The following is a 43,273-nucleotide window of genomic DNA, read 5'->3' on the forward strand; positions in this document are numbered from 1 at the left end:
CCCGGGGCCGCCCGGCGGGTGAACAGGGCAGGACGGTCAGGTTTGAGCGACTACGGTCCGGTGCAGATCCGGTGCCCGGTGCTGTCGGTGCGCCGGGTGGACGCCTACTACGCGATCACCGTGGTCGCCCCGCAGATCGCCGAGCGCTTCCGGGCCGGCCAGTTCGTCGCCGTGGCGGTGGGCGGGGAGGCCTCGGCCATGCTGCTGCGGCGCCCGTTCGCGGTGCACGACGTCAAGCCCGACTACGGCGGGACCGTGGAGTTCCTGTTCGCGGTGCGCGGGCCGGGGACCTCCTGGCTGTCCGAGCGCCGCTCCCGCGACCTGCTCGACGTGGTGGGGCCGGTGGGCCGGCCCTTCCCGCTGCCCCGCGACCCGGTCAACTGCGCCCTGGTGGGCGGCGGCTCGGGGGGCGCTCCGCTGTTCCCGCTGGCGCACGCGCTGCGGAGGCGGGGCTGCCGGGTGGACTTCCTGCTCGGCGGGGCCTCGGCGGACCGGGTGTTCAGCGCGATCACCGCGCGCCGGGTGGCCGAGACCGCGACCTTCACCACCGACGACGGCTCGTTCGGGGTGCGCGGGCCGGTCACCGCCCCGCTGGGGCGGGTGATCGAGGAGGCGCGCTCGGACGTGGTCTACGCCTGCGGGCCCATGCCCATGCTCCGCGAGGTCGGCGCGCTCACCGCCCGGCACGGCATCCCGCTGCAGGTGGCGGTGGAGGAGACGATGGCCTGCGGGACCGGGCTGTGCATGTCGTGCGTGGTCCCGGTCGTCGGCGACGACGGCATCACCCGGATGGTGCGCGCCTGCGTCGACGGGCCGGTCTTCCGCGGCGAGCGGGTCCGCTTCGACGACGCGGGCACCATCCCCTTCGACGCCCTGGGAGCGCCCGGCTGGAAGGCCCGCCCCGACTCCGGCGACGGCATGGCCGACCGCGCGGCGGGGTGAGGGCGCCGGCGGCCGCCCGGATCGACCACCACTGCCAGGAAGGCGGACCCGAGGATGAGCCCGGACCTGAGGACGCGGCTGGGAACCGTGCAGCTGGACAACCCGGTGCTCACCGCCGCCGGCTGCGGGGGCACCGGGCGCGAGCTGTCCGCGTTCTTCGACATCTCCCGGCTCGGGGCGGTCATCACCAAGTCGGTGATGCTCGAACCGCGCGCCGGTCGGCCCGCGCCCCGGGTGGCCGAGACGCCCAGCGGCATGCTCAGCGCCACCGGGCTGCAGGGCCCCGGGGTGGAGGTCTTCCTCCAGCGCGACCTGCCCTGGCTGCTCTCCCGCGGCGGCCGCGCCGGGGTGTCGCTGGCCGGGTCGGGCGCGGCCGAGTACGCCGAGCTGGCCCGGCGGGTCTCCGAGGCGCCCGGGGTGGCGTTCCTGGAGGTGAACCTGTCCTGCGCCAACCCCTCCGACCAGGGGCGGCACTTCACCGACGACCCCCGCGAGGCCGCCCGGGTGGTGCACGCGGTGCGCTCGCACGCCCGCTCCGAGGTCCCGGTCTTCGCCAAGCTGGCCGCCGACGTGCCCGACCCGGTGGCCCTGGCCGAGGCCTGCGCCGAGGCGCGCGCCGACGGGCTGTCGATGGTCAACACGGTCCGCGGCATGGCCATCGACCCGCGCACGCTGCGCCCGGCGGTGGCCGGGGGCATGGGAGGCGTCTCGGGCCCGGCGATCCGCCCGATCGCGGTGGGCTGTGTGCACGAGGTGCACGCCGCCCTGCCCGAGCTGCCGATCATCGGCACGGGCGGGGTGCGCACCGGCACCGACGTGCTGGAGTTCCTGGCGGCCGGCGCCTCGGCGGCGGCCGTGGGAACGGTCAACTTCCACGACCCCTCGGCCTGCGTGCGGATCCTGCGCGAGCTGGAGGAGGCCCTGACCGAGCACGGGATCGGACGGGTCGCCGACGTCATCGGCGCCGCGCACCGGCCCATGGGGGCGCCTCTGGGCGGCCAGGATGCTCCGAGCAGGGCCTGAGACAGCCCGTGGCGGCCCCGACACGCACCGGTCGTTCCGGGAGGCCGGGAGGGGCGCCGAGCCGTGCTGGGGCCGCCTGAGGGCCGCCCCGGCCCCTCCGCGGGCGGACATGCATGAACCCGGTGAACCGGGGAACCGCTCCGGGCAGTGCCCGCGCGCCCGTGCGGTTCCCGACGGACCGGGCCGCGCCGCCTCCGCCGGGGGCGGCCGGTCCGGCCGTACAGCACGCACGTTCCACACACGCACGTGAAGGAGAGGCATCGTGGCCGCGCCCATCGCAGTCGCCATCGACGCACCTGAGATCGAGACCGCAGCCCGGTGGGCGTCGGCGGTCGCCCCGCACGTCAGCACGGTCAAAGTGGGCCTGGAACTCTATCTGCGCTACGGCCCCGAGGTGATCACCACGGTGCGGGGGGCCAACCGGGTCTCGGTCTTCCTCGACCTGAAGCTGCACGACATCCCGGCCACCGTCGCCGGCGCCGCGCGCAACGTGGCCCGTCTGAAACCGTCGATCCTGACCGTGCACGCCGCCGGCGGCAGGGACATGATCGCGGCGGCGGTGGAGGGGGCGCCGGAGACCACCATCGCCGCGGTGACCGTGCTCACCTCCCTGGACGACGCCGAGCTGGACCGGATCGGGATGCGCGGCCCGGCCTCGGACGCGGCCCGGCGGCTGGCGGAGCTGGCCGTGGAGGCGGGCGCGGGCGCGCTGGTGTGCTCCCCGCAGGAGGCGGCCCAGCTGCGCGCGGACGTGGGCCCGGACGTGCAGCTGATCACCCCGGGGGTGCGCCCGGCGGGGGCCGACCGCGGCGACCAGGCCCGGGTGGCCACCCCGCAGGAGGCGCTGGCGGCCGGGGCGGACCTGCTGGTGATCGGGCGCCCGATCACCCGCGCGGCCGACCCGGGCGCGGCCGCGGCCTCGATCGCCGCGGACGTGCGCCGGGCCGAGTCGGTGGGCTGAGCCGGCGGGCCGCCGGCCGGCGGCCGGCGGCGCCGTGCGCACCGCTTCCGCGGACCGCCCGGGAGGGGCGGCGGAGCGGCGGCGGGGCAGGGGAGCGCGGCGGCCGCTGGGCCCGGTTCCGGGCGCCCTGCGCAGGCGCCGCACGGCCGTGAGGGCCGGGTCCCGTCCCTCCGGGGGCGGGACCCGGCCCTCACTCGTTCCTCACCGTGTCCGAATCCGGTCACATTCGGTCACTCGGATTCGGGTTTCCGGAAGCCGATGGCCAGGTGGGCCCGCGACCGGCTCGGACCCCGGAGTACGGGCCTGTCCGGGGATGACGTCGCCGTGCTCAACCGGGCCAAAAGTCCCGATTTCAACCTCGGTGCGCAATCGGATGATGACACGGAGTAATTAGTTGGACGAAATAGCGCTTGAAGGGCCACTTTGCGTTGCCGAACAGGCCCGGAACCTACTAACTTGCGCAGGCGTCCGCCCTCTACAAACGAGAGAAAACCGAGGTGACCCGGCGTGGCCCTTCCTCCCCTCACACCCGAGCAGCGCGCCGCGGCTCTGGAGAAGGCCGCTAAGGCCAGAAAAGAGCGCGCGGAAGTCAAGAACCGGCTGAAGCACGGTGGCGTCTCCCTCAAGGAGGTGCTCGCCGACGGCCAGACCGACGACGTCATCGGCAAGATGAAGGTCTCGGCGCTTCTGGAGTCGCTCCCCGGCGTCGGCAAGGTCCGCGCCAAGCAGATCATGGAGCGCCTCAACATCGCCGAGTCGCGTCGCGTCCGCGGCCTGGGTGCCAACCAGCGCTCCGCCCTTGAGCGCGAATTCGGCGGCGCCGAGTAAGGACCCGGCCGACTGTGCGGTTCCCCACCGCGGGGACCGCCCGACGGGTCCGCCGGTCGGCCGCGGCCACGCGCCGCGGCCGCCGGTGCGGCGGAGGACCCCGTGAGCGCCGCGGCGCCCCCGGTCCGCACCGCCCCCGCAGGGGGCGCGGGACGGCCGGAGGCGCCGCGGCGCGGTGGTATAAAAGACCAATCACCCCCGGTCCGGCGGCCCGCCCCCTTGTGCGCGGGCACGGCCCGACCGGGTCCGACAGCGCCGCACCGAGAGTTAGATCCCCACGTGCCTACCAGCCCGATCGACGCCGGCGACGCCGGCGCCCCGGCCCGGCGGCTCACGGTCCTCTCCGGCCCCTCCGGGGTCGGCAAGAGCACCGTGGTCAAGAAGATCCGCGCCGACCACCCCGAGGTCTGGCTGTCGGTCTCGGTCACCACGCGGGCCCCGCGCCCCGGGGAGACCGACGGGGTGGAGTACTTCTTCGTCGGCCCCGAGGAGTTCGACCGCATGGTCGCCGACGGGCGGATGCTGGAGTGGGCCGAGTTCGCCGGCAACCGCTACGGGACGCCGCGCGCGCCCGTGGAGGACCGGCTGCACGCGGGGGTCCCCGTCCTGCTGGAGATCGACCTGCAGGGCGCGCGGCAGGTCCGCGCGACCATGCCGGACTCCTTCCACGTCTTCCTGGCGCCCCCCTCCTGGGAGGAGCTGGTGCGGCGGCTGACCGGCCGCGGCACCGAGGCCCCCGAGGTGGTCCAGCGCCGGCTCGACGCCGCGCGCACCGAGATGGCGGCCGAGAAGGAGTTCGACGCCACGCTCGTCAACACGTCGGTCGAGGACGTCCGTGACGAGCTGCTAGCCTTGATCCAGGCGCCGAAAGTGTGATATCCGGCGCCCGCACCGACCACCAGGCCCCCGGCGACGGGGGCCGACGACCGTCCAGGGGGAACCCACGTGGCTGGTACCGAGCCCGTCGCCGAAGGCATCACCAACCCGCCGATCGACGACCTCCTCGAGCTCGTCGACAGCAAGTACAGCCTGGTCACCATGGCCTCCAAGCGTGCCCGGCAGATCAACGCCTACTACGCCCAGCTCGGCGAGGGCCTGCTGGAGTACGTCGGCCCGCTGGTCGAGACCCAGGTTCAGGAGAAGGCGCTCTCCATCGCCCTGCGCGAGGTGAAGTCGGGCCTGCTCACCGCTGAGCCCTACGAGGGCAGCTGAGGCAGTGGCGCGGGGGCCCCGGCCCCCGGCTAGAGTCCGACCGTGAACGCACCTGAAGAATCCGCAATCGACGCGCCCGAGGTCGTCCTGGGGGTGGGCGCCGGCATCGCCGCCTACAAGGTGTGCGAGGTGCTGCGCCGCTTCACCGAGACCGGCCACCGGGTCCGCGTCGTCCCCACCGCCGATGCGCTGCGCTTCGTCGGCGAGCCCACCTGGGCCGCCCTGTCCGGCCGCCCGGTGGCCACCGGCGTGTGGGACTCCGTGCACGACGTGCCGCATGTGCGCCTGGGGCAGGGGGCCGACCTGGTCCTCGTCGCCCCGGCCACCGCGGACCTGCTGGCCAAGGCCGCCCACGGGCTGGCCGACGACCTGCTCACCAACACCCTGCTCACCGCGCGCTGTCCGGTGGTCTTCGCCCCGGCCATGCACACCGAGATGTGGGAGCACCCGGCCACCCGCGCCAACGTCGCCACGCTCCGCTCGCGCGGCGCCGTCGTGCTCACCCCCGACTCGGGCCGCCTGACCGGCGCCGACACCGGCCGCGGCCGCCTTCCCGACCCCGAGGCCCTGTTCGAGGCCGCCCGCGCGGCGCTGCGCCGCGGCCCCGCCCCCGCCGACCTGGCCGGGCGGCACGTGCTGATCACCGCCGGCGGCACCCGCGAGGCCGTCGACCCCGTGCGCTACCTGGGCAACCGCTCCTCGGGGCGGCAGGGCCACGCGCTGGCCGCCACCGCCGCGGCGCGCGGCGCGCACGTGCGCCTGATCGCGGCCAACACCGACCTGCCCGCGCCCGCCGGGGCCGAGGTCGTGCCGGTGGAGTCGGCCGAGGAGATGCACCGGGCCGTGCTGGAGGCCCGCAAGGAGGCCGACGCCGTGGTGATGGCCGCGGCCGTGGCCGACTTCCGCCCCGCGACCGGCGCCGTGAGCAAGATCAAGAAGACCGGGGCCGGGCCCGACCCCCTCGAGCTGGCCCTCAACCCCGACATCCTCGCCGAGATCTCCGCCGACCGCGCCCGCGAGGGCCAGGTGGTGGTGGGGTTCGCCGCCGAGACCGACGACGTGCTGGCCAACGGCCGGGCCAAGCTGGCCCGCAAGGGCTGCGACCTGCTCGTGGTCAACCGGGTCGGGGGCGGCCGGGCCTTCGGCACCGAGGAGAACCAGGCGGTCGTGCTGAGCGCCGAGGGCGGTTCCACCGAGGTTCCGATGGGCCCCAAGACCGATCTCGCCGACCGCGTCTGGGACCTGGTGGCCGAGCGCCTCACAGCGACCTGACACGGCCTCTCCTGTGTTGCGCCGCGGGCAAGCCGTTTCGCTGTACGCTACGAAAACCCCAGCGCAGAGGCATGATCGGAACCGCCTCTAGAACTTTTTATGTGGCTTACGTCACAATGTGTCCAGGGGCGTCTGAAGTGGGCGTTCCATGGATGGGCGACGGTTTCGTGCCGCCGTCGGAACGGTCGTGGCGGCCCCATGAACCCCCCGCGCCCCGGGTGCGGCGGGGAGGGCACCACTACAGTGGACCGAGAAACCAACCCCGTGGGTCGGTAATCGCCGGTGGTCACCCACCAGCCCCGGCGGACGCCGACCGAACAGAGACAACTGTCAGCCAGCAGCCGCTGCAAGGAGTCACTTACGTGTCCCGTCGCCTTTTCACCTCCGAGTCCGTCACCGAAGGCCACCCCGACAAGATGGCCGACCAGATCAGTGACGCGATCCTCGACGCGATGCTGAAGGACGACCCCGCAAGCCGGGTCGCCGTGGAGACCCTGATCACCACCGGGCAGGTGCACATCGCCGGTGAGGTCACCACCAAGACCTACGTGGACATTCCCGACATCGTCCGCAAGAAGATCCTTGAGATCGGCTACGACTCCTCTGCCAAGGGCTTCGACGGAGACTCCTGCGGGGTCTCGGTCTCCATCGACCAGCAGTCCCCCGACATCGCGCAGGGCGTCGACACCGCCTACGAGGCGCGGGTCGAGAACGAGGAGGACAAGCTCGCCAGCCAGGGCGCCGGCGACCAGGGCCTGATGTTCGGGTACGCCAACCGCGAGACCCCCGAGCTGATGCCCCTGCCGATCAAGCTCTCCCACGCGCTGTCCCAGCGCCTGTCCGCGGTCCGTCACGACGGCACCGTTCCCTACCTGCGTCCCGACGGCAAGACGCAGGTCACCGTCGAGTACGAGGGCACCACCCCGGTGCGCCTGGACACCGTCGTGCTGTCCAGCCAGCACGCCCCCGACATCGACATGAACGAGCTCCTGACGCCGGACATCAAGGAGCACGTCATCGAGCCGATCGTCAAGCAGTACGGCCTGGAGGCCGACGACTACCGGCTCCTGGTCAACCCGACCGGCCGCTTCGAGATCGGCGGCCCGATGGGCGACGCCGGCCTGACCGGCCGCAAGATCATCGTGGACACCTACGGCGGCTACGCCCGCCACGGCGGCGGCGCCTTCTCCGGCAAGGACCCGTCCAAGGTGGACCGCTCGGCCGCCTACGCCACCCGCTGGGTCGCCAAGAACATCGTGGCGGCCGGCCTGGCCGAGCGCGCCGAGGTCCAGGTGGCCTACGCCATCGGCAAGGCCGCCCCGGTCGGTGTGTTCATCGAGACCTTCGGCACCGAGCAGGTGGCCCCGGACGTCATCGAGAAGGCCGTCCGCGAGGTCTTCGACCTGCGTCCGGCGGCGATCGTGCGCGACCTGAACCTGCTGCGCCCGATCTACTCCGCCACCGCCGCCTACGGCCACTTCGGCCGCGAGGTCCCGGAGTTCACCTGGGAGAGCACCGAGCGCGCCGAGGCCCTCAAGTCCGCCGTCGGCGCCTGAGGACCCTCATAGGGGCCCAATAGGCCCCGGCGCAGAGGCGACCGAGGGGTCCACCTCCCACTGGGGAGGTGGACCCCTCGTCCGTGCCCGCCCGCGGTTCCCGGCCCCGGACGGTGATCGATAGTGGTGAAAACGCCACGTCAGGGCGCCGATAGTGGTGATTCCACCACGAGGGATGCACGCAGGGGAGCCGACCGCCCCCTGGGGCGGCCGGCCTGGCGTTCACGGCGTTCCCCGATGCGACAGCGCGCGACGCGACCGGGGGTCAGCGGGCGACGCGTGACAGGGCCGCCTTCTGGGCCGCCTCCAGCGGGCCGTGGCGGAAACGGCGGAGCCACAGGGCGCTCCCGGCCAGCAGCACCGCGCTGATCGCCGCCCACAGGGCGATGACCCACCACGGGCCGGTTCCCGCGAAGCGCGTGGCCAGGCCCAGGCCGAAGCCGTAGCACACCACCATGGCGATCACGTTCTGCAGCACGTAGCCGCTCAGCGCCGTGCGCCCCAGGTTCGACAGCGCGGCCGTGACCGGACCGGTGCGCCGGGCCCGGTCCAGCACCAGGCCGACCAGCCCCGCCACGCCGAGCGCCACCACCGGGGCCGCGACATAGCGCTCGATGAGGAACCCGTCGCCGCCCATCAAGGAGGCGGCCGCCTTCATCGGAACTCCGGCCCCCAGCCCCCACACCGCCAGGCGGACCCGCAGCCGCCGCCCCTGCGCCCCCGGGCCGAACGCGCCGGCGCGGAAGAGGGCCACTCCGCACAGGAACAGCGTGAGCATCATGCCGAAGGTCATGACCGGCTCGATCCGCAGCACCATGGCGTTCTCCAGGCGGACCGCCACCTGCTCCAGGTACCCGCCCTCGGCGTAGAGGCGGACCGCACCCGGGTCGGGGCCGCCGGCGCCGTCCTCGCCGACGGCCCCCGCCGCCACCATCAGGGCGGTGGCCCCCGCCATCGCCGCCACGTGCAGTGAGCCGGCGGCCCAGGCCGCCGCCGCGCGCACACGCCGTCCGCGCGCCAGCAGCAACGCCGCGGCCATCGCGGTCACGGCGTACCCCATGAGCACGTCCCAGGCGAACACCAGGGTGAAATGCACCAGCCCTTCGGCGAACAGGAACAGCGCACGCCACTTGTAGGGGCCCGGCCAGGGGAGGCCGCGCTTGTGCGCGGAGCGGTACTGCACCGCGAGCCCGGCGCCGAACAGCAGCGTGAGCAGCGCCAGCGACGTTCCGTTCGCGGTGAGGCGGAACAGGGCCTCCACGACGGTGCCGGGCGAGGGGTCGGCGGTGACCGAGGCCAGCGTGGGCGCCTCCATGGACAGCGCACTGAGCTCCGCGCCGGGGGCGGTGAAGATCCAGACGTTCATTCCGAGGGTGCCCAGGATCGCCAGGCCCCGGAGCACATCGAGCAGGGGGAGGCGCCCCGCCCCCTGGGGCGCCTCCCCCTGCCCAGGCGCCGCCTGCGGTCCGCCGGTATCGGCTCGGACCCCGCTCCCGGCCTCGGTCCGCGGTCCGCTGCTCGTCCCCATCCGTCGTGTCCTCTCCCCGTCGTCCGCGCCAGGCGGACCGGTCCCGGCCCGCACTCCGACCAGAGTGGCGGCCGGAGGGCGCCGAGGACCTCCTGCGTCGCGGCGACTCCGCCTACATCCTTGGACGTAGGAACCGGGCGGGATCGGACGGCCGTCACGACCGACCGCGGCGCCCCTGCCGCCGTTGATCCCGGCGAGGGCGGGAGAGGACCGCCTCCGATCCGCGACGACCGTGCCGAACCGGTCGGACGGAGGCGACACCACTTCAGCGGACGCCGTCCCCCGGCGCCGGTCGGCCGCTGTCCGAGCGGCGCCCGGTGGGGGCGTGTCCGCCGGCGTGGTGGAACCCTCCGGACCCCGGCCGCCCCCGGGAGCACTGCCCGCCGCCCGCACCGACGCCCCCGTTGATCTCGGGGAAGTCGGGGTAATACCCGCCGGTATTACCCCGACTTCCCCGAGATCAACGACAAGGAAGGGGGTGCGCACCCGGGGCGGGGCCGCCGATAGCGTTGCAGCGTCCGCACCGCTCACAAGGACGCGGCCGACAGTTCCACCACTCCAGCGGACACGACCCGGATGCGCGTAGGGGCCCGCCACCACGTGAGGGCGCCGGCGGCGCGGGTTCGATGAGGCGCGGTCCCTCGCACCGCCCGGGCGCAGGCGCTGGACCGGCGGCTGACCGAAGAGGGCAACGCCGCGGGAAGCGGGGGCGGATCCATCGGCGAGGCGTTGAAGCGGAGTCACTTCCCGCGGCTGTGAGCGCCTTTCACCGGGCGGCCGAAGGCCGCCCGGGCCGCGCCCTTGGGAGCGGCGCCATCTCCCTTCGCCCGGAACCGCGCGGTCCTGGCACCCTGATCCGGGCTCGGCTCCGGGCTCAGCCGCCCTGAAGGCGGCCCGACCGGCGCGCCGGCCGTGTTCGGGCAGGGGGAGGCCGCCCGGAAGGAGGCGCTCAGGGCCGCCGAGAGCTCCACCGCACGAACGGACGCGACCGGCGGCCTTCGGCCGATCCACGAAGGCGTGTGCTCTGGCCGGAGGCCCGCGGCGGCCGCCGGCCGCCTTGCGAAGGAGTGGCCGCGGAGCGCCCGTACCGGACCGGGCGGAGGGAGACCGCGCCACGGGAGCGGACACGGCCTGCCGTGGTGCTCACCGGGGGACATGCGGACCCCGGTCCGGACGCCGGCCGAACACGGCGACGGGGGCGCCCCTCAGCGAAGGGCGCCCCCGTCGGTCGCGGGCCTCACAGGCGCACGGTGGTGCTTCGGACGATCTCGAAGACCGGGTGGTCCGCGGCCTCGTCGACGAACCACTCCAGGGGCGAGTCGGGCGCGGCCTTGAAGTAGGGGCCCACCACCGCGACCCGGGGGTGGTCCATGTACTCGCGCAGCACCGGCGCGGCGCGCTCGGCGCCCACCTCGACCACGCTGACCAGCTCGATCCACCCGCCCCGGCGCAGCGTCGCGAAGCCGTCCTTGCGGATGTTGCGCACCCAGCCGACCTCACCGTAAGGGGCGACGAGGAAGCGGCCCTGCTCGTTCTCGACCAGGTCGACCGGGGTCGAGCGCAGGAAGCCCGTCGAGCGTCCGCGGGTGGTCAGCAGTCTCGTGGAGGACGGGCCCAGCCCGTACTTCACCAGGCCGGACATGCTCGCGTCGAAGACGCGCCGCACCTTCGTGGCCCGGAACTGCTTGGTGTCGTTCCCCATCGACCTCTCCCTCGTTCGGCTCACGACCATTGTGCTGGGTGGGCCGGGGCCGGGGCTACTCGCGGGTCACCGGAACGCCGAGAGCCCCGTCACCGCCTGGCCGATGCTGAGCGCGTGGATCTCCTCGGTGCCCTCGTAGGTGGCCACCGTCTCCAGGTTCGCCATGTGCCGCATCACCGGGTACTCCAGGGTGATCCCGTTGGCGCCGTGCACCGACCGGGCGGTGCGGGCCACCCGCTGGGCCGCGGCTACGTTCGCGAACTTGCCGAAGCTCACGTGGTTGTGGTGGCAGGCGCCCTCCTCCTTCAGCCGCCCGATCCGCAGCGCCGCCATCTGCGCGTGGTTCACGTCCACCACCATGTCGGCCAGCTTGCGCTGGGTGAGCTGGAAGGCGCCGATGGGCCGCCCGAACTGCTCCCGGGTGGCGGCGTACTCCAGCGCCGACTCGTAGCACGCGCGGGCCGCGCCCACCACGCCCCACACGATGCCGTAGCGGGCCTCGTTCAGGCAGGACAGCGGCGAGCCCAGGCCCCGCGACCCGGGCAGCAGCGCCGAGCCGGGCAGCCGCACGCCCTCCAGCACCAGCTCCGAGGTGACCGAGGCGCGCAGCGACAGCTTGTGCCGGACGGTGGTGGCGGTGAACCCCGGGGTGCCGGTGGGCACGAGGAAGCCGCGGACGCCGTCGTCGGTCGCGGCCCACACCACCGCCGCGTCGGCGACCGAGCCGTTGGTGATCCACATCTTGGTGCCGTCGAGCACCCAGTCGTCGCCGTCGCGGCGGGCGCGGGTGCGCATCGATCCGGGGTCGCTGCCGGAGTCGGGCTCGGTCAGCCCGAAGCAGCCGATCGCCTCCCCGGCGGCCATCCGCGGCAGCCACTGCTCCTTCTGCTCCTCGGAGCCGAACTTGTGGATCGCGGTCATGGCCAGCGACCCCTGCACCGACACGAAGCTGCGCAGGCCCGAGTCGACGGCCTCCAGCTCCCTGCACGCCACGCCGTAGGCGACCGGGCCGGCGCCGGCGCAGCCGTGGCCCTCCAGGTGCATGCCCAGCACGCCCAGGGCGCCCAGCCGCTTGGCGAGGCCGCGGGCGTCCGGGATGGTCCCGGCCTCGTACCAGTCGGCGACGTTCGGCAGCAGCTCGTCGGCGGCGAACGCGCGCACGGTGTCGCGGATGTCGCGCTCCTCGCCGGTCAGCTCCCGGTCCAGGGCCAGGAAGTCGCGGGGGTCGGGGGCCGCGGCCTTGCGCTGGTCGCTCATCGGTGGTCCGTCCTTCCGTCGTCATCGGTGGGGGTCTCGGCCGGCCCGGCGCCGGGGGCGCTCTGGTGCACCGCGCCGCGGTCGATCATGGCCGCGATGTCCTCTTCGGCCAGCCCGAGCCCGGCCAGGACCTCGCGGGAGTGCTGGCCGAGCAGGGGAGGGGGCAGGGGCGGGGCGCCGTCCGCGACGCCGGAGCCCGCGCCCGAGGCCAGGCGGAACCCGGCGCGGACGGTGTCCAGCGGCCCGGCGGTGGGGTGGTCGACCCGCACCAGCACGTCGTCCCCGGCGGACTGGGCGGCCTGCACCGCGTCCAGGGGGCCGCGCACCTGCCCGGCCGGGACCCCGGCCGCCAGGAGCAGCTTCAGCCACTCGGCGGCGGGGCGGGCCCGCAGCTCGGCCTCCAGCTGGGGGATGAGCGCGTCCCGGTTGCGGATCCGGTCCGGGTTCCCGGCGAAGCGCGGGTCGGCGCCCAGGTCGGGGCGTCCCAGCACCTCGCACAGCCGCTGGAACAGCCCGTCGTTGCCGGCGGCGACCACGATGTCGGCGTCGGCGGTGCCGAACACCTGGTAGGGCACCACGGTGGAGTGGGCGTTGCCCATGCGCGGCGGCTCGGCGCCGGTGACCAGCGCCTGCTGGGCGATGTTGACCAGGCCCGACAGGGCCGAGTTGATGAGCGAGACCTCCACGTGCTCGCCCTGCCCGGTGGTGCGGGCGCGCAGCAGCGCCCCCAGGATCGCCACCGCGGCGTTGAGGCCGGAGAGCACGTCGGTCATGGCCACGCCCACCTTGGAGGGCGGGCCGTCCGGCTCGCCGGTGATGCCCATCAGCCCGCTCTCGGCCTGGACGAGCACGTCGAAGGCGGGGCGGTCGGCGGGGGTGTGCTCGGGGCCGAAGCCGCTGATGGAGCAGTACACCACGGCGGGGTTGCGCTCCCGGACCTCGGCGTAGCCCAGGCCCAGGCGCTCGGCCACGCCCGGGCGGAAGTTCTGGATCACCACGTCGGAGCGGGCGCACAGCTCCTGTACGGCCGCCCGCCCGGCGGGGTCCTTGACGTCCGCCGCCAGGCTCCGCTTCCCGCGGTTGACGGCCAGGTAGTAGGCGGCCTCCCCGCCGGCGTGGGGTGGGCCCCAGGCGCGGGTGTCGTCGCCGCGCCCGGGGTGCTCCACCTTCACCACCTCGGCCCCCAGGTCGGCCAGGAGCATGGTGGCGTAGGGGCCGGCGAGGACCCGGGACAGGTCGGCCACCCGGACCCCGGCCAGGGGGCCCTGGGCCTGCGGTGCCCCGTCGGCCGGCGCCTCGGGTCGCGCGCCGCCGTCGGGAGTGCGGCCGCCGCTGCCGGGACCGCGGTCGGACTCGTGCTCGTCGTGTGCGTCGGTGCGGTTCGTCGGGCTCATCCCTCGCTCACTCGGTCGGCTGCTCGCCGCCGCGCTGTTCGCGCAGCTGGTGGTAGGTCTCCAGGCAGCGCCGCAGCGCCGTGGTCAGGGCGGCGCCGGACTGGCCGGCGTAGCGGGTGCGCACGCGCTCGGAGATCTCGGGCAGGTCCTCGGTGACCGACAGGCCCTCGACGAGCGCGCGGAAGAACTGCTTGGCCAGGTCGGTGAGGAGCGTGGTGTCGGCGGCGACGATGCGCCCGTCCGTGACGTTGACGGCGAGCACCACGCCGAGGCGCTCGTACTGGGAATGGCTCGCGACCGCGTCGGGCAGGCGGGCGTACCCCGAGACGAGGACGACGTCGGGGTCGGCGAGCAGAGCGCGCGTGTGGTCGTGACCGTGCACGGTGTGGGCCCTTTCCGTTTCCAGGCAGCATGAGGCTCCGTAGGGCTGGAGTCTCGCGCCTGGCAGGGCGACCTGGGAAGGCAGGGCGCCCTCAGCGGGAGGGCAGTCGTCCAAGTATCCCCGCAACCGGTGCACCGCTGTCAATGCTGCGGTGCGGCCGTGTGCCGGAGGCGGGGGATCGGCGATCCCGTCGACGTCCAGGCGCATCCCGTCGACCGGACCCCGGGCCGGCTCCTCCGCGCCGACACCGTCACCACGGCCCCGCCTTGCGCAGAACCGGACACGGTGCGCTATAGTCCCGCATAGGTCATGAGCGCCAGCGCGAAGCCCCGGCTTGCTGGCCGGCAACCCTCCACCGCGGTGGGGTGCCCCGGGTGAGGACCAGGTCGAGACACGACCGATGGACGCAACGTGTCAGGCAAGCGCGGACCCCCGCGGGTTCGAGCCGGAGACACCGCCGTGCGCCGATGCCGCCGCGCGGGGACGCTCCCGGCTCCTCGGGGTCCCGATGACCCCTGAGGAGCAGTGATGACCGCAGTCGCCGAGAACCCCGCCCCCTCCGCCGTCCCCGCCGCCCGTGCGTGCGGCGCCGACGCGCCCGCCGTGCTCGGCACCGGGCTGTCGGTGCCGCTGGCCTCCGGCGGCACCGCCGAGTACGCCAACTTCGACTACGCGGCCAGCGCGCCCTGCCTGGAGGCGGTCCGCGGCGAGCTGGACGAGGCGCTGCCGCTCTACGCCAGCGTGCACCGCGGCGCCGGGTACCTGTCGCAGGTCAGCACCGCCGCCTACGAGCGGGCCCGGCGCACCGTCGCCCGGTACACCGGGGTGCGCGACGACGACGCGCTGGTCTTCGTGCGCGGCACCACCGACGCCCTCAACCTGCTGGCGCGCTGCCTGCCCGAGGGGTGCACGGTGGTGGTCTTCGCCGCCGAGCACCACGCCAACCTGCTGCCCTGGGAGCACCAGGGGAGCCGGGCCGGGCGGGTGGTGCGCCTGCCGCTGCCGCGGAGCCCGCAGGAGGCGGTGCGCGCGGCGCGCGAGGCGCTGCGGGCCGCCCCGGAGGGGCCCCGGCTGCTGTGCGTGACCGCGGCCTCCAACGTCACCGGCGAGATCTGGCCGGTGCGCGAGCTGGCCGAGGCGGCCCGCGCCGAAGGCGCCCGCATCGCGGTGGACGCCGCCCAGTACGTGCCGCACCGCCGCTTCGACCTGGCCGAGACCGGGGCCGACTACGTCGCCTACTCCGGGCACAAGCTCTACGCCCCGTTCGGGTCGGGCGTGCTGGCCGGGCGCGCCGACTGGCTCCGCGAGGCCGCCCCCTACCTGGCGGGCGGAGGTGCCACCGGCAACGTGACCGACGCGGACGTGCGCTGGAACGACCTGCCGGCGCGGCACGAGGCGGGCAGCCCGAACGTGCTGGGCGCGGTGGCGCTCGCCGCCGCCTGCCGGACCCTGCAGGAGGCCGGCCAGGAGCGCCTGCACGCCCGCGAGGAGGCGCTGCTGCGGCGGCTGCGGGCCGGGCTGGCGGCCGTCCCGGGGGTGCACGACCTCTCGCTGTGGGACCGCGGGCACCCGCGGGTGGGCATCGTGTCGTTCGTGGTGGACGGGGTCCCGGCGGGGCTGCTGGCGGCGGCCCTGTCGGCCGAGCACGGGATCGGCGTGCGCGACGGGCTGTTCTGCGCCCACCCGCTGACCCGGTACCTGCTGCCGGAGGGGCACGGGCAGGCGGTCCGCGCCAGCATCGGCCTGGGCACCACCGAGGAGCACGTCGACCGCCTCGTCGCCGCGGTGGCCGCCCTCGCGGACCGGGGTCCGCGGCTGGAGTACCGCGACGACGCCGGCCGACTGGTCCCCGTGGAGCCCTCCGAGGCGTGAGCCGGGCCGTGGGCGCGTCGGTCGGCGCGCCCACCGGCAGGCCCACTGCGGGTCCGGGCAGGTCCACCGGACGGCCCCATGACAGGGCGACCCTCCTACCGGAGTCCGGGGCGGGACCCCTATTCACTCCTGCCCCAATCTTCGCGGGTGGCTTGTTCGGGATGACTTCGGTCAAAACTTCTCTAACAAGGATTCCCGGGTGCGAAATAGGGCGGGTGTCCCTGGCGGACGGGCGCCGGCGGGCGGCCGCGGACCGTGACGGCCCGACCGGCGGGATGCGGGCGCGCATGCCGGTCCGCGGGCGGTCGAGTGGGCGGGGAGTCCGCCGGTCGGCGGGTATCCGTGCAGGTGGGTGGGTGCCTCCGCGCGCGTGCGGCGCGGTGCGAGGCCGCGCCGGATCCGGTCGGCGGAAGCGGCGCCGAACTCTCTCGATCCGGAAAAGAGCCGTTCATTCTCGGTGAATTTATCGCCGGGTGAATGACCTACCTCACAACAGGTAACATCGATCGCCAAAGGACTTCGGGAGCGCGATCGTGACTGATGAGTGGCCGGCCCAGCCGATCGTCGAGGACCACAGGATCCCCGACGTGCCCCGACCCCGTGTTGTCGGCCTGGACGGCCGGCCCGCCCCGCTCCGGGCGGCCGCCCCACCTGCCGCACCGGCCCCACCGGCGTCCGCCGCCGACCCGCTCGACCGCACCCGCCTGGCCTTCGCCGCCCGGGCCGCCCGCTACCTCGCCGCCGACGCCGGGGTCCGCCAGTTCGTCGACCTCTCCTCGGGACTGCCCACCTGCGACGCGGTCCTCTCCGCCGCGGGGGAGGGCCGCTCCGGTGTGCGCGCCCTCTACGCCGACGCCTCCAACGGCCCCGCCCTGCACGCCGGCGCCTCCCCGCACCGGGCGGCGGCGCCGGTGGTGTCCCTGTCCTGTTCCTCGCCGCACACCCTGGTGGAGCGGCTGCGAACGTGCGGGCTCGTCGACTTCGACGAGCCCGTCTGCGTTCTGCTGCTCGACACCGCCCCCGGGACCGGCGGACCCGGACCCGCCCCCGCCCTGCTGGCCGCGCTGCACGACGCCCTCGGGCCGGGCGGCCACGTGCTCGCCACCTTCCCCGAGGAGCGGCGGCACGACCGTGCGGCGCGCGCGCTCGCCCCGTTCGCGCCGCTGGAGCCCGGACTGGCCGACATCACGTGGTGGCCCTACCCCGACGAAGAGGTCGCCGCCGAGGGCAGCGGCATCGCCGGGGCCGTGGGCAGGAGGGACGGTAGCCGATGACCTCGCTCGACTGGCCCACCGAGGTTCTCGGCCAGCTGGAGTTCTACTGGGACGCCTCGCTGCGCCCCCGGCTGGACGGCCTCGGCGACGACGAGTTCTTCTGGGAACCGGTCGAACCGTGCTGGTCGGTGCGCCCGCGCCCGGACGGCACGTTCGCCGCCGACTGGGACTGGCCCGAACCGGACCCGCCGCCCTTCACCACCCTCGCCTGGCGGCTCGGGCACATCATCGTCGGCGTGCTGGAGCTGCGGGTGGACCACCACTTCGGCGACGGCACCCTCTCCCTGGCCGACGCCGCATGGCCGGGCGGCGCGGAGGAGGCTCTGGCGCGCCTGGACGCGGCCTACCGGGCCTGGTGCGCGGGGGTGAGAACGAAGGCCCCCGAGGACTTCGCCGCCCCCGTGGGCGCGGCCGAGCCGGAGCAGTGGGCCGACCTGCCCTTCGCGGTGCTCGCCCTGCACGTCAACCGCGAGGTGATGCACCACGGTGCCGAAGTGGCGCTGCTGCGCGATCTGTACCGCGCCCACCCGGCGCACGTGCGCGACGCGGTCTGACCCGACCGGCCCGGGGACGACCCCGGCACGCGCGCGTGCACGCCCTGGGCGGCCCCGGGCCCCGGGTCACAGCCCCCGCTCGGCCCAGTGCCGCCGGTGCGCCTCGACCAGCCAGGTGTCGGCCCGGTCCCGGTCCGGTTCCTCGGGAAGGGGCGAGGTCTCCAGGAGCCGCTGCAGACGGGCCTCCTGCTCGTCGGCGGCCTCCAAGGCCTCCTCCATCGTGTGCTCACCGCGGCGCAGCTCCCGGAGCCAGGACGCCCACGGCTCGGGCATCGGCAGGGTCAGGCGGCCGGTCTCCAGGATCTCGGCGCCCTGCACCCCCAGCCGCACCATGTGGTAGGCGAACTTGGTGTCGAAGCCGTACCGGTCGATGAGCTCGGGGCGGTTGGTGTGGCGCCCGGCCCGCCGGCCGAGCAGGCTGTCGCGCTGGGCGCGCAGGTAGCCCAGGCAGCGGTCGCCGACCCGGCGGGACAGGATGCGGTCGGCGCCCTCGCGCAGCTCGCGCCCGAGCAGGTCGGCACGGACGATCTCCTCCTCGGGGACGAAGAGGGGCAGCAGCACCGTCGGGTTGCCGTCCAGGGCGAGGCGCATCCACTTGCGCAGCGAGTACACGGTCAGGTCGAGGTCGCCGGGCCCGGAGCGGACGCCCTCGGGCTGGGACCGGTAGATGTACTGCTCGAAGGAGCGCAGCCCCATGACGTACTCCGGGGGCTCGACGCAGATCCCCATCTCGTCGCGGTCGTCCTGGTCGGAGACGGTGATGCCGTGGACCCCCGAACCGACCAGGCACTGCAGGACGGTGCCCTTCTCTGCGAGCTCGGCGAATTCGGGGCTTGAGTGCTTCAACGTGCGACCTCCCGCGGCCCGGGGATCGGGCCGCCGTCCAGGGTGCGGCGCCCCGCACCGGGGACCTCCCGCGGGTGGGAAGTAGAGCAACGTAGCAGGGGCGCAAGGGGGATGCGCAAATGGATTGTGCGCTGCGTGCCCGGAGCGGCTATAAGGCGTGCATGGGAGCGTGCACGGGAGTCATGGCCACTGTCAGAGATGTTCCGGAGGGCGTCCGTGACGCACTTGCGGAGGAGGCACGAGAACAGGGGTGCTCGCTGCAGAGTCTGCTCCTGTCGGTCCTGAATCGTGAGGCCGCGTTCATCGGTAACAGGAAGCTGCTGGCCGATATCGAGTGCGAGCTTGAGAGACGGAGGAGCCGGGCCGGACGCGCCCGACTCCGCTGATGTGATCAGAGCAGCCCGTACCGAAGAATGGAAATGACTCGGATGAAGGCGCGCCTGGACCGGAGCGGGCGCAGTGGGAAAAGCCGCATAGGCGTAGCGGATCCCTCGGTGCTGACCGACGGGCTCTGACCGGAGTGCTCGTCTTTCAGTACTCGCCCTGTGGCGCTCACCGAACTCCGATGAGCATCGGACGGCTTCTGAGTGCTGAAAGGCGGTCGTGTCCGCTGGAGTGGTGGAACTTTCGGCCGCGTCCTTGTGAGCGGTGCGACCGCCGCGGCGTGGTCGGCGTCCCCGCCCCGGGTGCGCACCCCTTCCTTGTCGTTGATCTCGGGAAAGTCGGGGTAATACCGGCGAGTATTACCCCGACTTTCCCGAGATCAACGGGGGTGTCGATGCGGGCGGCCGGGGCCCGGAGAGTTCCACCACGCCAGCGGACACGACCTGAAAGGCCGAGCCCGCCATCAGAGGCAGCATCGGGGAGGCGACCATGCTCCGGGTTGTGGCGCCGCCTACGTGGCTCTGGCGCATACTCGCGGCGCTGAGCAATCGCAGCGGACGCCAGGCCGGAAAGGACAGCGCTCTGGCATCGCAGAGTCGGCCTTCCGCGCTGATCGGACTGTTCGGCTGCCGCGTCTCGCGAGTGAGTCCGGCAGATGGCGGCGCCCGCCGGGTCATGTCAAAGGAGGCCTTCGGGCGCCCTACGTCAGACCACCTGCAGCGGGTCCACCCGGACCTGGGCCAGGTGCTCTTCCCGACGCATACTGCGGGCGGCCGCCGCGGCCTTGAGCGCCTTCGTCAGCGCATAGGCGTCGGCGTGCGGAACCCGCAGCAGGGCGCGCTCCGGCGTCTCCTCAGGCTTCGGCCCCGGACCGCCCGCCTCCACCGGCACCGGCCCCAGGACCTCCGCCGACTCCGGCAGCGCCAGCCCGTCCAGCAGCTCGCGCACCTTAGCGGGCGCGCCCGTCACCGACGCCATCGTCACCGCCGGCGGGAACCCCAGCTCGCGGCGCTCCTCCAGCTCCCGCTCGGCCAGACCGGAGGGGTCCCAGCGCACCAGCGCCTGCACCGCCGGCGCCGACGCGTCGGCCATCACCACCACGCGCCCGCCCTCCTCGGCGGAGCGGACCAGAGCCGACGCCGTCAACCAGCGCCGCGCCGCCTCCTCCGACGCGCGCAGGTCGGCGCGGCCCAGCATCGCCCAGCCGTCCAGCAGCAGCGCGGCGGCGTACCCGCCCTCGGCCACCGGCTCGGCGCCGGGCGTGGCCACCACCAGCGCCGGGCGCTCCGGAACCGAGGTCAGCACCTCGTCCCGGCCCGACGTGCGCACGGGGAGCGAGGGGAAGGCGCGCCCCAGCTCCTCGGCGGTCCGGCGGTCGCCCACCACCGAGGCCCGCACGCGCGCGTGCCCGCACTCCTCGCACTGCCAGTCGCCCGCGATCCGCCCGCACCACCGGCAGTAGGGGGCGGCGTGCGCGCTGCGCAGCGCCAGCGGCCCCTGGCAGGAGCCGCACCGCGCGTGGGCGCGGCACCGGTTGCAGGCCAGGGAGGCGAGGTAGCCGCGCCGGGGGACCTGCACCAGGACCGGACCGTGCGCGGCCGCCTCCCGGGCGACGCGCATCGCCAGGTGGGGCAGGCGGGCGGCGCGGGCCGCCTCGTCGCGGCTCAGCTCGAAGTCGTCGCCGGAGGCCCGGACGGCGGGGGCGCGGCGGCGCACCGTCTCCCGGTCGGCGGTCAGGGGGTGGGCCCACCCCGACTCCACCAGGCGGGCGCCCTCCGCGGTTCGGGTGAAGCCCCCGATGAGCGCGGCGGCCCCGGCACGGTGGGCGCGCAGGGTGAGCACGGTGCGGGCGTGCGGGTAGGGCGCGTGCGGGTCGGCGTGCACGTCGTCGCCGTCGTCCCACAGGACCACCAGGCCCAGGTCGTGGACGGGGGCGAACATGGCGGCGCGGGTGCCGACGACGGCGGACGCCTCCCCGTGCAGGACGGCGAGCCAGCGTCGGTAGCGCTCGGCCGGGCCGAGTTCGGCGGTGAGGGCGACGTGCCGCCCCGGGCCCAGGCGCTCGGTGAGCGCGGCGTCCAGGACGGCCACGTCCCGCTTGTCGGGGACGACCACCACGGCGCCGCGCCCGGCGTCGACGGTGGTGCGGACCGCGATGGCGATGGCGTCGTCCCACCCGGGGTCGGGGAGGGCCGACCAGACGGCCCGGGGGGCGCGCCCGTCGCGCAGCGCGGCGAGGAAGGAGGGGCCGGCCGGGTAGTCGGCCCAGGGGCCGGGGTCGGCGGCGGGGCCGTCCGGCGAAGCCGGGGCCTCCGCAGGGGAGGAGGCGGAGGGAGAGGCGTGTCCGGCCTCCGTGGCAGGGAGGCCGGAGCCGGGACCGTCGGTGTGGTCGCCGGGTTCGGCCTCGGTGTCGGGCTCGGGGGAGAACTCGGCGGCGGGCGCGCTCGCAGGTTCCACGGACTCCGCCACGGGGTCGGCGGTGTCCGCCGCGACGCCCGAGGCAGGACCGTCCTCGCCGCCGGGCGGCCCATCGGCGGCCGCCTCCGCCTCGGTGGGCTCGGAGCGCCCGTCCTCGGCGGGCAAGGCGTCGGTACCCACCGCCTGCTCGGTGGCGGAACCCTCATGGGAAGCGGAAGCGCTCACGGGCTCGTCCGCGGCCTCCTCAGCCTCCTCCCGGGGGCGCTTCTCCTTCTCCACCCGGGCGTGTCGCGGCGGCACGGCGAGGCGCAGCACGTCGCTGAAGGTCCCCGCGTAGCGGTCGGCGACGGCGCGGGCCAGGCCGCGGATCTCCGGCGTGAGCACGGGTTCGGGGGAGACCACCGCCGACAGGTAGGCCAGGCGCCCGGTGAACTCGGACTCGGCCACGCGCTCGATGAGGAACCCGCTCAGCACCTGGCCGTGGAAGGGGACGCGCACGCGGCAGCCGGGCACGGCGTCGTCGGCCATCTCCGCGGGGACCTGGTAGTCGAAGAGGCGGTCGAGGTGGGGCAGGGGCGTGTCCACCGCCACCCGGGCGATCGGCAGGTCGTCCGCGGGGGTGCGCTTCTTGGGCCCCTTCTTCGTCTTGGACGCGGCCGTGGAGCCCGACTTCGCAGCGGTCGTCGCGGTCTTCGGCGCGGCCGGTCCGCCCGTCGCGTCGGCGGCCGACTCGGCTTGGGGCACGTCGAAGAGGAGCCCCTCCCCGGGCTCGGTCTGCGGATCCATCGTGACCAGGTTTACCAGAGCCCTGTGACGCTCCCGCGGTGGTAGACAAGAGGCCACGGAGCTGTCCCGGGCGCGAGGGGAAGTAGGGAGCCGATGAAACTGGTCTTCGCCGGAACACCGGAGGTGGCGGTGCCGTCGCTCAAGGCACTGCTGGACTCCCGGCACGAGGTGGCGGCTGTCGTCACCCGGCCGGACGCGGTGGCGGGCCGGGGGCGCAAGGTCACCCCGAGCCCGGTGGCGCGAGTGGCCGAGGAGGCGGGGCTGGAGGTGCTCAAGCCCGCCAAGGCCGACGACCCGGAGTTCCTGGACCGGCTGAGGGAGATCGGTCCCGACTGCTGCCCGGTGGTGGCCTACGGCGCGATTCTCCGGCAGGAGGCGCTGGACGTGCCCCGGCACGGGTGGGTGAACCTGCACTTCTCCCTGCTGCCGGCGTGGCGGGGGGCGGCGCCGGTGCAGCACGCGGTGCTGCACGGGGACGACGTGACGGGGGCGACGACCTTCGAGATCGAGCCCGACCTGGACTCGGGGCCGGTGTACGGGATGCTGACCGAGCCGATCGGGCCGGGGGACACCAGCGGCGAGCTGCTGTCCCGGCTGGCGGAGGCCGGGTCGGGGCTGATGGTGCGGACCCTGGACGGCATCGAGGACGGGACCCTGGAGGCGCGGCCGCAGAGCGCGGACGGGGTCTCGATCGCGCCGAAGCTGAACCCGGAGGACGCCGAGGTCGAATTCACGGCACCGGCGATGCGGGTCGACCGCCTGGTCCGGGCGTGCACACCGGCGCCGGGGGCGTGGACGACGTTCCGGGGGGCGCGGCTGAAGCTGGGGCCGGTGTCCCCGGTGACGGACCTGAAGGCGGGCCACGAGCTGGCGCCGGGCGAGCTGGCGGTGGAGAAGAAGCAGGTCCTCGTGGGCACGGCGACGCACCCGGTCCGGCTGGGCGAGGTGCAGCCCCAGGGCAAGAAGATGATGAACGCCGTGGACTGGGCCAGGGGAGTCCGCCCAGAGGAGGGCGAGCGCCTGGGCCAGTGAGGCAGTGTCGGCTGGTGAGAAGCGATGAGGACGGAAACGGTCCGCTTACATCGTCTCAGCGATCACGCTACGGTAACGACGCCATGGCGGTGCAGGTCAAGAAGTGTGAGCTCCGCGCAAGCGGAGATGGACCGACGCGGGTGGAGGGCACGTCGGCCTCCATCAGGTGAGCTCCGCGCAAGCGGAGATGGACCGTGCTCGCCCCAGGTGTCCCAGATCAGGGTGAGGTGAGCTCTGCGCATGTGGAGATGTTGGCCCCATTGGCCCTTGTCTGCCGTGACCCCACCGCCCCGGGGCGCGTGTGGGGCGGTCATGGGTTCGGTCACCGGGAGTATCCTCGGGGAGGCCCATGAGGCCCCCTATCGACTATGAACCCCGGCGTGAGGCTGATCCCGACGTGACCGACCGTTCCCGTTCCCCGTACCGTTCCGGACGACGCGGCCCCGGGGCGGGCGGCCCAGGAGGCAAAGGCAACAAGGGCGGCAAGGGCACGCCCCCTTCCCCCTCGCCCGGGACGGCGGTCCGGCGGGTCGCCTATGACGTCCTGCGCGCCGTCCAGGATCGCGACGCCTACGCCAACCTCCTCCTCCCCGCCAAGCTCCGCGACCGCGGCCTCACCGGTCGGGACGCCGCCCTCGCCACCGAGCTCACCTACGGCACCCTCCGCCGCCAGGGCACCTACGACGCCGTCCTCGACGCCTGCATCGACCGCTCCCTCTCCTCCGTCGACGCCGAGGTCCTGCCGCTTCTGCGTCTCGGCGCCCACCAGCTGCTCGGCACCGGCATCCCCCCGCACGCCGCCGTCAGCGCCACCGTCAACGTCGCCCGCCGCACCATCGGCCAGCACCGCGCGCGCTTCGCCAACGCCGTTCTCCGCAAGGTCGGCGCCCGCGACCTCGACGCCTGGCTCGCCATCGTCGCCCCGGGCCCCGAAGACCCCGCCGGTCGCCTGGCCGTCGTCCACAGTCACCCGCGCTGGGTCGTCGAGGCCCTCGCCCGCGCCCTCGGTGAGGACCCCGCCGGGGACCTCGCCGAGACCGAGCGCCTCCTCGCCGCGCACAACGAGCGCCCCGAGGTGACGCTGCTCGCCAAGCCGGGCCGTGCCTCCATCGCCGACCTGGTGAACGCCGGAGCCCGCGAGGCCCGCTACTCGCCCTACGCCGCCTACCTCTCCGAAGGCGACCCCGCCCAGCTGACCGAGGTGCGCCAGCGCCGCGTCGCCGTCCAGGACGAGGCCAGCCAGCTCGTCGGCCTCGCCCTGACCCGCGTCTCGGTCGACGGCTCCGACGCCCGCTGGCTGGACGCCTGCGCCGGGCCCGGTGGCAAGGCCGCCCTGCTCGCCGGACTCGCCGGCCAGCGTGAGGCCCGCCTGCTGGCCGCCGAGGTGCAGCCTGCACGGGCGGGCCTGGTCGCCTCGGCGGTGCACCGCTCGGTGCGCGACTCCGCCCGCGTGGTCGTCGCCGACTCCACCCGGCCGGCATGGAAGGACGGGGCCTTCGACCGGGTCCTGGTCGACGCGCCCTGCACCGGCCTGGGCGCGCTGCGCCGCCGTCCCGAAGCGCGCTGGCGCCGGACACCCGAGTCCGCCAAGGAACTGGCTCCGACCCAGGAGGCCCTGCTCCAGCGCGCGCTGGAGGCCACCCGTCCCGGCGGCGTGGTCGCCTATGTGACCTGTTCCCCGCACCTCCCTGAGACGGAGGGGGTCGTGGAGGGTGTCGTCACCGGTCGCTCCGACGCCGAGGTGATCCGCGCGGCCGATTTCCTGCAGGAGGTCCCCGACATCGCGGCGGGTAAGGACGGCAAGTACGTGCAGTTCTGGCCCCACCGCCACGGCACGGACGCCATGTTCCTGGCCCTGATCCGGAAGAGCGCCTGAGGCGTCCCCCACCGCCTATCGGTCAGGCCGGCCGCGCACAAGGCGTGGTCGGCCGAGGGGCCCGTAAGCCGTCCTGCGCGGTCCGGCCTGAAAGGCTCTTCGCGGATCGAGACCGGTGAAATCACTGTGAGTCCTGGGGGTGGGTGGGCAGCGCCCAGAGGGGCGGCCCTCGCCTCCCCTCTCCCGGCGCTCCCCGTGGGGCTGATCAGGGACGGCCGCCGTCCCCATTAGGATCGGCAGCGTGGCAATCCAGATCTCTCCCAGCATCCTTTCCGCCGACTTCGCGCACCTCGCCGATGAGGCGGCCGCCGTCGAGAACGCCGCCGACTGGCTGCACGTCGACGTCATGGACAACCACTTCGTGCCCAACCTGACCTTGGGCCTTCCGGTGGTGGAGTCCCTGCTCAAGTCGGCGAAGCTGCCGCTGGACTGCCACCTGATGATCGAGGATCCGGACCGTTGGGCGCCCGCCTTCGCGGAGGCCGGCGCGGGCAGCGTCACCATTCACGCCGAGGCCGCCAAGGCCCCGGTCCGGACCCTGCGCGCGATCCGCTCGGCCGGGGCCCGCGCCTCGCTCGCCCTTAACCCGGCCACCGCGCTCGACCCCTATGCCGACCTCCTGCCCGAGGTCGACATGCTGCTGCTGATGACCGTCGAGCCCGGATTCGGCGGCCAGAAGTTCATCGACATGGTGCTCCCCAAGATCCGCAAGGCGCGTGAGCTCGTCGGCGGGCACGACGCGCAGGTGTGGGTGCAGGTCGACGGCGGCGTCGCCGGGGACACCATCGAGCGCGCCGCCGAGGCCGGGGCCGACGTCTTCGTCGCCGGCTCGGCGGTCTACGGCGCCGAGGATCCCGCCTCCGCTGTCGAGGCTCTGCGGGCCAAGGCCGAGAAGGCGGCGGCAGGCGCGTACTGAGCACCGGCGGGACCCTGCTCCGAGCGGAGGGCGGCGCGGTTCCGGATCTCCCTCGGCCGCCCGCCACCGGACACTTGGGGACCGACCCGACCGCCGTTAGGATCACGCGGTAACCGAACGTCGGCCCCGCATGCCACCGCCCTCCGAAGGCCGGTGCGCGGCGCCCCGCCCCCCACCGGGCGGCGCCGGGGCGGTGCCGGCGTGCGGCCGGCGGACCCGCGGCACCGTGTCGCGGGTCCGGGGACGGGTAGGGGATCGGGTCCGCGACCCGAGCAGGCGCGCTCTGAGCCACGTCCGGTGGCAGTGCAGGAACCGTGAGGAGCGGGGTGCGCATGGACGCGATATGGGGCGCCGAGAGCGGTGCCGTCGAATGGGTGCAGGGCTGGGGCTCCTGGCTGGAGCCGATCATGCTGGTCATCACCCAGCTGGGCTCGAAGGCGCTGTTCGTGGCGGTTCTTCCGCTCGTCTTCTGGAGCGTGCACGCCGGGCTGGGCGCCCGCCTGACCGTGGTGCTGCTCGGCTCGGCCACGGTCAACGGGGTCCTGAAGCCGGCCGCGCACGGCCCCCGCCCCTACTGGTACGACACCGGTGTGCGCCCCCTGTCGACCGAGTCGTCCTTCGGCGCCCCCTCCGGGCACGCCCAGACCGCGGTGACCCTGTGGGGCTACCTCGCCGCGCTCGCCGCCCGCCCCCGGGTGTGGGCGGCGGCCCTGGTGCTGATCGGCCTCATCTGCCTGTCCCGGGTCTACCTGGGCGTGCACTTCTTCACCGACCTCCTGGGCGGCCTGGCCGTCGGGGCCCTGCTCCTGTGGCTGGTGCTGCGCTACGAGCGCCGCGCGGTGGCCTGGTGGCGGTCGCGCCCCCTCGTCGCGCAGATGGGGTTGGCCGTGGGCCTGTCGGCGGTCGGCCCGCTGCTGGTGGTGCTCCTCAACGCCACGCTGTGGAGCGGCTGGACGGTTCCGGAGGTGTGGATCGGGCCGGTCCCGCCCGACCCGGACGCCGGCGCGGTGGCCGACGCGGCCTCGGTCAGCGGCGCGCTGCTGGGCGTGCTGGTCGGGTTCACGCTGCTCGACCGGCGGGGGTGGTACAGCGCCGACGGCTCGCTGATCACCCGCGCCTCCCGCTACGTCACGGGCATCACCGGTGTGGTGCTGATCTTCGTCGTGGTGAACCTGGCCTTCCCGGCGTCGGCCTCGGCCGCCGCCGAGTACACGGCCTTCCTGGCGGCCACCCTGTGGGCGTCGCTCGGGGCGCCGGAGCTGTTCATTCGCATGCGCATGGCCGACCGCGACCCCGCCGCCGAGGAGGAGCCGGCCGTCTTGGGGGAGGGGTAGCGCTGGACGGCGGGACCGGGCGGGGGTCCGCCTGCGCCGCCCGCCCGGTGCCGCTTGCGGGCGGTCGTCCGGCAGGGGCGGCGGCACGTCCGGGAGGGCACCCCGAGAGGACGCACAGGAAGTGGTGTATATCACTTGAAAGGGGGGCGGGTGCCTGCCGCAGGGCTGTGACGGGTTCGGTGCGGCTCCGGGGAATGCCTCCGTCGGGACCCGTGTCCTCGCAGGTGGAAGGCCTGCCACGTCGGCTCTCCCGCCTCGGGGGCCTCTCCCCGTGTCCCGCCGTCCGACGCCCCGTCCTCGCGCCCCCTCCGGCGTCCGCGACATGACCGATCCCCGCCCCCGCCGCGTGCCGGGAATGGAAGCGCGTGGCAGACTTGTTGACCGAGACGTTCAAAACGCGTGCTCCGGGGTCGGTGAAAATCCGAACCGGCGGTGATAGTCCGCGACCCGGCCGAAGCCATCGGCCGGTGGAACCGGTGAAATTCCGGTACCGACGGTGAAAGTCCGGATGGGAGGCGTACGCGTGGGACCGGTGCGACCGTTCGGCCCGTAGAGGGCCGGAGGGCGGCGGCCGGGCCCTGGTCGGCGGACCCGAGGGTCCGCGCCGTGAACCCCGGAGCCTGGACCAGGCGAAGGGGAAGGCCCGACGTTGTTCACCGGAATCGTGGAGGAACTGGGCGAGGTCACCGAGATCACGCCGTTCTCCGACAGCCAGGGGGAGTCCGCCCGCATCGCGCTGCGCGGCCCCCTCACCACCTCCGACGCGGCCCACGGCGACTCGATCGCCGTCAACGGGGTCTGCCTCACCGTCACCGGAGCCGACGACGGCGTGTTCACCGCCGACGTGATGAAGGAGACGCTGGACCGCTCCTCCCTCGGCGCCCTGCGCCCCGGCTCGCCGGTCAACCTGGAGCGCGCCGCGAAGGTCTCCGACCGCCTCGGCGGCCACATCGTGCAGGGCCACGTCGACGGCACCGCCGAACTCCTGGAGCGCACCCCCGCCGCCCGGTGGGAGACCCTGCGGTTCAGCCTGCCCGAGCACCTCGCCCGCTATGTGGTGGAGAAGGGCTCCATCGCCGTCGACGGCGTCAGCCTCACCGTGGCCTCGGTCGAGCCCGGGTCCTTCACGGTCTCCCTCATCCCGACCACCCTCGAACTGACCACCCTGGGCAGCAAGGGGAAGGGCGACCCGGTCAACCTGGAGGTCGACGTGGTCGCCAAGTACGTCGAGCGCCTCACCCAGGCGGTGCGCACCGGGGAGGCCTCCTGATGGGCGCCGAGCAGAGCGGCGTGTGGTGGCTCGACTGGGCCTACGCCGGCTTCACCCTCTTCGGCGAGCACGTGCGCTGGGCCGACCTGGTCGGCAACCTCGCCGCGCTGGCGACCGTCGCGCTGGCGGTCCGGCGGTCCATGTGGACCTGGCCCGTGCAGCTGACCGGCGCGGTGCTGCTGTTCGCCGTGTCCGTCGACGCCCACCTCACCGGCAACGCCCTCAAGCAGGTCATGTTCGTCGGCCTGGTCCTCTACGGCTGGACCCGGTGGGCCCGGGCCACCAGGGGCGGCGCGGAGCTGCGCGTGCGCCCGGCCACCGGGCACGAGCGCGGCGTCCTGCTGGGCCTGCTCGTGGGCGGCACCGTCGCCGTGGCGCTGCTGTTCGAGGCGACCGGGCTGTCCTGGGCGCCGTGGCCGGACGCGTTCATCTTCGTCGGCAGCGCCGTGGCCACCTTCGGGCAGAGCCGCGCCCTGATCGACTTCTGGTTCGTGTGGATCGCCGTGGACCTGGTGGGGGTCCCGCTGGCCCTGATGTCGGGGCTGTGGGTGACCGGCGCCGTCTACATCGTCTTCTTCGTCCTGGCGGCGGTCGGGATCCGCGACTGGATGCGCCGCCACCGCGCCGCGGAGGCGGCCGAGGCCGCGGAGCGGGCCCAGGGGGCGGTCGCATGACGCCGCCCGCCGCCACTGCCGCCGCCACCGCCCGCACCGCGGCCGGAACGGCGCCCGGCACCGCACCGGAGCCGTCCGCCCCCGACCCCTCCGCGCCCGCCGCCACCGCCACCGCCCCGTCCACCGCACACCGGCGCATCCCAGCCGCCGCCCGGGAGGAGTCCGCCCCGATGACCGCAGTCCAGGAGAGCCACGCCCCGACCGAGGACGCCCCCGTCCGCCTCGACACCATCGCCGAGGCGGTCGCCGACATCGCCGCCGGGCGCCCGGTCATCGTCGTGGACGACGAGGACCGGGAGAACGAGGGCGACATCATCTTCGCCGCCGAGGCCGCCACCCCCGAGCTGCTGGCGTTCACCATCCGCCACACCTCCGGCGTGGTGTGCGTGCCCATGCTCGGCGAGGACCTCGACCGCCTCGACCTGCCGCTGATGACCTCCTCCAACGAGGAGGGCATGCGCACCGCCTACACGGTGACCGTCGACGCGCGCTCCGGGGTGACCACCGGGATCAGCGCCGCCGACCGGGCCCGCACCATCGGCCTGCTCGCCTCCGCGTCCTCCACCGCCGGCGACTTCGTGCGCCCCGGCCACCTGCTGCCGCTGCGCTACCGCCCCGGCGGGGTGCTGGCGCGCCGCGGGCACACCGAGGCCTCGGTCGACCTGGCCCGCCTGGCGGGGATGCGCCCCGCCGGGGTGCTGGCCGAGGTCGTCAACGACGACGGCACGATGGCGCGGCTGCCGCGGCTGCGCGCCTTCGCCGACGAGCACGGCCTCAAGCTGGTCTCCATCGAGCAGCTGGTGGAGCACCTGGAGGCCGCCGAGGGCGCGGTCCGCACGGTCGACGCCCCGCACACCGACCGCGCCGCGGCCGTGGAGCGCGAGGTGGAGACCCGGGTGCCCAACCGGCACGGGGACTGGCGGGCCGTGGGGTACCGGGCGCTCGGCGACGGCGCCGAGCACGTCGCGCTGGTCCTGGGCGACCTCGGCGACGGCGAGGACGTGATGGCCCGCGTGCACTCCGAGTGCCTGACCGGGGACGCCTTCGGCTCGCACCGCTGCGACTGCGGCGAGCAGCTGGAGGCCGCCATGGAGGCGATCGCGAAGGAGGGCCGCGGGGTCGTGGTCTACCTGCGCGGGCACGAGGGGCGCGGCATCGGCCTGCTGTCGAAGCTGCGCGCCTACCGGCTCCAGGACGAGGGCGCGGACACCGTCGACGCCAACCTGGAGCTGGGCCTGCCGGCCGACGCGCGCGACTTCGGTCCCGCGGCCGGGATCCTGGCCGACCTGGGCGTGCGGTCGGTGCGGCTGCTGAGCAACAACCCGGACAAGGGGCCGGCGCTGCAGGCGCGGGGCATCGGGGTGCGCGAGCGCGTGCCCATGCCGGCCTCGGTCACCCCCGACAACCTGCGCTACCTGCGCACCAAGCGGGACCGGATGGGCCACGACCTGCCCGGTGTCGCCGCGGGGGAGTAGGAGACGGGTGGCGGGACCCGGAGGAAGGCGCCGGTAGGGCCGACCGCCCGGCCCCAGCGGCGTGGGTCCCGCCACCGCCCCGCGTGCGCCGTCCCGAGGCGCCGGGGGCTGAGCGCGGCAAGGCCGCCGGGGCCCGCCCGGCGGCGGTCCGCGGGCCCCGCACGGTTCCGGACATGCCCGGACCTTCGGCGGACTCCGCCCCGGCCGGGCCGGGGCGGAGTCCGGACCGAGGGGGGACCGGGGCGGGCGGACGGGGCCGGTGCGGCCCGCGACGACGACCGATGAACGACAAGGACACCAGGACACCATGAGCGGAACCGGACGCCCCGATGAGCGGACCCTCCAGGCCTCGGGCCTGACCGTCGGCATCGTCGCCACCCTGTGGAACGCCGAGTTCGTGGAGCCGATGCTGGAGCGGGCCGTGGCCGCCGTCGAGCGCGCCGGGGCCCAGGAGCCCACCGTGGTGCACGTCGCCGGGGCGGTCGAGCTGCCGGTCGTCGCCCAGGAGCTGGCGCGCGGCCACGACGCGGTGGTCGCGCTGGGGGCGGTGGTGCGCGGCTCCACGCCGCACTTCGACTACGTGTGCCAGTCGGTCACCCAGGGGTTGACCGAGGTCGCGCTGCGCGCGTCGACCCCGGTCGGGAACGGTGTGCTGACCTGTGATACGCAAGAGCAGGCGCGTGAGCGCAGCGGCCTGCCGGGCAGCGTCGAGGACAAGGGGCGCGAGGCGGCGGAGGCCGCCCTCGGCACCGCACTCGTCCTGCGCGGTCTGCGCGAGGATGCGGCCCGGGTGCACGGGCCGCAGGCGTGGTAGGAGACGAATGCGGGAGCGGGGGACGGGCGTCGCATGGACGTGAAATCGGGAGAGGCCGCTGTGGAAGGGACCGGTAGCGGCGGGAGCACCGGGCTCCCCCAGGTGTACCGGCCGCGCAACATCCGCGTGGTCGCCTACGGGCTGGCGGTCATCATCGTGGCGACGATGGTGGTGCTGGCCGTGATGCTGCCCCCGGACTGGCGGCTTCAGGACCGGGTCGGGCTGGTGATGATGGGGCTGGTCGGCGCGGGCGCGCTGCACCTGCTGGCGCGGCCGCGGCTGGTGGCCGCCGAGGACGGCGTGACCGTGGTGAACGGCATCCGCACGCACGTCCTGGAGTGGACCGAGATCATCGACATCGCCATGCGCGAGGGCGAGCCGTGGCCGTCGGTGGACCTGGCCGACGGGTCGACGCTGGCGGTCATGGGGATCCAGAGCAACGACGGCGATCTGGCCCTGCGCAACCTGGAGGCCTTCCGGACCCTCCTCCACGAACACGGCGAGGCCGACGAGCCGCCCAGGTAAGCCACCGCCCACCGTTCGGCCGCCGGGCTTATTGAAGCTGGGACCGTCGGCGACGGGGAGGCACCAGGTGCTCCGCTCGTGCCTGCTTGCCGGGCGGTGGGGCCGCTGGTGGTCCAGGTCAAGGGCGGCGACGGATGGGCAGGTGCCCCGCTCACGGCTGCTTGTCGGGCGGCGGGCGGTCGCCGGTCAGGGGACGGCGACAACGGAGCAGCGAGTACCCCACTTACGGCTGCCTGCCGGCCATCGGGTCACTGTCGGTCCAGGCCAGAGGCAGCGGCGACGGAGCAGCAGGTACCCCGCTCACGGCCGCTCGCCGGGTGGCGGGTCCGCGCCGGCCTGGGTGGGAGGGCGGCGACGACGGGACCGGGCGGTTCCCCGCTCCTGCTGGTCGCCCGCCGGGCCCCTCGCGGTCCAGGCCGCAGGCGGCGACGGATCGGCAGGTGCCCCGCTCACGCCTGCTTGCCGGGCGGCGGGTCTGCGCCGGTCAGGGCGGGAGGGCGGCGACGGAGCAGCTGGTACCCCACTCGCGCCTGCTTGCCGAGCGCCGGGCCGACGCGGATCCGGGCGGGAGGGCCGTGTCCACCCGGGGCAGAAGGTCGTGTCCGCTGGCGTGGTGGAACCCTCCGGGCCCCGGCCGCCCCCCCCGGGGCACTGCCTGCCGCCCGCACCGACACCCCCGTTGATCTCGGGCAAGTCGGGGTAATACCGGCGAGTATTACCCCGACTTGCCCGAGATCAACGCCAAAGAGGGGGCGCACCGGGGGCGGGGGCCCCGATCGCGCTGCAGCGGTCGCACCGCTCACAAGGACGCGGCCGACAGTTCCACCGCTCAAGCGCACACGAGCGGGCAGAAGAGCCGTGGCGGCCGCCGCCCCCCTCTCTTTCCCGGCGGGCGCCGCCGGCCGGGTCCGCCGAGCCCCGGCGCCACCCCGACCAGGGGCAACACGAAGCGTCACCGCCCCGGGGCGGGCGGATCCGCCCCCGCCGACGCCCGTGCGGGGCCGCGGGGCGCGGGCCCGACGGCCGCCACGAGCACCAGCGGCCCGCCCACCCCCGACCGGCGGGGCCCGGCGCCCGGCAAGCGGGCGCGAGCGGGGCACCAGCTGCTCCGTCGCCGCCGCTTCCTGGTCCCGGAGCGACCTGGCGGCCGACAAGCAGGGCCGGGGAACCGCCCGGCTCCCTCGTCGCCGCCCTCCACCCCCGACCGGCGCGGACCCGCCACCCGGCAAGCAGCCGCGAGCGGGGGACCGGCCGCCCCGTCACCGCCTTCCGTGCGGCTCTGCACTGGTCCCGGGCGGTCCTGCCGACGAGGTATTGACGTTAGTGACTAACGCGTTAGTATCTAACCATGAGCAGTCGGGCGAACCGGGACCGAGGGGTGCGCACGCGGGGAGCCCTGCGGGCGGCGGCCTATCGGATGTTCCTGGAACAGGGCTACGACAAGACCACCGTCGCGCAGATCGCCGCCGAGGCGGGCGTCTCGCACATGACGTTCTTCCGGCACTTCCCGACCAAGGAGGACGTCGTCCTGCGGGACGAGTACGACCCGATGCTGGAGCGGCTCGTGCGGGAGCGCCCCGCCGGTGAACCCCCCGTCGTCCGGATCAGGAACGCCCTCATGAGCGCCCTGCCCGACGTGTACGAACGGGAAAGGGAACAGCTGCTCCTCCGCACCCGGCTGATCCTGGACACGCCCGCGCTCCGGCACCGGATGGGCGACAGCATTCGGAGCTCGCAGGAGGCCTTCGAGCGGGGCCTGGCCCCCGGCGCCGAACCCCCGCCGCTGCCCGTCCGGGCCCTTGCCGCGGCCTGCACCGCCGCCCTCGCCGCCGCCGTGACCGCGTGGGCGGAGTCCGACGGCGCCGCCGACCTGCCCGCCCTCGTCGACGAGGCCCTCGGGGCCCTGGCCGGTGCGTCCACCGGGGAAGGGAGCGCGCCATGGGCGACGACGCCGTCCGGGTCGACGGGCTGACCGTGCGCTACCGCGGCGCCTCGGCGGACGCCGTCTCCGGCATAACCTTCGCGGTCTCGGCCGGGGAGGTGTTCGGGTTCCTCGGCCCCTCCGGTGCGGGCAAGTCCACCGTCCAGAACGTGCTGACCCGCCTGCTGCGCCGCTACCGGGGGAGCGTGCGCGTCCTCGGCCGCCCGCTGCCGGACTGGGGGCGCGACTACCACGAGCGGATCGGCGTGGGCTTCGAGCTGCCCGCCGCGTTCGGCCGGATGACGGCCCGTGAGAACCTGGACGTGTTCGCCTCCTTCTACGGCGTTCCCACCGCCGACCCCGGGCGGCTCCTCGCCCGGCTCGGCCTGGCCGACGCCGCGGACCGGCGGGTCGGCACCTTCTCCAAGGGCATGCGGATGCGGCTGAACCTGGCCCGCGCCCTGGTCAACCGCCCCTCGCTCCTCTTCCTGGACGAGCCCACCTCCGGTCAGGACCCCGTCCGCGCCGGGGCCATGCGCGAGGTGATCCGCTCCGAGGCCGAGCGCGGCGCCGCCGTCTTCCTGACCACCCACGACATGCGCACCGCCGACGAGCTGTGCGACCGGGTCGCCTTCGTCGCCGGCGGCCGGATCGTCGCGGTGGACACCCCGCAGGGGTTCAAGCGCCGGCACGGAAGGCCCGGGCTGGTCGCCGAGTACGACGGCGAGGACGGCCGCCCCCGCCGCAGGGTGTTCTCCGCCTCGGGCGCGGACGCCGGGGAACTGGCGGCCCTGGTGCGGTCCGGTCGGCTGACCGCCCTGCACAGTCGCGAAGCCGCCCTGGACGAGGTCTTCGCCGAGGTCACCGAGGTCCGGCTGTGACCGCCCGGGCCGTGCCCGCGGCGCCGGGGAACGGCGGAGGGCCCACCGGGCGCCGCCTCCGCGCCGCGGTGCGGGTGGAGGCCGCGGTCGCGTGGCGGTACGGCGTCGTCGGCCTGGCGGCGGCGCTCGCGGTCCTGTGGTCCCTCACCCTTGCGGCGCTGCCCGCCCCGGGGGCGCAGCGCCTGCTCCCGCTGCTGCTCTTCGTGGACACGGCCGGGTTCGGCGCCCTGATCGCGGTGGGACGGGCGCTGTTCGAACGCGTCGAGCGGGTCGACGCCGCACGGGGCACGACGCCCCTGCGGCCCTGGGAACCGGTCGTCGCGCGCGTCTCGGTCCTGACCGTGCTGGCCGCGGCGATCGCCGTCCCCCTCGCCCTGGCCTCGGGGGTACCGCTCGGCCCCGGCGCGGTCGCGGCGACCACGGGGGGCGTCGTACTGACGTCGGTGCTCCTGGTCGCCGCCTGCCTGGCCCTGGGCGGCGGGGCGGCCACGCTCCCCGGCGCGTTCCTGCGCCTGGTCCCCGGGGTCGCGCTGTTGATCACGGTGCCGGTCCTGCACCTGACCGGCGCCGTGCACACTCCGCTGACCTTCCTGGTCCCCACCACGGCGGGCGCAGAGCTGATCCGGCTGGGCACGTCCGTCGGCGTGTCCGGCGCGCCGCCGGTCATGCCGGTGCCGCCGGTCCCGGCCGTGGTCGCGGCGGTGGCGTGGGGAACGGCGGGGGCGGTCGCGGCCTGTGCGTGGGCCGCGCGGGCCACGGCGCCTTCGGCCGATACGTCCGGGCGCCCATCGGCGCCCCCTCGTGGCTCCGGTGCGGGGGCCGGCTCGGCTCCCGGTACGAGGCGCGCCGCTGCCTCCGGCTCCGCGGCGGCGGGCACGGGGGCGCGGCCGCGCGGACGCCGGCCCCTGCTCATGTTCCTGCGCTTCGACCTGCTGCCGGGGCGGCGCGACGCGCTGATCCTGGTCGGCCTGGCCGCCCCGGTCCTGCTGTCGCTGGTCCTGCGCGCCGGCTACCCGCCGATGGCCGCCCTGGTGCAGAGCGCCTACGGGTTCGACCCCGCCTCCGCGGCGCCCCCGGTGTTCGCCGCCCTGATCCTGCTGCACGTCCCCGTCATCACGGGCTCGGTGGTCGCCCTACGGTTCATGGAGGAGGCCGACGACGGCGCCCTGCTGATCCTGCGGGCCTCCCCGCTGCCGCTGCGCGGGTACATCGCCTACCGGTCGGGGCTGGCGGGACTGCTGGCGCTGATCGGCCTGGCGGCCGCGGTGCCCCTCTCCGGGCTCGCTCCCCCCGCATCGGCGGGGCTGGCGGCCGCGGTCCTCCTCGCGGCCGCGGCCGGGCCGCTCATGGTGCTGGCCATCACGGCGACGGCGTCGAACACGGTGGAGGCGCTGGTGGCGGTGAAGGCCCTGGCCGCGGTGTCGGTGCTGCTGCCCGTCCTAGCCTGGACCCTGCCGGATCCGGCGGTGTGGATGCTCCTGGCGGCCCCGCCCGCCTGGGCGCTGACCGTGCTGCCCGGATTCCCCGGCACCGGCCTTCCGCCCGCCGCCGTCCTGGCGTGCGGAGTGCTGTGGACCCTCGTCCTGTGCGTCGTCGCCGCCCGCCGGACCGAGGCGCGGCTGGAGTCGTGAACGGGCGCCGCACATGTCCCCCGGCCGCCGGGTGTACCTGCAGGAAAACGGCGGTTCCGGAGGACCGGTTCCACCGCACCGCTTGCACGGCGGTTACAGGCCCTGCTCCCTGCACGGCTGCCGACAGACCGCTCATGGGGGCCTACAGGCCCATCTGTCCGCTTTCCCCGCCGGTCTGCTCCTGAAACGGCCTGCCCTCCGCTCCCAGGGGCGCCCCGTGAACGGAAAACCGTTTGAACCAAGTGGTGTGCGTGGGGCGTCATAGGAAACATGGAGACCCTCACTTTGAGCATGCGGGTGACCCGGACCGCGCGTGCCGGCGCCGACCGCGTCTCCGTGCTGTTCTGGGTCCTCGTCACCCTCCTCGCCCTCGCATCGACCCTGGCCGGCTGATCCGGACCTCGTGGCGGACCGGTTCGGGACCGGACTCCCCGAAGGGCCGGCCCCGGGCCCTTCCCCGACCCCCGCACGATCGTCGACACCGACGCCCCCGCCAGGACCGCACCGACCGCCGCCCATGTGCGCGCGTACGACCGGGAGTCTTCACCGCCCAGGAAATTTGGAGGATCATGACCTCTCACGCTGTGGGACAGGGCACATAGCCTTGTCCCAGGAAACGGGACATCGGGACTCCCAGAGGAGGGGCATGGGGGCAACCGGCGCACCGGGCACCGGCCCGGACGACCCCGGGGCCCTGGCCGTGCTGCTGGACGGCCAGGGCTACTTGGCCGACGACGGCGCCGCCACCGCGTGCTTCCTCGCCCTGCGCATGCAGCGGCCGCTCTTCTTAGAGGGGGACGCGGGCGTCGGCAAGACCGAACTGGCCCGCGCCTTCTCCGGCGTCCTCGGCGCCCCGCTGATCCGCCTGCAGTGCCACGAGGGCATCGACGCCTCCCAGGCCCTCTACGACTGGGACCACCCCCGCCAGCTGCTCCACCTGCGCGCCGTCCAGGCCTCCGGCCAGGCCCCGGCGGCCGCCGAGGAGCTGGAGGCCGGCATGTACGACCGCCGCTACCTGCAGGCCCGCCCCCTGCTGCGAGCCCTGGAGGAGAGCGCTCCCGGCCGCCCCGCCGTGCTGCTCATCGACGAGATCGACCGCGCCGACGACGAGTTCGAGGCGTTCCTGCTGGAGTTCCTCTCCGAGTTCGCCATCTCCGTGCCCGAGCTGGGCACCGTCCGCGCCGCCGCGCCGCCCGCCGTCGTGCTCACCTCCAACCGCACCCGCGAGGTGCACGACGCCCTGAAGCGCCGGTGCCTCTACCACTGGATGCCTCACCCCTCCTTCGAGCGCGAGGCCGCCATCATCGCCCGGCGCCGCCCCGAGGCCGCCGACCGCCTGGTGCGCGCGGTGGCCGCGGCCGCCCAGCGCCTGCGCGACCCGGCTTCCTCCGGCATCGACCTGGTCAAACCGCCCGGGGTGGCCGAGACCATCGACTGGACCGCCGCCCTGACCGCGCTGGGCGCCACCGCGCTCGACGCGGACGCCGCCGCACGCACCCTCGGCGCGCTGGTCAAGCACCGCGACGACGTCGACGCCGTCCGCGAGCGCCTGTCCGCCCTGCTCAACGGCGCCGCGGCGGCCCCGGGCCCCGCGGCGCGGGCGCGGCCGTGACCGGGCAGGCGGGAGCGGCGGCGGACGGCCCGCGCCGCCCGGACGCGCTCCCGGAACCGCCCCCGACCCCGTTCCGGGACCCGCGCCCGGACGCGGTCCCGCACGCCGTGCTCACCCTCGTCCGGGCCCTGCGCGCGGCGGGGGTGCGCGCCGACACCACCCGCGCCCTCGCCTTCACCGACGCCCTCGCCGCGACGGAGGCCCCCGCACGCACCGACCGCCTCTACTGGGCCGGGCGCCTCACCCTCTGCTCGACCCGCACCGAGCTCGACCTCTACGACGCCTGCTTCACCGCCTGCTTCGGCGGCCTCCTCCCCGCCCCGCGCCCGCCCCTGCCGCTCCCCGCCCGCCGGCGCCGCGTCGCGCTGCTGACGCCGGAGGGCGGCGGGCCCGGCGGAGACGGCGGGCAGGCGGTGCACCGGCCCGCCGCCGCCAGCGGCGCCGAGGCGCTGCGCACCGCCGACCTCGGGCTGCTGTCGGAGGAGGAGCGCGCCGAAGCGGCCCGCCTGGTGTCGCTGATCGGCGCCGAGCGGCCGCGCCGCCCCTCCCGCCGCGCCGCGCCCGCCCGGCGCGGGCGCATCGACCCCCGCCGCACGCTCGCCGCCGCCGCGCGCACCGGCGGCGAACCCCTCCGGCTGTCCTACCGGGCCCGCACCCGGCGCCCCCGCAAGGTGGTGGCGCTGGTCGACGTCAGCGGCTCCATGGCGCCCTACGCCGAGCCGATGCTGCGCTTCGCCCACGTCCTGCTGCGCGGCCACCCCGCATCGACCGAGGTGTTCAGCGTCGGGACCCGGCTGACGCGCCTGACCCGCGAACTGTCCGCCCCCGACCCGGCGCGCGCCCTGCGGGCCGCGGGCGAGGCCGTCCCCGACTGGCAGGGCGGGACGCGCCTGGGCGAGGAGCTGCGCGCGTTCCTCGACCTCCACGGCCGCCGGGGCGCGGCCCGCGGCGCCGTCGTGCTCATCGCCTCCGACGGGTGGGAGCGCGGCGACGCCTCCCTGCTGGCGGAGCAGATGTCGCGCCTGGCCCGCCTGGCGCACCGCATCGTGTGGGCCAACCCGCACAAGGCCCAGCAGGGCTACCGCCCGCGGGCCGCCGGGATGGCGGCGGCGCTGCCGCACATCGACGACTTCGTCCCCGGGCACAGCCTGGAGGCGCTGGAACGACTGGCGTGCACCGTGGCACGCGGCCGCGCCGAAGAAGGAGGAGCACGTGCGTGACATCCGCTCGGCCGTCGCGGAGCTGTACTCCGCCGGCGAGACGTTCGCGCTGGCGACCGTGATCGACACCTACCGCAGCTCGCCGCGCGAGGCCGGGGCGGCCATGGCGGTCGGCCCCACCGGGGAGGTGGTCGGCAGCGTCTCCGGAGGGTGCGTGGAGGGCGCCGTCTACGAGCTGGCCCAGCAGGTGATGGCGACCGGCGAGCCGGTGCGCGAGACCTACGGGGTCAGCGACGACGACGCCTTCGCGGTCGGCCTGACCTGCGGAGGGACCCTGCACGTCCTGGTGGAGCCGGTGGACCGGGCCCGCTACCCGCAGCTGCCCGGGGTGATCGCGGAGGTGGACGCCCACCGGCCGGTCGCGGTGGCCACCGTGGTCGGCGGCCCGGGCCGCCTGGGGGCGCGCAGAGTGGTGCGGCCCGACGGCGCCGAGGGGTCGCTGGGCGGCGCCCGGCTCGACGCGGCGGCCGACGACGACGTGCGCGGGATGCTCGCCCAGGGAAGCACCGGGATGCTGCACTACGGAGCGGACGGCCAGCGGCGCGGCGACGAGCTGGAGGTGTTCGTGCAGAGCTTCGCCCCGGCGCCGCGGATGCTGGTGTTCGGCGCGATCGACTTCGCCGCCGCGGTCGCCGACATCGGCGCCTACCTGGGCTACCGGGTGACGGTGTGCGACGCGCGCCCGGTGTTCGCCACCGCCAAGCGCTTCCCGCGCGCCGACGAGGTGGTGGTGAAGTGGCCGCACGCCTACCTGACCGAGATCGCCGACGAGATCGACGAGCGCACCGCGATCTGCGTGCTCACCCACGACCCCAAGTTCGACGTGCCGGTGCTGGAGGCGGCCCTGGACACGCGGGCGGGCTATATCGGGGCGATGGGCAGCCGCCGCACCCACCAGGACCGGATGGCGCGGCTGCGCGAGGCGGGGGTGCCCGAGGAGCGCCTGGCCCGGCTGCACTCGCCGATCGGCCTGGACCTGGGGGCGCGCACCCCCGAGGAGACGGCGGTCTCGATCGCGGCCGAGCTGATCCAGACCCGGTGGGGCGGCACCGGGCGGCCGCTGAGCTCGACCAGCGGCCGGATCCACACCGAACCGCTGGCCCGGCAGGCCCAGGCGGCCGGTACCGGTCAGGCGGGGGCGTGAACCCCGCCCGCCGAGCGGGGCGAACCCGCCTGGCAAAGGCGGTTTCGGGCGTCCGGTCCGGACCGGACTCGGCGATCGGGGCACCCTGCGCCGATGGGCATGGCATCATCGCGGCATGACCACACGCGAGCACGGCGCCGTCCGCCTCCCGATCGCCGGCCTGTTGCTGGCTGCGGGGCGCGGCAGCAGGCTCGGGCGCCCCAAGGCCACCGTGGAGGTGGCCGGGGAGCGCTTGGCCGACCGGGGCGTCAGGGTGCTGCGCGAGGGCGGGTGCCTGCCGGTCTATGTGGTCCTGGGTGCGGAGACGATCGCGGTCGAGGGGGCCGCCGAGGTGAACAACCCCCGCTGGGAGAGCGGCATGGGCTCGTCCCTGCGGTCGGGGCTGGAGGCGCTGCCCGACGAGGTGGACGCGGTGGTGATCGCGCTCGCCGACCAGCCGCTGGTGACCTCGGCGGCGGTGGCGCGGCTGACCGCGGCCTACGCCGACGGCGCCCGCGCGGCGGCGGCCACCTACGCCGGCAACCCCCGCAACCCGGTCCTGCTGGGGCGCGAGCACTGGCAGACGGTGCACGCCCTGGCCGAGGGCGATGTGGGCGCGCGGCCCTTCCTGCGTGCCTACTCCCACCTGGTGACCACAGTGGCCTGCGACGACGTCGCGAGCCCCGACGACATCGACACCCCTGAGGACCTGGAGCGCATGCAGTCCCTGCTGACCCTGGGCGGCGACGGCCTGGCCGGAGCCCACTGACTCCGACGGATCGGCGCCCCGAAGAACGGAACCAGCCACCCGATTTCGACCGACCGAAAACCCCCGGCGTCGGCCCGCCCTCGGGGCGGGCCGACGCCGTGCTGTGCGGGCGTGCACGGCAGCCCCCTTGAGGCCGGAGCACGTCCGGTGGGCCCGCTCTTCCGCGCAGGCGGACGTGAGCGCGGAGGAGGAACGGCCCACGGCGGCGCGCCGCCGCCCTGCCCCGGAGGCGCGGCCGGGCAGAGCGCGACCGGACCGCGCTCCCGCGTGATTCCTCCGCGCTTCGTCCCGGGGACGGGTGGCCTCAGCCGCCCAGGAGGGTGTCCAAGGGGATCAGGATGCCCGCGCCCACGGTCAGGAGGCCTCCGGCGGTGATCAGGACGAGCATGGCCACCGACCCCGCCACCGCCAGGCGGTATGCGGCCAGTTGGGTGCGGGCCCTGCGCTTCTTCGAGGCGGCCGTCCTTCCCAGCACGAGCAGCGCCACCGCCAGCGCCAGGGGCGACCACCACTGCACCGCGGCCCCGCCCGGGACCAGGCCCGCAAGGGAGGACGCCCCGTCGGCGACCGCCGACACCGGCGCGCTGTGCCGGAACCCCAGCAGCCCCTCGTACAGCCCCAGCACCAGGTCGCTGCCGGGGAAGAACCCCTCCGGCGGGAGCACCGCCCGGCCCAGGGCGTCCACCGCCCCCACCAGCGCCGCCGGGTAGGCGAACCGGCGGCACCGGCCCGCCCGCATCGCGCGCTCGATCTGGCGCATGCCCTTGTCCGCCCGGCGCCGGTCCGCGTCGCCCCTGGGGTCCTGCGCCGGCCGGTACCGCGCCAGCGGGTCGGAGGGGTCGTAGGGCTGCGGCCCCCACGCCTGCTCCCGGCCCTGTCCCGCCTGCCCGGCCGGACCGTTGCGCTGCTGCCGGGACGCCAGGCCCGCCAGGCGTCCCCGGGCCGCCGCGACCGCCGCACCGCCCCGGCGGCGGGCGCTCTCCCAGCGCTCCCGGCGGCGCATCCGCCCCTCGGCCTGCTCGCGCCGCCGCGCCTCGGCGCCGACCGCGGTCGCCACCGGCGTCACCAGGTCCAGCGCGACCAGCGCCGCGGTGGTGCCGATGTCCCCGGCCTGCCCGGACAGCGCCGAGCGGCGCAGCCCGGACCACCAGTCGGCGTGCCGCTCCGGGCCCCGCTGCGCCGGGTTCCACGCCTGTGCGCGCAGCCACCGCCGCTCGCGCGCCGCCGCCTCGGGGTCCAGAACCAGCTCGGCGGCGTGCGCCCAGGCGGCGTCCCACCCGTGCCGGTCGACCCCGGAGAAGTCGCCCGCACCCTGCTCGGACAGGCGCCGCACCGACTCCTGGGCCTGGTGCATCACCCGCGGCACCTCGTGCTGGACCCGCTCCAGCAGGGCGCACCGGTGCGCCCCCTCGTCGCGGCAGCCCGGGTGCGGGCACCAGTGCCGGGCGGCCAGGCCCACCGCGCCGGTCTCCAGCGCCTCGCGCAGCACCGCGTGCCGGGCCGGCTCCCCGGTGGCCAGCGCCAGCACCCCGTCGGCGCTGACGTCCAGCCCCCGGTAGCGGGGCGTCATGCCGGGCACGTAGTGCGCGGCCAGGGCGCTGATCGCCAGGTGCGCCAGCTCGGGCCGGTCCTGCAGCACCGTCAGGCGGTCCCGGTCGAAGGTGTAGTCGTTGACCTCCCGGTCCAGCCAGGTGCGCAGCGACGACCAGTGGGTGCGCAGCCACACCGCGCCCTTGTCGGACCGGTCGAGCAGGTCGAAGGCGAGGCTGGGCGGGTCGGCGTGGGAGGTGTCGGCGAACACGATGGGGGCGTTGCGCCGCCCCCGGGCCACCTGCGGCGTCTGCCCGTCCAGCCAGCGCCGCACCTCCTCGGCGCCCCACCGGTCGGCCGGAACCGGCGCCAGCAGGCCGCGCACCAGCAGCCGCCACCGCTCGTCGGCCACCGCCGAGACGTCGATCTCGGCGGTGCGGGCGGTCAGCCAGTTCTCCCGGCGCGGCGGGGGGGGGGCC

The 43,273-nt window shown here is 75.1% G+C and carries 35 protein-coding genes, 1 pseudogene and 2 riboswitches; of the genes and pseudogenes, 28 read left to right on the forward strand and 8 right to left on the reverse strand.

Features of this window, described 5'->3' with window-relative positions:
• The first annotated feature begins 42 nt into the window (after window positions 1-42).
• The 8 genes from C892_RS0114450 (at window position 43) to metK (ending at window position 7,794) form a co-directional block, all read left to right on the forward strand.
• A complete protein-coding gene (locus tag C892_RS0114450; RefSeq protein WP_017557796.1) occupies window positions 43-942 on the forward strand; it encodes a dihydroorotate dehydrogenase electron transfer subunit in 900 nt (299 codons plus the stop codon).
• A 54-nt stretch (window positions 943-996) separates the two neighbouring features.
• The gene (locus tag C892_RS0114455) at window positions 997-1,965 is read left to right on the forward strand and encodes a dihydroorotate dehydrogenase (RefSeq protein WP_017557797.1); all 969 of its coding nucleotides are present in this window, start codon (window positions 997-999) and stop codon (window positions 1,963-1,965) included.
• Between the two features lie 262 nt (window positions 1,966-2,227).
• Complete coding sequence (gene pyrF / locus C892_RS0114460) at window positions 2,228-2,926, forward strand: orotidine-5'-phosphate decarboxylase (protein ID WP_017557798.1); 699 nt, start codon at window positions 2,228-2,230, stop codon at window positions 2,924-2,926.
• Window positions 2,927-3,433: 507 nt separating this feature from the next.
• Window positions 3,434-3,754: an integration host factor, actinobacterial type gene (gene mihF, locus C892_RS0114465; protein ID WP_017541927.1), complete on the forward strand. Its 321-nt coding sequence runs from the start codon at window positions 3,434-3,436 to the stop codon at window positions 3,752-3,754.
• A gap of 279 nt (window positions 3,755-4,033) precedes the next feature.
• Window positions 4,034-4,630 (forward strand): guanylate kinase, encoded by a 597-nt coding sequence (gene gmk, locus C892_RS0114470; RefSeq protein ID WP_017557799.1) that lies wholly within the window; start codon window positions 4,034-4,036, stop codon window positions 4,628-4,630.
• A 69-nt stretch (window positions 4,631-4,699) separates the two neighbouring features.
• On the forward strand, window positions 4,700-4,966 hold the full coding sequence (rpoZ, locus tag C892_RS0114475; protein WP_017541929.1) for a DNA-directed RNA polymerase subunit omega: 267 nt from the start codon (window positions 4,700-4,702) through the stop codon (window positions 4,964-4,966).
• Window positions 4,967-5,008: 42 nt separating this feature from the next.
• Window positions 5,009-6,238 carry a bifunctional phosphopantothenoylcysteine decarboxylase/phosphopantothenate--cysteine ligase CoaBC gene (coaBC, locus tag C892_RS0114480; RefSeq protein ID WP_275041825.1) on the forward strand — a complete coding sequence of 410 codons (1,230 nt, stop codon included), beginning with the start codon at window positions 5,009-5,011 and terminating at the stop codon, window positions 6,236-6,238.
• 362 nt (window positions 6,239-6,600) lie between these two features.
• On the forward strand, window positions 6,601-7,794 hold the full coding sequence (gene metK, locus C892_RS0114485; RefSeq protein WP_017557800.1) for a methionine adenosyltransferase: 1,194 nt from the start codon (window positions 6,601-6,603) through the stop codon (window positions 7,792-7,794).
• 265 nt (window positions 7,795-8,059) lie between these two features.
• On the opposite strand, the gene C892_RS0114490 is transcribed toward metK, so the two are convergent.
• From C892_RS0114490 to C892_RS0114510, 5 genes are all read right to left on the reverse strand, one after another.
• Window positions 8,060-9,322, reverse strand: coding sequence for a DUF418 domain-containing protein (locus C892_RS0114490; protein WP_017557801.1), 1,263 nt, complete (start codon window positions 9,320-9,322; stop codon window positions 8,060-8,062).
• A 1,237-nt stretch (window positions 9,323-10,559) separates the two neighbouring features.
• Entirely contained in the window at window positions 10,560-11,024 is a 465-nt protein-coding gene (locus C892_RS0114495; protein ID WP_017541935.1) for a nitroreductase/quinone reductase family protein, read from the reverse strand.
• 66 nt (window positions 11,025-11,090) lie between these two features.
• Window positions 11,091-12,281, reverse strand: coding sequence for an acyl-CoA dehydrogenase family protein (locus C892_RS0114500; RefSeq protein ID WP_017557802.1), 1,191 nt, complete (start codon window positions 12,279-12,281; stop codon window positions 11,091-11,093).
• Entirely contained in the window at window positions 12,278-13,675 is a 1,398-nt protein-coding gene (locus tag C892_RS0114505) for a CaiB/BaiF CoA transferase family protein (protein WP_017557803.1), read from the reverse strand. The genes C892_RS0114500 and C892_RS0114505 overlap by 4 nt, the downstream gene beginning before the upstream one ends.
• Window positions 13,676-13,682: 7 nt before the next feature.
• Window positions 13,683-14,057 (reverse strand): DUF3870 domain-containing protein, encoded by a 375-nt coding sequence (locus C892_RS0114510; protein ID WP_017557804.1) that lies wholly within the window; start codon window positions 14,055-14,057, stop codon window positions 13,683-13,685.
• 305 nt (window positions 14,058-14,362) lie between these two features.
• Window positions 14,363-14,488: riboswitch (SAM riboswitch) on the forward strand.
• Window positions 14,489-14,585: 97 nt separating this feature from the next.
• Between C892_RS0114510 and C892_RS0114515 the strand changes: the two genes are divergently transcribed.
• From C892_RS0114515 to C892_RS0114525, 3 genes are all read left to right on the forward strand, one after another.
• Window positions 14,586-15,929 (forward strand): aminotransferase class V-fold PLP-dependent enzyme, encoded by a 1,344-nt coding sequence (locus C892_RS0114515; RefSeq protein ID WP_017557805.1) that lies wholly within the window; start codon window positions 14,586-14,588, stop codon window positions 15,927-15,929.
• 533 nt (window positions 15,930-16,462) lie between these two features.
• On the forward strand, window positions 16,463-17,203 hold the full coding sequence (locus C892_RS0114520; RefSeq protein ID WP_017557806.1) for an SAM-dependent methyltransferase: 741 nt from the start codon (window positions 16,463-16,465) through the stop codon (window positions 17,201-17,203).
• Complete coding sequence (locus tag C892_RS0114525) at window positions 17,200-17,757, forward strand: DinB family protein (RefSeq protein ID WP_017541941.1); 558 nt, start codon at window positions 17,200-17,202, stop codon at window positions 17,755-17,757. Before C892_RS0114520 ends, C892_RS0114525 begins: the two co-directional genes overlap by 4 nt.
• Before the next feature lie 66 nt (window positions 17,758-17,823).
• Here the strand turns inward: C892_RS0114525 and C892_RS0114530 are convergent, their stop codons facing one another.
• Window positions 17,824-18,603 (reverse strand): nucleotidyltransferase domain-containing protein, encoded by a 780-nt coding sequence (locus C892_RS0114530; protein ID WP_017557807.1) that lies wholly within the window; start codon window positions 18,601-18,603, stop codon window positions 17,824-17,826.
• A gap of 1,089 nt (window positions 18,604-19,692) precedes the next feature.
• Window positions 19,693-22,191, reverse strand: coding sequence for a primosomal protein N' family DNA-binding protein (locus C892_RS0114535; protein WP_017557808.1), 2,499 nt, complete (start codon window positions 22,189-22,191; stop codon window positions 19,693-19,695).
• 93 nt (window positions 22,192-22,284) lie between these two features.
• On the opposite strand from C892_RS0114535, the gene fmt reads away from it, so the two are divergent.
• From fmt to C892_RS0114620, 17 genes are all read left to right on the forward strand, one after another.
• Window positions 22,285-23,223: a methionyl-tRNA formyltransferase gene (gene fmt, locus C892_RS0114540; protein WP_017557809.1), complete on the forward strand. Its 939-nt coding sequence runs from the start codon at window positions 22,285-22,287 to the stop codon at window positions 23,221-23,223.
• 397 nt (window positions 23,224-23,620) lie between these two features.
• A complete protein-coding gene (locus tag C892_RS0114545) occupies window positions 23,621-25,099 on the forward strand; it encodes an RsmB/NOP family class I SAM-dependent RNA methyltransferase (RefSeq protein ID WP_017557810.1) in 1,479 nt (492 codons plus the stop codon).
• 241 nt (window positions 25,100-25,340) lie between these two features.
• Window positions 25,341-26,015 (forward strand): ribulose-phosphate 3-epimerase, encoded by a 675-nt coding sequence (gene rpe / locus C892_RS0114550; protein ID WP_017557811.1) that lies wholly within the window; start codon window positions 25,341-25,343, stop codon window positions 26,013-26,015.
• 332 nt (window positions 26,016-26,347) lie between these two features.
• Window positions 26,348-27,349, forward strand: coding sequence for a phosphatase PAP2 family protein (locus C892_RS0114555; RefSeq protein ID WP_017557812.1), 1,002 nt, complete (start codon window positions 26,348-26,350; stop codon window positions 27,347-27,349).
• Between the two features lie 396 nt (window positions 27,350-27,745).
• Window positions 27,746-27,873: riboswitch (FMN riboswitch) on the forward strand.
• Between the two features lie 125 nt (window positions 27,874-27,998).
• Complete coding sequence (locus C892_RS0114560) at window positions 27,999-28,619, forward strand: riboflavin synthase (RefSeq protein ID WP_017557813.1); 621 nt, start codon at window positions 27,999-28,001, stop codon at window positions 28,617-28,619.
• Window positions 28,619-29,293 carry a nicotinamide riboside transporter PnuC gene (gene pnuC / locus C892_RS0114565; protein ID WP_017557814.1) on the forward strand — a complete coding sequence of 225 codons (675 nt, stop codon included), beginning with the start codon at window positions 28,619-28,621 and terminating at the stop codon, window positions 29,291-29,293. The genes C892_RS0114560 and pnuC overlap by 1 nt, the downstream gene beginning before the upstream one ends.
• Before the next feature lie 170 nt (window positions 29,294-29,463).
• Complete coding sequence (locus C892_RS0114570; RefSeq protein WP_026124364.1) at window positions 29,464-30,768, forward strand: bifunctional 3,4-dihydroxy-2-butanone-4-phosphate synthase/GTP cyclohydrolase II; 1,305 nt, start codon at window positions 29,464-29,466, stop codon at window positions 30,766-30,768.
• Between the two features lie 307 nt (window positions 30,769-31,075).
• Window positions 31,076-31,582, forward strand: a complete 507-nt coding sequence (gene ribH / locus C892_RS0114575) for a 6,7-dimethyl-8-ribityllumazine synthase (RefSeq protein ID WP_017541954.1) — start codon at window positions 31,076-31,078, stop codon at window positions 31,580-31,582.
• Between the two features lie 33 nt (window positions 31,583-31,615).
• Window positions 31,616-32,107, forward strand: coding sequence for a PH domain-containing protein (locus C892_RS0114580; RefSeq protein ID WP_017557816.1), 492 nt, complete (start codon window positions 31,616-31,618; stop codon window positions 32,105-32,107).
• 1,348 nt (window positions 32,108-33,455) lie between these two features.
• A complete protein-coding gene (locus tag C892_RS0114585) occupies window positions 33,456-34,079 on the forward strand; it encodes a TetR/AcrR family transcriptional regulator (protein WP_275041826.1) in 624 nt (207 codons plus the stop codon).
• Window positions 34,046-34,909, forward strand: coding sequence for an ABC transporter ATP-binding protein (locus C892_RS0114590; protein ID WP_017557817.1), 864 nt, complete (start codon window positions 34,046-34,048; stop codon window positions 34,907-34,909). The genes C892_RS0114585 and C892_RS0114590 overlap by 34 nt, the downstream gene beginning before the upstream one ends.
• Window positions 34,906-36,540, forward strand: coding sequence for an Rv2686c family ABC transporter permease subunit (locus C892_RS0114595; RefSeq protein ID WP_017557818.1), 1,635 nt, complete (start codon window positions 34,906-34,908; stop codon window positions 36,538-36,540). The genes C892_RS0114590 and C892_RS0114595 overlap by 4 nt, the downstream gene beginning before the upstream one ends.
• Before the next feature lie 270 nt (window positions 36,541-36,810).
• Complete coding sequence (locus C892_RS32615; RefSeq protein ID WP_017542110.1) at window positions 36,811-36,933, forward strand: hypothetical protein; 123 nt, start codon at window positions 36,811-36,813, stop codon at window positions 36,931-36,933.
• A 253-nt stretch (window positions 36,934-37,186) separates the two neighbouring features.
• On the forward strand, window positions 37,187-38,152 hold the full coding sequence (locus C892_RS0114605) for an AAA family ATPase (protein WP_017557819.1): 966 nt from the start codon (window positions 37,187-37,189) through the stop codon (window positions 38,150-38,152).
• Window positions 38,149-39,372, forward strand: a complete 1,224-nt coding sequence (locus C892_RS32620) for a vWA domain-containing protein (RefSeq protein WP_017557820.1) — start codon at window positions 38,149-38,151, stop codon at window positions 39,370-39,372. The genes C892_RS0114605 and C892_RS32620 overlap by 4 nt, the downstream gene beginning before the upstream one ends.
• The gene (locus tag C892_RS0114615) at window positions 39,365-40,516 is read left to right on the forward strand and encodes an XdhC family protein (protein WP_017557821.1); all 1,152 of its coding nucleotides are present in this window, start codon (window positions 39,365-39,367) and stop codon (window positions 40,514-40,516) included. Before C892_RS32620 ends, C892_RS0114615 begins: the two co-directional genes overlap by 8 nt.
• Before the next feature lie 115 nt (window positions 40,517-40,631).
• The gene (locus C892_RS0114620; RefSeq protein ID WP_017557822.1) at window positions 40,632-41,264 is read left to right on the forward strand and encodes a nucleotidyltransferase family protein; all 633 of its coding nucleotides are present in this window, start codon (window positions 40,632-40,634) and stop codon (window positions 41,262-41,264) included.
• A 304-nt stretch (window positions 41,265-41,568) separates the two neighbouring features.
• On the opposite strand, the pseudogene C892_RS0114625 reads toward C892_RS0114620, so the two are convergent.
• Window positions 41,569-43,273 (reverse strand): annotated as a pseudogene (locus C892_RS0114625) (serine/threonine protein kinase); the annotation flags it as partial.

Source organism: Nocardiopsis baichengensis YIM 90130 (assembly GCF_000341205.1).
GTDB lineage: Bacteria > Actinomycetota > Actinomycetes > Streptosporangiales > Streptosporangiaceae > Nocardiopsis_A > Nocardiopsis_A halophila.

Coding starts and splice junctions, on each gene's coding strand:
- C892_RS0114455 (WP_017557797.1), top strand. CDS start 997: ATGAGCCCGGACCTGAGGACGCGGCTGGGAACCGTGCAGCTGGACAAC.
- C892_RS0114490 (WP_017557801.1), bottom strand. CDS start 9,322: ATGGGGACGAGCAGCGGACCGCGGACCGAGGCCGGGAGCGGGGTCCGA.
- C892_RS0114495 (WP_017541935.1), bottom strand. CDS start 11,024: ATGGGGAACGACACCAAGCAGTTCCGGGCCACGAAGGTGCGGCGCGTC.
- C892_RS0114500 (WP_017557802.1), bottom strand. CDS start 12,281: ATGAGCGACCAGCGCAAGGCCGCGGCCCCCGACCCCCGCGACTTCCTG.
- C892_RS0114505 (WP_017557803.1), bottom strand. CDS start 13,675: ATGAGCCCGACGAACCGCACCGACGCACACGACGAGCACGAGTCCGAC.
- C892_RS0114515 (WP_017557805.1), top strand. CDS start 14,586: ATGACCGCAGTCGCCGAGAACCCCGCCCCCTCCGCCGTCCCCGCCGCC.
- C892_RS0114525 (WP_017541941.1), top strand. CDS start 17,200: ATGACCTCGCTCGACTGGCCCACCGAGGTTCTCGGCCAGCTGGAGTTC.
- C892_RS0114535 (WP_017557808.1), bottom strand. CDS start 22,191: ATGGATCCGCAGACCGAGCCCGGGGAGGGGCTCCTCTTCGACGTGCCC.
- fmt (WP_017557809.1), top strand. CDS start 22,285: ATGAAACTGGTCTTCGCCGGAACACCGGAGGTGGCGGTGCCGTCGCTC.
- C892_RS0114555 (WP_017557812.1), top strand. CDS start 26,348: ATGGACGCGATATGGGGCGCCGAGAGCGGTGCCGTCGAATGGGTGCAG.
- pnuC (WP_017557814.1), top strand. CDS start 28,619: ATGGGCGCCGAGCAGAGCGGCGTGTGGTGGCTCGACTGGGCCTACGCC.
- C892_RS0114570 (WP_026124364.1), top strand. CDS start 29,464: ATGACCGCAGTCCAGGAGAGCCACGCCCCGACCGAGGACGCCCCCGTC.
- ribH (WP_017541954.1), top strand. CDS start 31,076: ATGAGCGGAACCGGACGCCCCGATGAGCGGACCCTCCAGGCCTCGGGC.
- C892_RS0114580 (WP_017557816.1), top strand. CDS start 31,616: ATGGACGTGAAATCGGGAGAGGCCGCTGTGGAAGGGACCGGTAGCGGC.
- C892_RS0114585 (WP_275041826.1), top strand. CDS start 33,456: ATGAGCAGTCGGGCGAACCGGGACCGAGGGGTGCGCACGCGGGGAGCC.
- C892_RS0114590 (WP_017557817.1), top strand. CDS start 34,046: ATGGGCGACGACGCCGTCCGGGTCGACGGGCTGACCGTGCGCTACCGC.
- C892_RS32615 (WP_017542110.1), top strand. CDS start 36,811: ATGGAGACCCTCACTTTGAGCATGCGGGTGACCCGGACCGCGCGTGCC.
- C892_RS0114605 (WP_017557819.1), top strand. CDS start 37,187: ATGGGGGCAACCGGCGCACCGGGCACCGGCCCGGACGACCCCGGGGCC.
- C892_RS0114620 (WP_017557822.1), top strand. CDS start 40,632: ATGACCACACGCGAGCACGGCGCCGTCCGCCTCCCGATCGCCGGCCTG.